The 56,581-nt window shown below is 56.2% G+C and carries 57 protein-coding genes (1 of these 57 cut by a window edge); 16 read left to right on the top strand and 41 right to left on the bottom strand.

The window, feature by feature from the left end; translation table 11 throughout:
• Positions 1-255, bottom strand: the beginning of a protein-coding gene (locus ACSEMK_RS07230; protein WP_430914710.1) for an alpha-2-macroglobulin. 4,689 nt of this gene lie to the left of the window's left edge; only the first 255 of its 4,944 coding nucleotides appear in the window; the start codon lies at positions 253-255; the stop codon falls past the left edge of the window.
• A 204-nt stretch (positions 256-459) separates the two neighbouring features.
• Here ACSEMK_RS07230 and sseA point away from each other — a divergent pair, with 204 nt between their 5' ends.
• The gene (gene sseA, locus ACSEMK_RS07225; protein WP_308958994.1) at positions 460-1,308 is read left to right on the top strand and encodes a 3-mercaptopyruvate sulfurtransferase; all 849 of its coding nucleotides are present in this window, start codon (positions 460-462) and stop codon (positions 1,306-1,308) included.
• A gap of 43 nt (positions 1,309-1,351) precedes the next feature.
• On the opposite strand, the gene sseB is transcribed toward sseA, so the two are convergent.
• From sseB to trmJ, 11 genes are all read right to left on the bottom strand, one after another.
• A complete protein-coding gene (gene sseB / locus ACSEMK_RS07220) occupies positions 1,352-2,128 on the bottom strand; it encodes an enhanced serine sensitivity protein SseB (RefSeq protein ID WP_308958995.1) in 777 nt (258 codons plus the stop codon).
• A gap of 84 nt (positions 2,129-2,212) precedes the next feature.
• Positions 2,213-3,499 (bottom strand): aminopeptidase PepB, encoded by a 1,287-nt coding sequence (pepB, locus tag ACSEMK_RS07215; RefSeq protein ID WP_430914709.1) that lies wholly within the window; start codon positions 3,497-3,499, stop codon positions 2,213-2,215.
• Positions 3,500-3,570: 71 nt separating this feature from the next.
• The gene (gene iscX, locus ACSEMK_RS07210) at positions 3,571-3,771 is read right to left on the bottom strand and encodes a Fe-S cluster assembly protein IscX (RefSeq protein WP_002913954.1); all 201 of its coding nucleotides are present in this window, start codon (positions 3,769-3,771) and stop codon (positions 3,571-3,573) included.
• Position 3,772: 1 nt separating this feature from the next.
• Positions 3,773-4,108, bottom strand: coding sequence for an ISC system 2Fe-2S type ferredoxin (gene fdx, locus ACSEMK_RS07205; protein ID WP_012540871.1), 336 nt, complete (start codon positions 4,106-4,108; stop codon positions 3,773-3,775).
• 1 nt (position 4,109) lies between these two features.
• Complete coding sequence (gene hscA / locus ACSEMK_RS07200) at positions 4,110-5,960, bottom strand: Fe-S protein assembly chaperone HscA (RefSeq protein WP_113374495.1); 1,851 nt, start codon at positions 5,958-5,960, stop codon at positions 4,110-4,112.
• Positions 5,961-5,975: 15 nt separating this feature from the next.
• The gene (gene hscB / locus ACSEMK_RS07195; protein WP_047053904.1) at positions 5,976-6,491 is read right to left on the bottom strand and encodes a co-chaperone HscB; all 516 of its coding nucleotides are present in this window, start codon (positions 6,489-6,491) and stop codon (positions 5,976-5,978) included.
• 74 nt (positions 6,492-6,565) lie between these two features.
• A complete protein-coding gene (gene iscA, locus ACSEMK_RS07190; protein ID WP_012540868.1) occupies positions 6,566-6,889 on the bottom strand; it encodes an iron-sulfur cluster assembly protein IscA in 324 nt (107 codons plus the stop codon).
• 19 nt (positions 6,890-6,908) lie between these two features.
• Complete coding sequence (gene iscU / locus ACSEMK_RS07185; protein WP_004866383.1) at positions 6,909-7,295, bottom strand: Fe-S cluster assembly scaffold IscU; 387 nt, start codon at positions 7,293-7,295, stop codon at positions 6,909-6,911.
• A gap of 26 nt (positions 7,296-7,321) precedes the next feature.
• Entirely contained in the window at positions 7,322-8,536 is a 1,215-nt protein-coding gene (gene iscS / locus ACSEMK_RS07180; RefSeq protein ID WP_015703173.1) for a cysteine desulfurase, read from the bottom strand.
• 177 nt (positions 8,537-8,713) lie between these two features.
• On the bottom strand, positions 8,714-9,205 hold the full coding sequence (gene iscR / locus ACSEMK_RS07175; protein ID WP_015370314.1) for a Fe-S cluster assembly transcriptional regulator IscR: 492 nt from the start codon (positions 9,203-9,205) through the stop codon (positions 8,714-8,716).
• Positions 9,206-9,434: 229 nt separating this feature from the next.
• Positions 9,435-10,169, bottom strand: a complete 735-nt coding sequence (trmJ, locus tag ACSEMK_RS07170; RefSeq protein WP_015370313.1) for a tRNA (cytosine(32)/uridine(32)-2'-O)-methyltransferase TrmJ — start codon at positions 10,167-10,169, stop codon at positions 9,435-9,437.
• Positions 10,170-10,289: 120 nt separating this feature from the next.
• On the opposite strand from trmJ, the gene suhB reads away from it, so the two are divergent.
• Entirely contained in the window at positions 10,290-11,093 is an 804-nt protein-coding gene (gene suhB / locus ACSEMK_RS07165; RefSeq protein WP_015370312.1) for an inositol-1-monophosphatase, read from the top strand.
• A gap of 47 nt (positions 11,094-11,140) precedes the next feature.
• On the opposite strand, the gene ACSEMK_RS07160 is transcribed toward suhB, so the two are convergent.
• Positions 11,141-12,121 carry a nickel/cobalt transporter gene (locus ACSEMK_RS07160; RefSeq protein WP_271031813.1) on the bottom strand — a complete coding sequence of 327 codons (981 nt, stop codon included), beginning with the start codon at positions 12,119-12,121 and terminating at the stop codon, positions 11,141-11,143.
• Positions 12,112-12,750 (bottom strand): DUF1007 family protein, encoded by a 639-nt coding sequence (locus ACSEMK_RS07155; protein ID WP_213794774.1) that lies wholly within the window; start codon positions 12,748-12,750, stop codon positions 12,112-12,114. The genes ACSEMK_RS07160 and ACSEMK_RS07155 overlap by 10 nt, the downstream gene beginning before the upstream one ends.
• Positions 12,751-12,874: 124 nt before the next feature.
• On the opposite strand from ACSEMK_RS07155, the gene csiE reads away from it, so the two are divergent.
• The gene (gene csiE / locus ACSEMK_RS07150; protein WP_087858396.1) at positions 12,875-14,152 is read left to right on the top strand and encodes a stationary phase inducible protein CsiE; all 1,278 of its coding nucleotides are present in this window, start codon (positions 12,875-12,877) and stop codon (positions 14,150-14,152) included.
• Here csiE and ACSEMK_RS07145 read toward each other — a convergent pair.
• On the bottom strand, positions 14,149-15,285 hold the full coding sequence (locus ACSEMK_RS07145; RefSeq protein ID WP_213317556.1) for a 3-phenylpropionate MFS transporter: 1,137 nt from the start codon (positions 15,283-15,285) through the stop codon (positions 14,149-14,151). The two genes, csiE and ACSEMK_RS07145, sit on opposite strands and share 4 nt — an antisense overlap.
• Positions 15,286-15,584: 299 nt before the next feature.
• Between ACSEMK_RS07145 and ACSEMK_RS07140 the strand changes: the two genes are divergently transcribed.
• Positions 15,585-16,007: a DoxX family protein gene (locus ACSEMK_RS07140; protein WP_015370306.1), complete on the top strand. Its 423-nt coding sequence runs from the start codon at positions 15,585-15,587 to the stop codon at positions 16,005-16,007.
• A 56-nt stretch (positions 16,008-16,063) separates the two neighbouring features.
• Here ACSEMK_RS07140 and glyA read toward each other — a convergent pair whose 3' ends face one another.
• The gene (glyA, locus tag ACSEMK_RS07135; protein ID WP_430914708.1) at positions 16,064-17,317 is read right to left on the bottom strand and encodes a serine hydroxymethyltransferase; all 1,254 of its coding nucleotides are present in this window, start codon (positions 17,315-17,317) and stop codon (positions 16,064-16,066) included.
• Positions 17,318-17,641: 324 nt separating this feature from the next.
• On the opposite strand from glyA, the gene hmpA reads away from it, so the two are divergent.
• On the top strand, positions 17,642-18,832 hold the full coding sequence (gene hmpA / locus ACSEMK_RS07130; protein ID WP_117025999.1) for an NO-inducible flavohemoprotein: 1,191 nt from the start codon (positions 17,642-17,644) through the stop codon (positions 18,830-18,832).
• Between the two features lie 73 nt (positions 18,833-18,905).
• Here the strand turns inward: hmpA and glnB are convergent, their stop codons facing one another.
• The 5 genes from glnB to purL form a co-directional block, all read right to left on the bottom strand.
• Entirely contained in the window at positions 18,906-19,244 is a 339-nt protein-coding gene (glnB, locus tag ACSEMK_RS07125) for a nitrogen regulatory protein P-II (protein ID WP_002914032.1), read from the bottom strand.
• A 65-nt stretch (positions 19,245-19,309) separates the two neighbouring features.
• Positions 19,310-20,647 carry a two-component system response regulator GlrR gene (glrR, locus tag ACSEMK_RS07120; protein ID WP_045377589.1) on the bottom strand — a complete coding sequence of 446 codons (1,338 nt, stop codon included), beginning with the start codon at positions 20,645-20,647 and terminating at the stop codon, positions 19,310-19,312.
• Entirely contained in the window at positions 20,634-21,326 is a 693-nt protein-coding gene (gene qseG / locus ACSEMK_RS07115; RefSeq protein WP_162750221.1) for a two-component system QseEF-associated lipoprotein QseG, read from the bottom strand. Before qseG ends, glrR begins: the two co-directional genes overlap by 14 nt.
• A gap of 17 nt (positions 21,327-21,343) precedes the next feature.
• Complete coding sequence (locus ACSEMK_RS07110; RefSeq protein WP_087858444.1) at positions 21,344-22,780, bottom strand: sensor histidine kinase; 1,437 nt, start codon at positions 22,778-22,780, stop codon at positions 21,344-21,346.
• 569 nt (positions 22,781-23,349) lie between these two features.
• Positions 23,350-27,237: a phosphoribosylformylglycinamidine synthase gene (purL, locus tag ACSEMK_RS07105; RefSeq protein WP_430914707.1), complete on the bottom strand. Its 3,888-nt coding sequence runs from the start codon at positions 27,235-27,237 to the stop codon at positions 23,350-23,352.
• Between the two features lie 173 nt (positions 27,238-27,410).
• On the opposite strand from purL, the gene mltF reads away from it, so the two are divergent.
• Positions 27,411-29,030, top strand: coding sequence for a membrane-bound lytic murein transglycosylase MltF (mltF, locus tag ACSEMK_RS07100; RefSeq protein WP_430914706.1), 1,620 nt, complete (start codon positions 27,411-27,413; stop codon positions 29,028-29,030).
• Here the strand turns inward: mltF and tadA are convergent.
• On the bottom strand, positions 29,027-29,530 hold the full coding sequence (gene tadA / locus ACSEMK_RS07095; RefSeq protein ID WP_015370298.1) for a tRNA adenosine(34) deaminase TadA: 504 nt from the start codon (positions 29,528-29,530) through the stop codon (positions 29,027-29,029). The two genes, mltF and tadA, sit on opposite strands and share 4 nt — an antisense overlap.
• Before the next feature lie 79 nt (positions 29,531-29,609).
• Positions 29,610-30,245 carry a phosphatidylglycerophosphatase C gene (yfhb, locus tag ACSEMK_RS07090; protein ID WP_430914705.1) on the bottom strand — a complete coding sequence of 212 codons (636 nt, stop codon included), beginning with the start codon at positions 30,243-30,245 and terminating at the stop codon, positions 29,610-29,612.
• Positions 30,246-30,459: 214 nt separating this feature from the next.
• Here yfhb and ACSEMK_RS07085 point away from each other — a divergent pair, with 214 nt between their 5' ends.
• A complete protein-coding gene (locus tag ACSEMK_RS07085) occupies positions 30,460-31,308 on the top strand; it encodes a MurR/RpiR family transcriptional regulator (protein WP_087858391.1) in 849 nt (282 codons plus the stop codon).
• 34 nt (positions 31,309-31,342) lie between these two features.
• On the opposite strand, the gene nadS is transcribed toward ACSEMK_RS07085, so the two are convergent.
• Positions 31,343-31,639, bottom strand: coding sequence for a NadS family protein (gene nadS, locus ACSEMK_RS07080; RefSeq protein WP_015703180.1), 297 nt, complete (start codon positions 31,637-31,639; stop codon positions 31,343-31,345).
• A gap of 66 nt (positions 31,640-31,705) precedes the next feature.
• Entirely contained in the window at positions 31,706-32,023 is a 318-nt protein-coding gene (locus ACSEMK_RS07075; protein WP_271031817.1) for a type II toxin-antitoxin system RelE/ParE family toxin, read from the bottom strand.
• Positions 32,024-32,226: 203 nt separating this feature from the next.
• On the opposite strand from ACSEMK_RS07075, the gene ACSEMK_RS07070 reads away from it, so the two are divergent.
• Positions 32,227-32,487, top strand: a complete 261-nt coding sequence (locus tag ACSEMK_RS07070) for a YfhL family 4Fe-4S dicluster ferredoxin (RefSeq protein ID WP_015370294.1) — start codon at positions 32,227-32,229, stop codon at positions 32,485-32,487.
• A gap of 8 nt (positions 32,488-32,495) precedes the next feature.
• On the opposite strand, the gene acpS is transcribed toward ACSEMK_RS07070, so the two are convergent.
• From acpS to rseD, 12 genes are all read right to left on the bottom strand, one after another.
• Complete coding sequence (gene acpS, locus ACSEMK_RS07065) at positions 32,496-32,876, bottom strand: holo-ACP synthase (protein ID WP_271031818.1); 381 nt, start codon at positions 32,874-32,876, stop codon at positions 32,496-32,498.
• On the bottom strand, positions 32,876-33,607 hold the full coding sequence (gene pdxJ, locus ACSEMK_RS07060) for a pyridoxine 5'-phosphate synthase (protein ID WP_042893102.1): 732 nt from the start codon (positions 33,605-33,607) through the stop codon (positions 32,876-32,878). The genes acpS and pdxJ overlap by 1 nt, the downstream gene beginning before the upstream one ends.
• Positions 33,608-33,618: 11 nt before the next feature.
• Positions 33,619-34,356: a DNA repair protein RecO gene (recO, locus tag ACSEMK_RS07055; RefSeq protein WP_430914704.1), complete on the bottom strand. Its 738-nt coding sequence runs from the start codon at positions 34,354-34,356 to the stop codon at positions 33,619-33,621.
• Positions 34,357-34,367: 11 nt separating this feature from the next.
• Entirely contained in the window at positions 34,368-35,273 is a 906-nt protein-coding gene (gene era / locus ACSEMK_RS07050; protein ID WP_015370290.1) for a GTPase Era, read from the bottom strand.
• The gene (gene rnc / locus ACSEMK_RS07045; protein ID WP_020078171.1) at positions 35,270-35,950 is read right to left on the bottom strand and encodes a ribonuclease III; all 681 of its coding nucleotides are present in this window, start codon (positions 35,948-35,950) and stop codon (positions 35,270-35,272) included. The genes era and rnc overlap by 4 nt, the downstream gene beginning before the upstream one ends.
• A gap of 253 nt (positions 35,951-36,203) precedes the next feature.
• Positions 36,204-37,178 (bottom strand): signal peptidase I, encoded by a 975-nt coding sequence (lepB, locus tag ACSEMK_RS07040; RefSeq protein WP_047067114.1) that lies wholly within the window; start codon positions 37,176-37,178, stop codon positions 36,204-36,206.
• Between the two features lie 14 nt (positions 37,179-37,192).
• Positions 37,193-38,992, bottom strand: a complete 1,800-nt coding sequence (gene lepA / locus ACSEMK_RS07035; RefSeq protein ID WP_008803765.1) for a translation elongation factor 4 — start codon at positions 38,990-38,992, stop codon at positions 37,193-37,195.
• 184 nt (positions 38,993-39,176) lie between these two features.
• Positions 39,177-39,656: a SoxR-reducing system protein RseC gene (gene rseC / locus ACSEMK_RS07030; protein ID WP_045392781.1), complete on the bottom strand. Its 480-nt coding sequence runs from the start codon at positions 39,654-39,656 to the stop codon at positions 39,177-39,179.
• Entirely contained in the window at positions 39,653-40,609 is a 957-nt protein-coding gene (gene rseB / locus ACSEMK_RS07025) for a sigma-E factor regulatory protein RseB (protein ID WP_045392783.1), read from the bottom strand. Before rseB ends, rseC begins: the two co-directional genes overlap by 4 nt.
• Complete coding sequence (rseA, locus tag ACSEMK_RS07020) at positions 40,609-41,259, bottom strand: anti-sigma-E factor RseA (RefSeq protein WP_015370285.1); 651 nt, start codon at positions 41,257-41,259, stop codon at positions 40,609-40,611. The genes rseB and rseA overlap by 1 nt, the downstream gene beginning before the upstream one ends.
• 32 nt (positions 41,260-41,291) lie before the next feature.
• Positions 41,292-41,867, bottom strand: a complete 576-nt coding sequence (gene rpoE / locus ACSEMK_RS07015; RefSeq protein ID WP_002914074.1) for an RNA polymerase sigma factor RpoE — start codon at positions 41,865-41,867, stop codon at positions 41,292-41,294.
• Entirely contained in the window at positions 41,864-41,926 is a 63-nt protein-coding gene (gene rseD, locus ACSEMK_RS07010) for a rpoE leader peptide RseD (RefSeq protein ID WP_350425049.1), read from the bottom strand. The genes rpoE and rseD overlap by 4 nt, the downstream gene beginning before the upstream one ends.
• Positions 41,927-42,289: 363 nt before the next feature.
• Here rseD and nadB point away from each other — a divergent pair, with 363 nt between their 5' ends.
• Positions 42,290-43,909 (top strand): L-aspartate oxidase, encoded by a 1,620-nt coding sequence (nadB, locus tag ACSEMK_RS07005; RefSeq protein ID WP_015703185.1) that lies wholly within the window; start codon positions 42,290-42,292, stop codon positions 43,907-43,909.
• On the opposite strand, the gene trmN is transcribed toward nadB, so the two are convergent.
• Positions 43,894-44,631 carry a tRNA(1)(Val) (adenine(37)-N(6))-methyltransferase TrmN gene (gene trmN, locus ACSEMK_RS07000; protein ID WP_087858390.1) on the bottom strand — a complete coding sequence of 246 codons (738 nt, stop codon included), beginning with the start codon at positions 44,629-44,631 and terminating at the stop codon, positions 43,894-43,896. The two genes, nadB and trmN, sit on opposite strands and share 16 nt — an antisense overlap.
• Before the next feature lie 130 nt (positions 44,632-44,761).
• Here trmN and srmB point away from each other — a divergent pair, with 130 nt between their 5' ends.
• Complete coding sequence (gene srmB / locus ACSEMK_RS06995; RefSeq protein ID WP_087858389.1) at positions 44,762-46,093, top strand: ATP-dependent RNA helicase SrmB; 1,332 nt, start codon at positions 44,762-44,764, stop codon at positions 46,091-46,093.
• A 46-nt stretch (positions 46,094-46,139) separates the two neighbouring features.
• On the opposite strand, the gene grcA is transcribed toward srmB, so the two are convergent.
• Positions 46,140-46,523, bottom strand: coding sequence for an autonomous glycyl radical cofactor GrcA (gene grcA / locus ACSEMK_RS06990; protein WP_002914084.1), 384 nt, complete (start codon positions 46,521-46,523; stop codon positions 46,140-46,142).
• A 312-nt stretch (positions 46,524-46,835) separates the two neighbouring features.
• Here grcA and ung point away from each other — a divergent pair, with 312 nt between their 5' ends.
• A complete protein-coding gene (gene ung, locus ACSEMK_RS06985; RefSeq protein ID WP_047067112.1) occupies positions 46,836-47,525 on the top strand; it encodes a uracil-DNA glycosylase in 690 nt (229 codons plus the stop codon).
• Between the two features lie 55 nt (positions 47,526-47,580).
• Here ung and ACSEMK_RS06980 read toward each other — a convergent pair whose 3' ends face one another.
• Complete coding sequence (locus ACSEMK_RS06980; RefSeq protein ID WP_430914702.1) at positions 47,581-48,651, bottom strand: tRNA/rRNA methyltransferase; 1,071 nt, start codon at positions 48,649-48,651, stop codon at positions 47,581-47,583.
• 204 nt (positions 48,652-48,855) lie between these two features.
• Here ACSEMK_RS06980 and trxC point away from each other — a divergent pair, with 204 nt between their 5' ends.
• From trxC to ACSEMK_RS06955, 5 genes are all read left to right on the top strand, one after another.
• A complete protein-coding gene (gene trxC / locus ACSEMK_RS06975) occupies positions 48,856-49,281 on the top strand; it encodes a thioredoxin TrxC (protein ID WP_015370277.1) in 426 nt (141 codons plus the stop codon).
• A gap of 69 nt (positions 49,282-49,350) precedes the next feature.
• Positions 49,351-50,049, top strand: a complete 699-nt coding sequence (gene tapT / locus ACSEMK_RS06970) for a tRNA-uridine aminocarboxypropyltransferase (RefSeq protein WP_430914701.1) — start codon at positions 49,351-49,353, stop codon at positions 50,047-50,049.
• Between the two features lie 35 nt (positions 50,050-50,084).
• Positions 50,085-52,760 carry a bifunctional acetate--CoA ligase family protein/GNAT family N-acetyltransferase gene (locus ACSEMK_RS06965; protein ID WP_087858387.1) on the top strand — a complete coding sequence of 892 codons (2,676 nt, stop codon included), beginning with the start codon at positions 50,085-50,087 and terminating at the stop codon, positions 52,758-52,760.
• A gap of 96 nt (positions 52,761-52,856) precedes the next feature.
• Entirely contained in the window at positions 52,857-54,212 is a 1,356-nt protein-coding gene (pssA, locus tag ACSEMK_RS06960; RefSeq protein ID WP_395226954.1) for a CDP-diacylglycerol--serine O-phosphatidyltransferase, read from the top strand.
• A 41-nt stretch (positions 54,213-54,253) separates the two neighbouring features.
• Positions 54,254-54,577 carry a YfiM family lipoprotein gene (locus ACSEMK_RS06955; protein ID WP_430914700.1) on the top strand — a complete coding sequence of 108 codons (324 nt, stop codon included), beginning with the start codon at positions 54,254-54,256 and terminating at the stop codon, positions 54,575-54,577.
• A gap of 2 nt (positions 54,578-54,579) precedes the next feature.
• Here the strand turns inward: ACSEMK_RS06955 and ACSEMK_RS06950 are convergent, their stop codons facing one another.
• Positions 54,580-55,878, bottom strand: a complete 1,299-nt coding sequence (locus tag ACSEMK_RS06950; protein ID WP_430914699.1) for an MFS transporter — start codon at positions 55,876-55,878, stop codon at positions 54,580-54,582.
• Between the last annotated feature and the right edge of the window lie 703 nt (positions 55,879-56,581).

Raw genomic sequence — 56,581 nt, 5'->3', positions numbered from 1 at the left:
CGGAATGGAGAAGGTCAGCACCAGCGTCGCCGCGCCATCTAGCTGTACTTCAGAAGCGTCGAGCAACGTCAAAGCCTTGCCCTGGCTTTTTTCTTTTAACGTCGCCAGCTGCGCGCTATCCGGCTTTTTCGCGCTATCGGTAGCGCCTTTATCGGCCGCCGACACGGCCTGCGGCTCACCGCTGTTATCGCAGCCGCTTAATGATAGTGCGGTAAGGAGCGCCAACGAAAGCGCCGCTAAACGAAATGGTTTCATCCTTCTAACCCCTCGGCCCAGAGCCTGATGCAATCAATAACGTTCTATTATGCGTCATCACGGCGATTCTCAACAGCTACCAGCATAGAAACCACCGATGAATCGGGAAACTACGTGACCTCCTCCCCACTCCCGTGACCTTAACTTGTCAGCCCTTTATAAAACGCCGACAATTCATTGATCGATAATAAAACGGAGGCACTCATGTCCACCTCATTCTTTGTTGCGGCCGACTGGCTGGCGGAACATATTGATGACCCGCAGATTCAAATTCTGGACGCGCGGATGGCGCCGGCGGGTCAAGAAGCGCTGCGCGATATGGCGGCGGAATACCGCGACGGGCATATCCCCGGCGCGGTTTTTTTTGATATCGAAGCGCTGTCTGACCACACCAGCCCGCTGCCGCATATGATGCCGCGGGCGGAAACCTTCGCCGTGGCGATGCGCGAGCTTGGCGTCAGCAGCGATAAGCACCTGGTGGTTTATGATGAAGGCAATCTGTTCTCAGCGCCGCGCGCCTGGTGGATGTTACGCACCTTCGGCGTCGAAAGAGTGTCGATTGTCGCCGGTGGCCTCGAAGGCTGGCGCCGCGATGAATTGCCGCTGGAGAAAGGCGAACCGGACCTGCCGGAAGGCGAATTTGAGGTGAACTTCGATCCGGAGGTGATCAAACGCTTAACCGATGTGCTGCTGGTCAGCCATGAAGGATCGGCGCAGATCGTCGATGCCCGTCCGGCGGCGCGTTTTAACGGGCTTGCGGATGAGCCGCGTCCAGGCTTACGCCGCGGGCATATCCCCGGCGCGCTTAACGTCCCGTGGACCGAGCTGGTGATTAATGGCGAACTGAAAACCGTCGATGAGATGAACGATATCTTTAAGCGTCAGGGCGTTGATTTTTCACGACCGATTATCGCCAGCTGCGGCTCCGGGGTAACGGCGGCAGTGGTGGTACTGGCGTTGACCACCCTCGGCGTCAACGGCGTGTGCCTGTACGATGGTTCGTGGAGCGAATGGGGCGCGAGAACGGATTTGCCGATCGAGCCGGCACAGTAAAGGTAAAATATCCGGGTAGTGGCTGTGCCCTACCCGGTTGGCTTTAAATAATCCGGTTCTGCTTGAAATCGCGCAGGAAGCTACCCCAGCGCTTTTCATAGAACGGCGCGATATGGGCAATCATAAAGTGGCTGATGCCCTTCTCGCCTTCTACCACCTGGCAAATATCGATAGGTTCATCGCCCGGCAAGGTATCGGTGGCCACGCTGCCGGTGGTCTGGATAATGGATTCAATATCCCCTTCCGCTTCAATCCCGATCAACAAGTTGGCCGGCGCGTCGGCGCTCTCTTTAATCGAACACAGAAACGCCCGCTTGACGGTCTTCAGCGTTTTGAACAGCGTGGTCAGCGAATCCACCATCTGCGCCGGCGGTTCGGCGACTTCAGACAGCAGCAGCGCTTCGCCGCCTTCCAGTACCGTCTGGGTACTGAGCGGGCTGCCCTCTTCACCCAGCAGATGGCTGATTTCCCGCGGGGTAAATTCTTTGCCGCTCGGCAGCTTCGGGTTGAGAAACAGCGATTCGCCCAGCGTCATCGCCATCAGCGTGCGCGCCGGCATCATCACGAAGGCCTGTTCCTCTTCTACCGCCTGCTGTAGCGCCTCCAGCGAGGTGAAGAACGGAATGACCGACGTGCCGTCATCTTTTTCCCAATGCTGGAGATCGAGGGCGCTATCTTCGACAATCTGCTCGCCGTCCGCCGCGCTACCCGGCACCCAGACGGTGGCCTCAAGCAGCGCGGTGAAAAATGCCGGACGATGAGCAGGCTCGGTCGCCGCCTTCTCCAGCAGAGTTTCTAATTCATTTTTAGTATCAGACATAGATTCGCTACTTCAAAAATCGCCCGTCCGCGCGGGCCTACGGTTTTCCAGGCCGGGTAAGCGTAGCGCCACCCGGCAAGGCCATTACTCAGCCGTCAGCAGATTAGCGATAGTGCGCACGCCAAGGCCCGTGGCACCCGCCGACCACTGTTCAACCGCAGCTTTACGGTAAGTCGCGGAGCAGTCGATATGCAGCCAGCCCTGGTGGTAGTTTTCCACGAAGTGGGACAGGAAACCCGCCGCGGTGCTGGCGCCGGCCGGATACGCCGCGCTGCCGGTGTTGTTCAGCTCAGCGAAGTTAGACGGCAGCTGGTTGCGGTGGAATTCGGCCAGCGGCAGACGCCAGAAGGCTTCATTTTCCGCCTGCGCGCTCGCCAGTAGTCGGTTCACCAGCGCGTCGTCAAAGCTAAACAGCGCGTGGTAGTCGTTACCCAACGCGGTTTTCGCCGCGCCGGTCAGGGTGGCGGCATCGATGATCAGCTGCGGCTTCTGCGCCGAGGCGTCGATCAGGCCATCCGCCAGCACCAGGCGGCCTTCGGCGTCGGTGTTCATGATTTCAACGGTTTTGCCGTTACGGTAATGAATGATATCGCCAAGCTTGAAAGCGTTGCCGCTAATCAGGTTATCCGCGCAGCACAGGAACAGCTTCACACGTTTGTTCAGACCGCGGGTAATGGCGAAAGCCAGCGCGCCCGTCACGGTGGCCGCGCCGCCCATGTCGGATTTCATCGAATCCATAAAGGCGCTTTGCTTGATGCTGTAGCCGCCGGAGTCGAAGGTGATGCCTTTGCCGACCAGACAGGCGTATACCGGCGCGTCTTTATCGCCAGTCGGGTTATAGTCCAGCGCCAGCAGGACCGGCGGGCGCTCGGAGCCGCGGCCAACGGTATGCAGGCCAAGATAGTTTTGCTCACGCAGATCTTCGCCTTTGGTGATGCGATAGCTGACCTTTTCGCCCGCCACGCCGCACAGCAGATCGACGGCGCGCTGCGCCAGCTGTTCTGGCCCCAGCTCTTCTGCCGGCGCGTTGATGGTGTCGCGAACCCAATCAATGATCGTCAGACGGTTATCCAGCTCGCTGCGCTGCGCGTCGTCCAGGGTTGGCCATTCGACCTGGCGCTGACCTTTCGGCCCTTTATAGCCGGCCCAAAAGGCCCAGGCGCGATCGGTATTCCAGCCTTCGCCGCTCAGGGCGACGTGCTTGATACCCATACCGTCAATTTTGCGCGCCGCGCGCTGGATTAACCCCAGGTCGTCTTTACCGTTGAGATGTAAGGCGATACCGTCGTTATTGATACTCCAGGTCGCTTTTTCTCCCCAGCGCGCATCGGCAGGCAGAGTAGAAAGCGTAATCTTCATGGCTTCGGTCATTATCTTTATCCTTATTAGCAAACGGGCCACCCTATGGCAGCCCGTTAAAATTTTTCCGCTTGAGGCGAAAATTATTCGGCTTCGTCTAACCAGACTAGCAGAATCGCCTCCAGAATTTTTTCATTGGATGCGTTTGGGTCGTCATCGAACTCTTCCAGGTCGCAAATCCACTGATGCATATCGGTGAAGCGAACGGTTTTCGGGTCGAGATCCGGGTAAGCGTCATACAAGGCTTCGCCGATTTCGCGGCTGTCGGTCCATTTCAGTGCCATATTAGTGCTCGCGTGCGTGGTTGATGGTGTAACGCGGGATCTCAACGACCAGATCTTCGTCGGTAACGCGCGCCTGGCAGCTCAGACGGCTGTCAGGTTCTAGCCCCCAGGCTTTATCCAGCATGTCGTCTTCATCTTCGCTACTTTCCGCCAGCGAGTCAAAACCTTCACGCACGATGCAGTGGCAGGTGGTGCAGGCACAGGATTTTTCACAGGCGTGTTCAATCTCGATACCGCTACGCAGCGCCGCATCCAGAATGGTTTCACCGCTCTCAGCTTCCACAACTACGCCATCCGGACACAGGTCCTGGTGGGGCAGAAAAACAATTTTTGGCATTTTAAACCTCGTCCACGGATTGGCCTTTCAGCGCAGCGCGGACCGACTGGTCCATGCGGCGTGCGGCGAATTCCTGGGTTTGTGTGTCGATATTTTTAATGGCTTCTTTAATCGCGTCGGCATCTTCGCCTGCCGCGGCGGCGCGAACTTGCTCCGCGGCGGCATCGATAACCTGACGCTCTGCGGCGCTTAACAGCGCGGCGTCGGCGGCCAGCGCGCTTTCCAGGCTCTCCAGTACGCGAGCGGCTTCGACTTTCTGTTCAGCCAGCATACGCGCCTGGATATCCTGTTCGGCGTAGCTCATCGAATCTTTAATCATGTTGGCGATTTCGCCATCGGTCAGGCCGTAAGACGGTTTCACCTGGATTGAGGCTTCCACGCCGGTCGATTTTTCCATCGCTGTAACGCTCAGCAGACCGTCGGCATCAACCTGGAAGGTGACGCGAATATGCGCCCCGCCCGCCGGCAGCGCCGGGATACCGCGCAGCGCGAAACGCGCCAGCGAGCGGCAATCCTGCACCAGCTCACGCTCGCCCTGCATCACGTGAATGGACATCGCCGTTTGGCCATCTTTGAAAGTGGTAAACTCCTGCGCGCGGGCCACCGGAATGGTGGTATTACGCGGGATCACTTTCTCTACCAGGCCGCCCATGGTTTCCAGCCCAAGCGACAGCGGGATAACATCAAGCAGCAGCAGTTCGCTGTCCGGTTTGTTGCCGACCAGAATATCCGCCTGAATCGCCGCGCCGATGGCGACGACTTTGTCCGGGTCGATAGAGGTCAGCGGGTTACGGCCAAAGAATTCGCCAACGCGCTCACGCACCAACGGCACGCGGGTGGAACCGCCGACCATCACCACTTCCAGCACCTCTTGCGCTTCAACGCCGGCGTCTTTCAGCGCGCGACGGCAGGCCATCAGGGTACGTTTTACCAGTGGGGCAATCAGATCGTTAAACTGGCTACGGGTGATATCGCCCTGCCAGCCGCCGACTTCGACGTGCGCCACGTCGGCGTCGCTTAAGGCGATTTTCGCCGCAATGGCGGCATCCAGCAGCTCACGCTGCAGGCGGTTATCGCTACGGTCGCTGAGGCCCGCCTGCTCGCGCAGATAGTCGGCCAGCAGATGGTCGAAATCATCGCCGCCGAGAGCGGAATCACCGCCGGTCGCCAGCACTTCAAACACCCCACGGCTTAAGCGCAGAATGGAGATATCAAAGGTACCGCCGCCGAGATCGTAAACCGCAATCACCCCTTCTTGGCCGGAATCGAGGCCGTAGGCGATAGCCGCCGCGGTCGGCTCATTGAGCAAACGCAGCACGTGCAGGCCCGCCAGACGCGCCGCGTCTTTGGTTCCCTGACGCTGAGCGTCATCGAAATAGGCCGGAACGGTAATGACCACGCCGTCGAGATCGCCCGCCAGCGCTTCAGTGGCGCGGGCGGCCAGCGCTTTCAGGATGTCGGCGGAGACCCGCACTGGGTTCAGCAGGCCGCCGGCGGTCTGGATCATCGGCAGTCCATTTTCACTGGCCTGCAGCTGGTACGGCAAGTGCGGATAGCGGGTTTGAATATCGGCGAGGGAACGCCCCATCATTCGCTTCACCGAGCTGATGGTGTTCACCGGATCCTGAGCGGCATTGAGCCGGGCTTCATAGCCGACGGTCAGTCCAGAGGCGTGGTAGTTCACGACCGACGGCAGCAGGTAGCGGCCTTGATGGTCGGGCAGAGTTTCGGCCTGGCCGCTACGCACGGTAGCAACCAGAGAATTGGTGGTGCCAAGGTCGATACCTGCCGCCAATCGACGCTGATGCGGCGCGGCGCTCAGACCAGGCTCACTAATTTGTAATAGGGCCATAATTGCTTCCGAAAATTAAAAGTCGAGCAGTTTTTCTTCGAGTTCTTCAGCACTGCTGCGCAGTTTATCGAGAAAACGGAGCTTGCGTACAGTATCAGCCGCCGCATCCCAGGTCTCGTTTTGCAATTGTTCAACCATCAGTTGATGGCGGGTATCAAACAGCGCTTTTACCCGTTTGATAAAGGTTTCCAGCCGCGCTTCGTCTTTCGCCTGGCCGATTTCATCGAGCTCTTCGCGCAGTTCCAGCTGTTCCATCAGGAACGCGGTGTCGCGGACGGTGTGCTGCTCGCTGGCGAGGTCAAAACCGTGCAGCGAAAGGAGATATTCCGCACGGGTCAGCGGATGACGCAGAGTCTGCCAGGCCTGGTTAATGGTGGCGGAGTGCTGAACCGCAGCCAGCTGTTCCGCAGCGGGCGCGCTGGCAAATTTATCCGGATGGTACTGGCGCTGCAGATCCTGATACCGGACAGCTAGTTGTTCAAGCGAGAGGGTATAGCTGGCTGGTAACCCGAAGAGGGTGAAATAGTCCATAGTAACCTCAGGGTCATGCATCTAAACTAAAACCCCACGCGCGGCGTGACCGCGGTGGGGTTGGGGATTACCGATTATACGTTAAAGCTTTCGCCGCAACCGCACTCATCTTTCACGTTCGGGTTGGTAAATTTAAACCCTTCGTTAAGGCCTTCTTTGACGAAGTCCAGTTGAGTGCCGTCGAGGAATTGCAGGCTCTTACCGTCGATCACGACTTTCACGCCTTTGTCTTCAAACACGGTGTCTTCTGCCGCCGGCTCGTCAACAAATTCCAGTACATAAGCCATACCTGAACAACCGGAGGTTCTTACCCCCAGACGCAGGCCAAAGCCTTTACCGCGGTTCGCCAGGAAGGAATTGACTCGCGCTGCTGCACTGTCGCTTAAGGTAATCGACATAACAAACCTCAACTCTTAATTATTTTGCTTCACGTTTGCTTTTGTAATCCGCAATCGCGGCTTTAATCGCGTCTTCCGCCAGGATAGAGCAGTGAATTTTCACCGGCGGCAGTTCCAGTTCATCGGCGATATCGGTGTTCTTGATAGCCTGCGCTTCGTCCAGCGATTTACCTTTCACCCACTCGGTGACCAGGGAGCTGGAAGCGATAGCAGAACCGCAGCCATAGGTCTTGAAGCGCGCGTCTTCAATGATACCTTCATTGTTGACTTTAATCTGCAACTTCATGACGTCGCCGCACGCCGGCGCGCCAACCATACCGCTACCGACGCTGTCGTCGCTGTTGTCGAAAGAGCCGACGTTGCGCGGGTTTTCGTAATGATCGATGACTTTTTCGCTGTATGCCATGATGAATTCTCCTTATCGGTGCCGAATTAGTGATGTGACCATTCAATGCTGTTCAGATCCACGCCCTGCTTGAACATTTCCCACAGCGGAGAAAGATCGCGCAGACGGCCGATGGAGTTACGAACCAGTTTGATGGTGTAGTCAATCTCTTCTTCGGTAGTAAAACGACCTAAAGAGAAACGAATAGAACTGTGCGCCAGTTCATCAGTCATGCCTAACGCGCGCAGCACGTAGGATGGCTCAAGGCTCGCGGAAGTACAGGCTGAACCGGAGGAAACCGCCAGGTCTTTCAGCGCCATAATCAGCGACTCGCCTTCAACATAGTTGAAGCTGACGTTGAGAATGTTCGGCGCGCCCTGCTCGAGATCGCCATTCAGATAAACTTCTTCCATATCTTTCACGCCGTTCCACAGACGGTCACGCAGGCCGCGCAGGCGCGCCATTTCGCTTTCCATCTCTTCTTTGGCGATACGGTAAGCTTCGCCCATACCGACGATCTGGTGGACAGGCAGGGTGCCTGAACGCATGCCGCGCTCGTGGCCGCCGCCGTGCATCTGCGCTTCGATGCGGATACGCGGCTTACGGCGTACGTACAGCGCGCCGATACCTTTCGGGCCGTAAATTTTGTGACCGGAGAAGGACATCAGGTCAACTTTCAGCTGGCTCAGATCGATAGGCAGCTTGCCCACGCTCTGGGTGGCGTCAACGTGGTAAATGATACCGCGGGCGCGGCACATCTCGCCGATGGTAGCGATATCCTGCACCACGCCGATTTCGTTGTTCACGTGCATAATGGAAACTAGGATGGTGTCGTCACGCATCGCCGCTTCCAGTTCTTTCAGATCGATAATACCGTTGCTCTGCGGAGCAAGGTAGGTCACTTCAAAACCTTCGCGCTCAAGCTGACGGCAGGTATCCAGTACCGCTTTATGCTCGGTTTTGCTGGTGATGATGTGCTTGCCTTTTTTCTGATAAAAGTTGGCTGCACCTTTAATCGCCAGGTTATCGGATTCCGTTGCGCCGGAGGTAAAGACGATTTCGCGCGGATCGGCACCGACCAGTTCGGCAATCTGATTACGGGCGATATCTACCGCCTCTTCAGCCTGCCAACCGAAACGGTGAGAACGTGAGGCCGGGTTACCAAAGGTCCCGTCCAGGGTCAGGAACTGCATCATTTTCTCGGCAACACGCGGGTCCACCGGCGTTGTTGCGGAGTAATCGAGGTAAATCGGTAATTTCATTGCTCTTAAACTCCGTACATCACTCAATGCAAGGAACCAGGCAACCGGCTTGATGTACGACCGAGTACACGAGATGCCTCAACATCCCGGCCTGATTCTGAAAATCTTTATTATTGCTATCTACCCTGCCGTTTCACCTTGCAGCCCGTAAGCCGCAAGCTGAAACTAAGCCTCGTGCTAGGCGCGCAGTTTTACGTCAATGGCGTCCTGAGAACGCGTAGTACGCTGAGATTCATGATTGTGCTGACGACCAGAAACATCGAGGATTTCCTGGTTATTCACCAGTTCGCCCAAGGTGATGTTGTTGAGGAAACCGGTCAAACGTTCGCTCAGATCGCGCCATAACGCGTGGGTCAGACACTTATCGCCACCCTGGCAGCCGCCTTTACCCTGACAACGGGTGGCGTCAACGGATTCGTCTACGGCGCTGATCACTTCGCCTACGGCGATGCTGCCAGCTTCTTTACCTAACAGGTAACCGCCGCCTGGCCCACGAACGCTGGATACCAGACCATTTTTACGCAGGCGAGAGAACAGCTGTTCCAGATAGGAAAGCGAAATTCCCTGACGCTCTGAAATATCTGCCAACGGAACCGGGCCCGTTTCAGAGTTGAGCGCAACGTCAAGCATTGCGGTCACGGCATAACGCCCTTTAGATGTCAGTCTCATGTCTTACTTAACCTCAAACTCGCCCCTGCCCGGGCTTTTTATTAATATGGGTATTGCATAGCAGGGCCAAGTCTGACATTCCCGAGTAAATTGGTCAACTATTTACTTGACTGTTTTAGTCAGGTATTTGGCTTTCCGTGCCGTTATTGATTTCGAGCCGCTCCCGGGCTACAACAGCGATGTGGATTCGTAGGCCGGATAAGCAAAGCGCCATCCGGCGTTAACGCGCTTACTTACCTTTATTCTGCTGCTCAATAGACGCCAGCATCCCGCGCAGGATGTTCAGCTCCTGGCTTTCCGGACGCGCGCGTGTGAACAGACGACGCAGCTTGTTCATCACCTGCCCCGGATGATTCGGGCGGATAAAACCGGTCGCCAGCAGCGTCTGCTCAAGGTGGCCGTAAAAACGTTCTAAATCATCGACCAGCGGATACGGCGTTTCTTCATGTTCAACCGCCGGCTGCGCCTGCTCCTGAGTCGCCAGCCAGGCCATCCGCACTTCATAGGCGATAACCTGCACCGCCATCGCCAGGTTCAGCGAGCTGTACTCCGGGTTGGCGGCGATCGCCACGTGATAGTGGCACTTCTGCAGTTCGTCGTTAGTCAGGCCAACGCGCTCGCGACCAAAGACCAGCGCGACCGGCGCATGTTGGCCTTCGGCGACGCTTTTCAGACCGCATTCGCGCGGATCCAGCATCGGCCACGGCAGCGTGCGGGAACGTGCGCTGGTGCCAACCACCAGGCTACAGCCCGCCAGCGCTTCATCAAGGGTATCGACGATCTGCGCGTTGCCAATCACATCGCTGGCGCCAGCGGCCAGCGCGATGGCCTGGGAATCAGGTTTCACCAGCGGGTTGACCAGCCACAGGTTAGTTAAGCCCATGGTTTTCATCGCGCGGGCAACGGAGCCCATATTGCCGGTGTGTGAGGTTTCTACCAGTACGATTCGAATATTTTGCAGCATTATGGTTCTTCGGCTAAAGATTATTCGTGCATGCTAACATAAAACGGAGACATAAGCAGAATTCGCTGTTACTATATGCGCCGTTTTTTCCCGTTCTTTAACATCCAGTGAGAGATACCGATGCATCCGATGCTGAACATTGCCGTGCGCGCAGCGCGCAAGGCGGGTAATTTAATTGCCAAGCACTACGAAACGCCAGATTCCGTAGAAACCAGCCAGAAAGGCAGCAATGACTTTGTGACTAACGTCGATAAAGCTGCAGAAGCGATTATTATCGAAACCATTCGCAAGTCTTACCCACAGCACACCATCATCACCGAAGAAAGCGGCGAGCACGCTGGTGAAGATCAGGATATTCAATGGGTTATCGATCCACTGGATGGCACCACCAACTTCGTTAAACGTCTGCCACACTTCTCTGTTTCCATCGCCGTACGCATTAAAGGCCGTACTGAAGTCGCGGTGGTTTACGATCCAATGCGTAATGAACTGTTCACCGCCACCCGCGGTCAGGGCGCGCAGCTGAACGGTTACCGTCTGCGCGGCAGCAACGCTCGCGATCTCGACGGTACCATCATCGCCACCGGTTTCCCGTTCAAAGCGAAGCAGCACGCTACCGCTTACATGAACATCCTCGGCAACATGTTCACCGAATGCGCTGACTTCCGTCGCACCGGTTCCGCCGCGCTGGATCTGGCCTACGTTGCCGCTGGCCGCGTTGACGGTTACTTTGAAATCGCCCTCAAACCGTGGGATTTCGCCGCAGGCGAATTGATCGCTCGTGAAGCAGGCGCCATCGTTTGCGACTTCACCGGTGGTCATAACTATATGCTGACCGGCAACATCGTAGCCGGTAACCCGCGCGTCGTGAAGGCGATGCTGGCGAACATGCGCGAGCAGCTGAGCGAAGCGCTGAAGCGTTAATTTCTCACTGAATGTAAAAAGGAAGCTGCGGCTTCCTTTTTTATCCCCTAAAACGGCCGCAAGCCGCCGCCCGGCGGGATCGCGCTACTCCACATCACGACAGCCGCCGTCAACAGCGCCACGCCGCCGGCCAGCGCCAGCGTCGCCCAGCCAACCTGTTTCCACATCGCCGGCGCCTGATGGCGACTCAGGCGGATAGCCAACTGGCGGAATCCATGCACCAATAGCGCCAGCCCGCTTATGGTCAGCGACGTTCCCGCCGCCATTACCAGCGCGGCAGCCATGCCCCAGCCAAAGACGCCGATCACCTTGCTGAACAGCAGCACCATAATCGCTCCCGAGCAGGGACGCATGCCCATCGACAGCACAATCGCCAGCCTGGCGCGCCAGTCGTCGCCACTCTGTAGTTGATCCGGCGCCGGAAGGTGCTGATGGCCGCAGCCGCAATGTTCATCATGGACGTGATGCGGGGTAAAAGCGGTAAACGTTGGCCACCGCAGCAAGACTCGCAGTTTTTTCAAAGCCCGCCAGCACAGTAAAAGCCCCAATGCGCCGACCAGCAGATAGCTCCCCTTCTCCAGCCAGAAGCTGCTGAGATGCAGTTGACGCGCCGGAAGCTGCAGCAGCGTCAATACCACCACCACGAGTACTATCGCCACCATTCCCTGCAACAGCGATGCCGCCAGCGTCAGCGCAATACTCGATTTCAGCTTTGAGGGATGGGTGGCAAGCCAGGTGGTAATCACGATTTTTCCATGACCGGGGCCAAGCGCGTGCAGTACGCCGTAGACAAAGCTGAACCCGAGCAGCGACAGCCCCGCCGCTGACGGATTATCCGCCACCGCCTGCAGCAGTTGGCTGAGCTCAAGATTCAGTGAACGCTGCCAGACCGCGCTTTGCAACAGTACCTGCGGCCAGGCGAGCCACAACCAGATACCGCCCACGACGCTCAGCGTCAGAAACAGCGCCAGCGGCCAGAGTGATTTCCAGCGCGGCGCCCGCGCTCGCGGCGTAAAAACTACTGACATTTCAAGGTCACCTTCTGGGCGAAGTAGTTACCCAGTTCCATGTCTTCCGGCGGCGCGTCCTCTTTATCGAGCGACTGCGCATAAGACAACATTTTGTCGTTGGGTTTCGGCGTCATTACCGTGGCCTTGCAGGAGGCCCGCAGCGCGGCAGGCAGTGAAAAATCGCTATCCTGCTCATAAAACATATCGACGTAGTAGGTCGGATCGAAGGTGGATAACGTAAAGGTTTGTCCGGCAACAGGTTCCGGCGTCGCCAGCGGCAAGGTGAAGGTGAGTACCGCCTGCAGCCCGCTCCGTGCAAGGCCGTAGCCATCCGGACGGTTAGCAAACTTAACACGCTGGCCGTTATGCCACAGTTCGCTGAAGTAGTGCTGGCCGAGTACGTTGGCCATGACCTCCGCCGCGAGTTTTTTCCATACTTCACTGCCCGGCTTTGCATTGCCGGCATCATAGAGCAGATCCGCTGAGGTTATTTCGTCCATCGTCCAGCGCATGTTAAAGCCGGTCAACAGACCGTCTTTCACCACGGCTTCACTCTGCAAATTAATGAAGCTGTGCGGATGCGCAACGGCTGACAATGATAAAACCATGAAAAATGCCGCACCGACGCAGTGTTTCACTCTCTTCATCTGTTCCTCGCGTGAAAAATTCTGTGAACTTCGCCAGCAATCCTGATCTAAAGGCCGCGGTCCGCCCTGCTCACCCTGCATCCTTTGGCTATTCTTAGCTGAAACCCTAACTGGAACTTACCAGATGATGACAGTGATTGAACCACCATCTGCGCTTTCCAGTCCACAGCGCCGTAGCCAGGTGCTCCTGATGTTCTATCTTCCGGGACAATCCGTCACGCCGCAACAGCTGGTCAGGCTCAACCAGGTGGATGAGGCGACGGCCCAACAGGATATCGCGGAGACGGGGCGCGAAATTCAGCGTTATCATCGACTGACTCTCGCGTCGCAGATGGACGGCAGCTATCGGATTGAAGGCGCCGCGCTCGATCAACGCCTGTGCCTGCTGCACGCTCTCCGGCGTGGGCTGCGCCTGTGCCCGCACTTCGTTCACCACCATTTTACCCCGGCGTTAAAAACGCAGCTTAAACAGCAGGGTATCGCGCGAACCTTATATGATGATACCAATCTTCAGGCGCTGGTGAATCGCTGCGCGCGCACGCTTAATCGGCAGTTCGACTGCCGGGATGGTCAGTTCCTGCGCCTGTATCTTCAGTACTGCCTGCTACAACATCATCTGGGCCAGTCGCCGGATTTCACCCGTGAGCAGCGCAACTGGGCGCAGGCCGCGGCGGAATTTAACCTCGCCGCCGAAATCGTTCGCCACTGGCAGCGCCGGGTCAGCGCCACGCCACACGCCGGCGAACAACATTTTCTGACCCTGCTGTTTATGTTACTGAAAACACCGGATCCCATTCACGACGGTCATCAACAGGACAGACGCCTGCATCTGGCGATCTCCCGCTTGATCCATCGTTTCCAGGATCTGGCGGGACGGCCATTCAGCGATGAACAAGGGTTGAGCGACCAACTCTATATCCATCTTTCGCAAGCGTTGAACCGCAGCGTATTCGCCATCGGTATTGATAACGCTTTACCGGAGGAGATCGGACGCCTGTATCCGCGCCTGATGCGTACCACCCAGGAGGCATTACGCGATTTCGAAGCGGCCTATCATATTCAATTTAATCAGGAAGAGGTCAGCTTAATCGCGGTTATTTTCGGCGCGTGGTTGATGCAAAAAGCCGACCTGCATGAAAAGCAGGTGGTGCTGCTGACGCGGGAAAATAGCGAACTGGAACAGGCGCTGGAAATGCAATTGCGGGAATTGACGCTGCTGCCGCTGAATATTAAGTACTTAAGCGTGACCCAGTTTCAGCAACAAGGCGCGCCGAAGGATGTGACCTTGGTGGTCACGCCTTACACCACCGCGCTACCGCTGTTTTCGCCGCCGCTGTTTCATGCTGAAGAGAATTTTAGCGATCACCAGCGGCAGCAGATTTGCAAAATGCTTGAGGATTAGGCGCTCACCGCCTTCGGTCGCACGACCAGCGCCGGTAGCGCCACCAGCGCCATCACCCAGAAGACGCCCTGATGCAGGTGCTGGTAGAGGAAACCAGCAAACACCGTCATCACCGCGATGCTGCCGCCCATCGCCACCGCCGAGTAAACGGCCTGCAGGCGGATAACCTCACTTCCCTGCCGCGCGGCGATATAGCGCATGGCCGCCAGATGGCAGACGGTAAACGTACCACAGTGAAGGATCTGCGCGACCAGTAGCCATGGCAGCGCGGTCGTCCAGCCCATAATCGTCCAGCGCGCCACCCCACACACCGCCGAGAGCAGCAGCAGGTCGCGGGCGCTAAAGCGACGGAAGACTTTTTTACTCAAGGCGAAAATCACCACTTCGGCGACGACGCCAAGCGACCATAAATAGCCGACGGCGGAAGCTGAATAACCGGCCTGCTGCCAGTATAGCGCGCTGAAGCCGTAGTAGGCGGCGTGCGCCCCCTGCAACAGACAGACGCAGGCAAGAAAACGCCAGCTTTGCCGCACCAGGCTAAGCCACGCCGATAGTCCGGCCGCCTCCTGATGTCGGCTCTCCCCTTGCGGCATCACTGAAGGTTTCAGCAACATGCCCAACAGCATCGAGGCCGTGCCCAGGCTTAACAACAGCAGGATCGCCCGATAATCAAACAAACTCACCAGTTTACCGGTCAGCGCAGAACCAATGACGAAAGCAATCGATCCCCACAACCGCACCCGGCCGTAATCCATGGTGATTTGTTTTTGCCAGGTGTTGGCTAACGCATCGGTTAGCGGCACCAGCGGCGAGAAAAAGAGGTTGAATCCGACGATGACCACCATCAGCCAGGCTACCTGGCCGCCGACCCAGAAGGCGAGAGCAAATAGCAGCGTCAGCAACGCGAGGATTCGCAAGGCGCTAATCAAACGAGAAGGATCGCTGACCCGCGGCGCAATCAACAGACTGCCCAGAAAACGCGCCACCAGCCCGGCGCCGAGCAACACGCCAATGGTTTCCGGCGTCAGGCCTACGCCTGCCAGCCAGACGCTCCAGAATGGTAGAAAAATACCGTAGCTAAAAAAGTAGGTGAAGTAACTTAGCGCCAGCCAGCGCGTGGAGTGCAAGACCATGATTCCCTCCCGAATGGAAGCTCTAGTCTGGCGATAAAGCGCATACTGAGCAAACCCATGTCTCACTATCTTCATGGTCGTTAAGTACATTTCTCTTAAAATCGTGAGCATTGTCACGCGATGAGTGTGCAATATGGTGGGCAGTATGAAAAAAAATCCGATAACCGGGCATCAGAGTGTTTCCCGCGTATCGACTTAATCGCCGCTCAACGAGGTGCAACAATATTATTTTCCCAGCGTGGCGGGGAGTAAAAATGTGTATTACGTTTAGATCACACGCCTGTGATAAAGGACTGATTATGAACACGCTACGCTATTTTGACTTTGGCTCTTCCCGCCCTGTCCTGCTGTTAATCGCACGTATTGCGATCGTGCTGCTGTTCATTATTTTTGGCTATCCGAAACTGATGGGGTTTAGCGGAACGGTACAATATATGGCTTCTTCCGGCGCGCCGATGCCGACGCTGGCGGCGATCATCGCGGTCATCATGGAGGTACCCGCCGCTATACTGATTATTTTAGGTTTCTTCACCCGCCCGCTGGCGGTGATCTTTATTTTTTACACCCTGGGTACCGCGGTTATCGGCCATCATTACTGGGATATGACCGGCGATGCGGTATTGCCGAATATGATTAACTTCTATAAGAACGTCAGTATCGCCGGGGCCTTCCTGCTGCTGGCGATTACCGGACCGGGTTCGATTTCGCTGGATCGTCGATAACCAGCAGACACAAAAAAGGCCGCAATCGCGGCCTTTTTTATCTTAACGCGGCAAGATTACGCGTAAACCGGGAAACGGGCGCAGATATCCAGCACTTTACCTTTGACGCGCTCAATAACAGCTTCGTCGTTGATATTGTCGAGAACGTCGCACATCCAGCCAGCCAGCTCTTTCACTTCCGCTTCTTTAAAGCCGCGGCGAGTCACAGCCGGAGAACCGATACGGATACCGGAAGTCACGAACGGGCTCTTCGGATCGTTCGGTACGCTGTTTTTGTTAACGGTGATGTTGGCGCGGCCCAGGGCGGCGTCAGCTTCTTTACCGGTCAGGTTTTTATCTACCAGATCCAGCAGGAACAGGTGGTTTTCAGTACCGCCGGAAACCACTTTGTAACCGCGGTTCAGGAACACTTCCACCATCGCTTTGGCGTTTTTGGCAACCTGCTGCTGATAAACTTTGAACTCTGGCTCCATCGCTTCTTTCAGCGCCACCGCTTTCGCGGCAATTACGTGCATCAGCGGGCCGCCCTGCGCGCTTGGGAACACGGCGGAGTTCAGTTTCTTGTACAGCTCTTCGCTACCGCCTTTCGCGAGGATCAGGCCGCCGCGCGGACCCGCCAGGGTTTTGTGGGTGGTAGTAGTAACAACGTGGGCGTGCGGAACCGGGTTCGGATAAACGCCGGCGGCAATCAGGCCCGCTACGTGCGCCATATCGACGAACAGATAAGCGCCGATGCTGTCAGCGATTTCACGCATTTTCGCCCAGTCAACGATACCGGAGTAAGCGGAGAAGCCACCGATGATCATCTTCGGTTTGTGCTCCTGGGCCTGCTTCGCCATGTCTTCGTAGTCAATTTTACCGGACTCATCGATACCATAAGGAATGATGTTGTACAGTTTACCGGAGAAGTTAACCGGGGAGCCATGGGTCAGGTGGCCGCCCTGCGCCAGGTTCATACCCAGCACGGTATCGCCTGGCTGCAGCAGTGCGGTGTAGACGGCAAAGTTAGCCTGCGAGCCGGAGTGCGGCTGCACGTTAGCGTAGTCGGAGCCGAACAGTTCTTTCGCGCGGTCGATAGCCAGTTGCTCAACGATATCCACGTACTCGCAGCCACCGTAGTAGCGCTTGCCCGGATAACCTTCGGCATATTTGTTAGTCAGCTGGGAACCCTGAGCCTGCATCACGCGCGGACTGGTGTAGTTCTCGGAGGCGATCAGTTCGATGTGCTCTTCCTGACGTACTTTTTCCTGCTCCATAGCCTGCCACAGTTCGGCATCATAATCGGCAATGTTCATTTCACGCTTTAACATCCGCATCTCCTGACTCAGCTAACGATAAAATTTTGGCCTAAAAAGGCGGTCCTGATGGACAACGGCCCACAGTATAACCGAATCATTCTGTGATAACAGGTCTTGACAAAGGATTTTACGCAAACGATTGGCTCCACAGCACACAAGGCTTTGAGCAATAACGCATCAAACATTATCAACGGATTTCTTTTCAGGTTTGTGATGCAAATTCTTCATGTTGTAACTGCTTTGCGGCAAAGTGATAAAGAACCATTTACATAGCAGGGTTATTTATATAAGATGCATTTGAAATGCATCAATAGGATAACATTTAAGGAAGCTGCTATGCTCGACGCTCAAACCATCGCCACGGTCAAAGCCACTATTCCCCTGCTTGTAGAGACCGGCCCAAAGCTAACCGCGCATTTTTATGACCGTATGTTTACTCATAACCCGGAGCTCAAGGAGATCTTCAATATGAGTAACCAGCGCAACGGCGATCAGCGTGAAGCGCTGTTCAACGCTATCGCCGCCTACGCCAGTAATATCGACAACCTGCCGGCCCTGCTGCCGGCGGTCGAAAAAATCGCCCAGAAACATACCAGCTTCCAGATTAAACCGGAGCAGTACAATATTGTCGGCAGCCATCTGCTGGCGACCCTCGACGAAATGTTTAGCCCAGGCCAGGAAGTACTCGACGCCTGGGGCAAAGCTTACGGGGTGCTGGCGAACGTCTTCATCAACCGCGAAGCGGAGATCTATCAGGATAACGCCAGTAAAAATGGCGGCTGGGAAGGTACCCGCGCGTTCCGCATTGTTAAGAAGACCCCGCGCAGCCAGCTTATTACCAGCTTTGAACTGGAGCCTGTCGACGGCCAGCCGGTCGCCGATTACCAGCCAGGACAGTATCTGGCTATCTGGTTGAAGCCGGAAGCCTTCGAATATCAGGAAATTCGTCAATACTCTCTGACCCGCAGAGCGGACGGTAAAGGCTATCGCATCGCGGTGAAACGCGAGAATGGCGGCCAGGTGTCCAACTGGCTGCATAACCACGCCAGCGAAGGCGACGTAGTCTACTTAGCCGCGCCGGCAGGCGACTTCTTCCTCAACGTGGAAGCGCAGACGCCGGTGACCCTGCTCTCCGGCGGCGTCGGCCAAACGCCAATGCTGGCGATGCTGGATACGCTGGCGAAAAGCCATCATCAGGGCCAGGTGAACTGGTTCCACGCGGCAGAAAACGGTGACGTTCACGCCTTTGCGGACGAAGTGAAGGCGCTTGGCGCGGCGTTGCCGAAGTTTACCTCTCACGTCTGGTACCGCAGCCCGAACGAGGCCGACCGTCAGGCAGGACGTTTTGATAGCGAAGGTTTGATGGATTTAGCGCCGCTGGCGGAAAATATTCGCGACCCGCAGATGCAATTCTATCTCTGCGGCCCGGTAGCGTTTATGCAGTTTGCGGCGAAGCAGCTGGTAGAATTAGGGGTCAATAAAGACAACATTCATTACGAATGTTTCGGCCCGCATAAGGTTCTGTAAGCCCAACGACGCGGGGATTTGTAGGCCGGGTAAGCGCAGCGCCACCCGGCAATACTGCAGCGAGCGGCGAGGATTAAATCGCCGCGTCGTCTTCTTCACCGGTACGGATACGAATCACCCGCGCCACGTCGAAGACAAAGATTTTACCGTCGCCGATTTTACCGGTCTGGGCGGTACGAATGATGGTATCGACGCAGGTATCGACGATATCGTCCGTCACCACGATTTCAATTTTCACCTTCGGCAGAAAATCCACCATATATTCCGCGCCGCGGTACAGCTCGGTATGCCCTTTCTGACGACCAAACCCTTTGACTTCCGTCACCGTCATACCGGTGATACCGACTTCCGCCAGCGCTTCACGCACGTCATCCAATTTGAACGGTTTAATAATCGCATCAATCTTTTTCATGGTTTTCCTGTCTTTGTCGCGTAACCGGTTGCTTACCGTATCATAGCTTGCGCTATGCCGCGGGGCTACTCTTTAAAGTCGTTGGCGTCGAGCTCGTGGCGCGACAGCAGTTTGTAAAACTCGGTGCGGTTGCGCCCGGCCATCCGCGCGGCATGCGTCACGTTGCCTTTGGTTATCTGCAAAAGCTTACGCAGGTAGTTGAGCTCAAACTGATTACGCGCCTCGACGAAGGTCGGTAGCGCGGTATTCTCACCCTCCAGCGCCTGCTCCACCAGCGCATCGCTGATCACCGGCGATGAGGTCAGCGCCACACACTGTTCAATCACGTTAACCAGCTGGCGCACATTGCCCGGCCATTTGGCGGCCATTAGCCGCTTCATCGCATCGGTGGAGAAGGCGCGCACGAAGGGTTTGTGACGGTCGGCGGACTGGCGCAATAGATGATTGGCCAGTAGCGGGATATCCTCCGCGCGCTCGGAAAGCGGCGGGATCTTCAGGTTAACCACATTGAGCCGATAGAACAGATCTTCACGGAACTCACCGCGCGCCATCGCCTTCGGCAGATCGCGGTGGGTCGCCGAGATAATGCGCACGTCGATATCGATATCGCGGTTGCTGCCCAGCGGGCGCACCTTACGCTCCTGCAGTACGCGCAGTAGCTTCACCTGCAGCGCGACGGGCATATCGCCGATTTCATCAAGGAAAAGCGTACCGCCCTCAGCGGCCTGAAAAAGCCCTTCGCGGTTGCTGACCGCGCCGGTAAAGGCGCCGCGCGCGTGGCCGAACAGTTCGGATTCCAGCAATTGTTCCGGCAACGCGCCGCAGTTAATCGCGATAAACGGTTTTTCGTGGCGCGGACTGGCGTTGTGGATCGCCTGGGCGACAATCTCTTTCCCGGTACCGCTCTGGCCGATAATCAGCACGCTAACGTCCGACTGCGCCACCATACCGGCCTGCTCCAGCAGCCGCAGCATCTGTGGGCTGCGGGTGACAATCGCCTGTCGCCAGCGCTCGTCGGTGGCCGGCGAGCTCTGCTCGAGAGCATCATCAATCGCTTTATACAGCGCGTCTTTATCGACCGGTTTAGTCAGAAAACTAAACACCCCTTGTTGGGTAGCGGCAACGGCGTCAGGAATGGAGCCGTGGGCAGTCAGGATGATGACCGGCATGCCGGGCTGCGCCTTTTGGATTTCAGCAAACAGCTGCAGGCCATCCATTTCATCCATGCGTAAATCGCTCACCACCAGGTCCACCCGCTCGCGCGTCAGCACGCGTAGCGCCTCGGGCCCGCTTTCCGCCGTGACCACGCTGTAACCTTCGCTGACCAGACGCATCCCTAGCAGCTTTAACAGCCCCGGATCGTCGTCCACCAGCAGCAGGTGGGCGGGTTTACGGATCGTCATGGATCACCTCCGGTACCTTATCGCTACCGCTATTAAAATTGCCGCCGGGCTTACGGCTGGAGAGCTGGCGCTCAATATCGGTAAGGTTTTCCAGCTTGCGGGTGGTCAGCTCCAGTTGGCTACGCAGCTGTTGCTCCTGCTGACGCAAGGTTTCCAGTTCAGCATCGCTTGATTGCTGGAGTTTGCCGTAGCGGGAGCGCTCCTCAAATAACTGCAATTGGCGGGCCTGGCCGTCGCGCCACAGCCGGTACAGCGGGCGAACCTGGGCGGCGATTTGCGGGCTAAAGCTGTCGATGCGGGCAACCATTTCGCGACGCTCGTCGGGGGTGATTTTGGCGTCGGCCAGCAGAATGCCGCGTTTCAACGCATCCTGCCAGTTATCATCGTTATGCAATTTGGCTTCGGCGCGGGCCTGTACCGGCGCCAGGCGATCCGCGCAGTCAATGCCGCGCAGCCAGTACAGCGGGTTTTTATCACTGGCATCGTTTTCCAGCGACCAGATATTGGCGCAATCTACGGAGAGAAAATCCGCCACCTGATGTTCCGGCAGCTCGGGCGGCGCATTGCCGTCTGCGGCGCGCGGCGACATAGCGGCGGAACAACCCGCCAGCGTCAGGCAGCATAGGCCCGACAGCAGCCATCCCCGTAAAGGACGGCGCAATGCGAAAAAGTGGGACATATTCACCCAATGTTGATTCATGTGTTGGTTTTTCCCGGCTCAGCGGCGGGGAGCGAGATGCGAAAACAGATGAACCCGGGATTATCATCGACCAGGCTCAGCTCTCCCTGCATTTGCCGTACGCAGTCGCGGGCGATACTTAACCCCAGACCGCTGCCTTTTACTGCCCCTTTACGCAGGTGGCTTCCCTGATAAAAAGGCTCGAAAATCATATTTCTTTCGGCGGCGGGGATCGGCTCGCCGCTATTGGCGACATCGATACGAACCTGCTCGCCGTGGCGGTAACTATGAATCCGAATGTTACCGGATTCAGCGCCATAGTGCACCGCATTGGAGTACAGATTATCAAGCACGCTGGTCAGCAACGTCGGCTCCGCCAGGCAGAAGCGTTCACCCAGCGCAAGCTCGGTAGACATCATCTTGGCTCTTGCCGGTAAACTATGCGCGGAAACGACGGTCTGCGCCAGTTCGGCAATATCCACTTTCTGCCGCTCGACCGGGCCATCGGCCAGTTTGCGATTATAGTCGAGCAGCTGTTCGATCAGCTTTTGCAGATTGCGGCTGCTGTTATCGAGGATCTCAACGATTTCTTGCTGTTCCGTCGTCAGCGGCCCCGCGACCCGGTCCGCCAGCAGTTCCGTTCCTTCACGCATGCTGGCGAGCGGCGTTTTCAGTTCATGTGACAAATGACGAAGAAATTGGTGGCGTTGGGACTCCAGCCACGCCAGACGTTCACTCAACCAGATAATCCGTTTACCAACCGACCGCAGTTCGCGCGGGCCGGTGAATAGCGCCGCATCATCCAGCGATTTCCCCTCCCCCAGGCGATTGATCATCTTCTCAATGCCCTTCACCGGGCCGATGATCATGCGGGTAAACAGCAAGACCAGCGTCAGGCTCAGCAGAAACAGAACCAGCGCCTGCCAGCCGAAGAACTGCCCGCGCTCGGCAATCTCCTGCTGTAGCTGCTGGCCGCGGGAGAAAATCACCGTGCGGGTCGCTTGCACCATTTCACTGTTAGCATCGGCAAAGGCTTCGAGGCTCGCCGCGGCTTTGGCATCCGGCGCGCTATTATGGCAACGTAGTTGGGCCAGGTCGGCAAGGTTCTGCCGCAGGGTCTGCCAGATGTCAGCATCCGGCAATACGCCGGAGAGCGCCTCAAGCATTTCGCTATAACGCTTGCGTTGATTTTGATAGACCCGCTCAAGGGTAGGATCGTCCAGCACGCAATACTGGAGATAGCTACGCTCCATTTCCAGCGAGGCGTTGACCATCGCTTCGCTACGCCGCGCATCCGTCAAGGTGGTACGGTTAATATGCGCGGCCTGGGCGCTGAGCGCGTTCAGGCTTTGCCAGGCCTGCCATGCCAGCACCAGCAGCGGCAGCATGATCAGCACAAAGGAAAGCGTCACCAGTTGGCGCAAGGAACGGGGGAAAAGAGAGAATCGCTTCAAAGATATAGCCTCAACCATTAGCTCCTGAAGATGCTAACTGAGGATGGCGGAAACATCCACGGCAGAAACAATAAAGGCAGGCTCTAAAGCCTGCCTTTATTAAGGAATGAGGCGGTGCCTTACTCGACGTTTCGCCCGATGGCTGATAAAGCAGAGCTGTTATCAGGAGTTGGACGGCAGGCACCTGTTTGTGCGTCATTCGAAGTTTATGTAGCGCTTCCCGAAGGGGCTGACATAAGAAGGTGAATGAGCCACTGCTGATTATTATGCACGAACTATGCCACCTTTCAAAACAAATTATTAACACCATGATATATAAAGAATTACATGCAAAACCCACCCAAAATAATTTGCCTGTTCTTTGACCATAGTGTCGCCAATTAGCAACAGCAAATCGACCTTCAATTACACACATTTAAAATCAATAACTTAAGTGTCGCCATTCAGAGACACCGCAAAACCACGTCTGTCGGTAATTCCCGACACTCTGATACGGCCTCGATCACAAATAAAAAAGCCCCCTGGATTAACAGGGGGCTCGTTTTCATCAACACAATACGCTAGCGGTATTAACCCAGTTGCTTACGCGCGTTGCGGAAGATGCGCATCCATGGGCTGTCTTCACCCCAGTTTTCCGGGTGCCAGGAGTTGCTGACGGTACGGAAGACGCGTTCCGGGTGCGGCATCATAATCGTCGCGCGACCGCTTTCGCTGGTCACCGCGGTAATGCCGTTCACCGAGCCATTCGGGTTCGCCGGATAGGTTTGCGTCACTTTGCCGAAGTTATCGACGAAGCGTAGCGCCACCAGGCCTTTGCTTTCAAGCGCGGCCAGGTGCGCGCTGTCCCGCACCTCCACCTGCCCTTCGCCGTGAGAAACGGCAATCGGCATCATCGAACCGGCCATACCCTGCAACAGCAGCGATGGGCTTTGGGTGACTTCAACCAGGCTGAAACGCGCTTCAAAGCGGTCTGAGTGGTTGCGTACGAAGCGCGGCCACAGATCGCTGCCAGGAATCAGCTCACGCAGGTTGGACATCATCTGACAACCGTTACACACGCCCAGCGCCAGCGTCTGCGGGCGGTGGAAGAAAGTGGCGAACTCATCGCGTACGCGTTCGTTGAACAGAATCGATTTCGCCCAACCTTCACCTGCCCCCAGTACATCACCGTAGGAGAAGCCGCCGCAGGCCACCAGCGCATGGAAGTCGCCAAGACCGGAACGACCTGCCAGCAGATCGCTCATATGCACGTCGATGGCATCGAATCCGGCGCGATGGAAAGCGGCCGCCATTTCAACATGGGAGTTAACCCCCTGCTCGCGCAGCACGGCCACTTTCGGGCGCGCGCCGGTCGCAATATACGGTGCGGCAACATCTTCATTGATATCAAACGACAGCTTAACGTTAAGACCCGGGTCGCTATCGTTAGACTTCGCCTGGTGTTCCTGATCGGCGCACTCCGGGTTGTCGCGCAGACGCTGCATCTGCCAGGTGGTTTCCGCCCACCACATACGCAGCGTGGTGCGGCTTTCGCTGAACAGCGGCTGACCGTCGGCGGTAATAACAAAACGATCGCCCGCCGTCGCCTGGCCTAAGTAGTGCACGCAATCTGCCAGACCATTCATCGCCAGCAGCGCTTCTACCGCTTCGCGATCCGCGGCGCGAACCTGAATCACCGCGCCCAATTCTTCGTTGAACAGCGCCGCCAGACGGTCGTCACCCAACGCGGCGATATCGGCTGTTACGCCGCAGTGACCGGCAAAAGCCATTTCCGCCAGCGTCACTAACAAGCCTCCATCGGAGCGGTCGTGGTAGGCCAACAGCTTACGCTGCGCCACCAGCGCCTGCATCGCGTCCCAGAAGCCTTTCAGCTGCGCGACATCACGCACGTCGGCCGGCTGGTCGCCAAGCTGACGATAGACCTGCGCCAGCGCGGTAGCGCCCAACGCGTTACGCCCTTTGCCGAGATCGATCAGCAGTAGGGCGTTGTCTTCCGTAGAGAGCTGCGGGGTCACGGTGCCGCGCACGTCTTCAACGCGGGCAAACGCGGAGATAACCAACGACAGCGGCGAGGTCATTTCGCGCTGCTCGCTACCTTCCTGCCAGCGGGTTTTCATCGACATTGAGTCTTTGCCCACCGGGATAGTCAGGCCCAGCGCGGGGCACAGTTCTTCACCGACCGCTTTTACCGCCTCATACAGACCGGCGTCTTCCCCCGGGTGACCGGCTGCCGCCATCCAGTTTGCCGACAGTTTGACGCGGTTGAGTTCGCCAATCTGCGTAGCGGCGATGTTTGTCAACGCTTCGCCGACCGCCAGGCGGGCAGAGGCGGCAAAGTCGAGCAGCGCAACCGGCGCGCGTTCACCCATCGCCATCGCTTCGCCGTAGTAGCTATCGAGGCTGGCGGTGGTCACCGCGCAGTTGGCGACCGGGATCTGCCACGGCCCCACCATCTGGTCACGCGCCACCATACCGGTCACGGTGCGATCGCCGATGGTCACGAGGAAGGTTTTCTCAGCCACCGTCGGCAGATGCAGCACGCGGTTAACCGCATCGGCAATCGTCATCGGTTGACGATCCAGCTCGCTGCCCTGCGCTTTCAGCGTTTGCACGTCACGCGTCATTTTCGGCGTTTTGCCGAGCAGGACGTCCAGCGGCAGGTCGATCGGCCGATCGTTAAAGTGGCTGTCGCTCAGGCTGAGGTGTTGCTCCGCCGTGGCTTCGCCGATCACCGCATAAGGCGCGCGCTCGCGGCGGCACAGCTCTTCAAACAGCGGCAGCTGTTCCGGCGCGACCGCCAGAACGTAACGTTCCTGGGATTCGTTACACCAGATCTCCAGCGGACTCATGCCCGGCTCATCGCTGAGGATATCGCGCAGCTGGAATTTTCCGCCGCGGCCGCCGTCGCTCACCAACTCCGGCATCGCGTTAGAGAGACCGCCCGCGCCAACGTCGTGGATAAACAGAATCGGGTTAGCATCGCCCAGCTGCCAGCAGCGGTCGATCACTTCCTGACAGCGGCGCTCCATTTCCGGGTTGTCGCGCTGTACGGAGGCGAAATCCAGATCGGCATCAGACTGACCGGAAGCCATGGATGACGCCGCGCCGCCGCCGAGACCAATGTTCATCGCCGGGCCGCCCAGCACGATAAGCTTGGCGCCAACGGTGATTTCGCCCTTCTGGACGTGCTCGCCGCGGATGTTGCCAATACCGCCCGCCAGCATGATCGGTTTGTGATAGCCGCGCAGTTCTTCGCCATTGTGGCTGGTCACTTTCTCTTCATAGGTACGGAAGTAGCCATTCAGCGCCGGACGACCAAATTCGTTGTTAAACGCCGCGCCGCCCAGCGGGCCTTCGGTCATGATATCCAGCGCGGTCACGATACGCTCTGGTTTACCGAAATCCTCTTCCCACGGCTGCTCAAAGCCCGGAATACGCAGGTTCGAAACCGAGAAGCCGACCAGGCCCGCTTTCGGCTTCGCGCCGCGTCCCGTTGCGCCTTCGTCGCGGATCTCGCCGCCGGAACCGGTCGCGGCCCCTGGCCACGGCGAAATTGCCGTCGGGTGGTTGTGGGTTTCAACTTTCATCAGAATGTGCGCCGGCTCCTGATGGAAGTCATAGCGCCCGGTCTGATAGTCGGCGAAATAACGACCGACTTCGGAACCTTCCATTACCGCGGCGTTGTCTTTATAGGCAGACAGCACATATTCCGGGTTTTTCTCGAAGGTGTTTTTGATCATTTTAAACAGCGACTTCGGCTGTTTTTGGCCGTCGATAATCCAGTCGGCGTTAAAAATTTTGTGGCGGCAATGTTCCGAGTTGGCCTGCGCGAACATATACAGTTCGATGTCGTTCGGATTGCGGCCAAGCTTAACGAATGCGTCCTGTAGGTAGTCGATTTCGTCATCGGCCAGCGCCAGCCCCAGACGGAGGTTGGCGTCAATCAGCGCCTGACGTCCCTGACCCAGTAGGTCCACGCTGGTCACCGGCGTCGGCTGATGGTGAGCAAACAGCTTCTCCCCCTCTTCCAGCTCAGTGAAAACGCTCTCCATCATGCGATCGTGCAGTTCTGCCGCAACGGCGTCCCACTGCGCGTCGCTCAGTCCCTGTGCTTCAACGTAGTACGCCACGCCGCGTTCCAGCCGCACGACCTGCGATAAACCGCAGTTATGGGCGATGTCGGTAGCTTTGGAGGACCAGGGAGAGATAGTGCCGGGGCGAGGGGTGACGAGCAGTAATTTACCGGTTGGCGTATGGCTGCTGAGGCTTGGGCCATATTTAAGCAGTCTGACCAGTCTTTCGCGCTCCTCATCGCTTAGCGGGGCGCTCAGGTCGGCAAAGTGAACATACTCCGCGTATAAGGTGCTAACCGGCAGGTTGGCCGCCTGAAAACGTGCCAGCAGTTTGTTGATACGGAATGCCGACAGTGCAGGTGAACCACGCAAAATATCCATCATAAGTCTCTCGTCTTCGAAGCTTTCAAGGTGAGCCAGGGGGAAACGGGCGCCATTATAGAGAATCCTGAGCCCCGACGAAACCGTTTGCGTAGAAATAAAATGATTCATCAGTTTTATCAATAAATGTGACATGAATCGCGAATAAGTTGCCAACTGGCGCATTCTTAAGCAAAATGCCGCTCAACTTACGGCAACCTTTTACTTTTTCCGGATATACCCAGCTGAGGAACTCCACGCTGCAGAAAATTAACTATTTGAAAAAATTAAAGATTAATTATCTGCTGATCGGCGTCGTCACCCTTTTGTTGGCGGCGGCGCTGTGGCCGTCTTTACCGTGGATGGGAAAACCGGAGAACCGCGTTGCCGGGATCATTGCTCGCGGCGAACTGCGCGTGAGTACAATTAACTCCCCGCTGACCTACGCCGCCATCAACAATAAAGACTACGGTCTTGATTACGAACTGGCGAAACGCTTCGCCGATTACCTTGGGGTGAAGCTGAAAGTCACCGTGCGGCAGAATATTAGCCAGCTATTTGACGATCTCGATGCCGGTAAAACCGATATGCTGGCCGCCGGGCTGGTCTATAACACCGAGCGGGTAAAGAACTATCAGGCGGGCCCCACCTATTATTCCGTTTCGCAGCAGCTTGTCTATCGCGTTGGCGGTAATCGCCCGCGCACGCTGGCCGGGATCAACGCCGAACAGCTCGCCATCGCCCCAGGCCACGTCGCCCTTAACGACCTGCAGGCGCTGAAGGGGAGCAAATACCCGGACCTCAACTGGCGCGTCGATGAAAAGCGCGGCACTACCGCCCTGATGCAGGCGGTCATCGACGGCACGCTGGAATATACCGTCGCCGATTCCGTCGCCGTCAGCCTGTTCCAGCGCGTGCATCCGGAGCTGGCTGTGGCGCTCGATATCAGCGATGAACAGCCGGTCACCTGGTTTAGCGAAAAAAGCGAAGACAATTCACTATCGGCAGCTATGCTCGATTTCTTTAATAGTATGAATGAAGACGGCACCCTCGCCCGCCTGGAAGAGAAGTATCTCGGCCACGGCAACGACTTCGACTACGTTGATACCCGCACCTTCCTGCGCGCGGTGCAGAATACGCTGCCGGATCTGAAGCCGCTTTTTGAGAAATACGCCCGGCAGATCGACTGGCGACTGCTGGCGGCGATTGCCTGGCAGGAGTCGCACTGGGATCCGCAGGCCACCTCGCCAACCGGCGTGCGCGGCATGATGATGCTAACCCGTAACACCGCCCAGAGTTTAGGCCTGACCGACCGTACCGATGCCGAACAGAGCCTCGATGGCGGTATGCGCTATCTGCAGGATATGATGGCCAAAGTGCCGGATTCAATCCCGAAAGAGGAGCGGATCTGGTTTGCGCTGGCGGCTTATAACATGGGCTACGCGCATATGCTTGACGCGATGGCGCTGACAAAAAAACAAAAAGGCAATCCGAACAGCTGGTCCGACGTTAAGCAACGTCTACCATTGTTGAGCCAGAAGCCCTACTACAGCCGCTTAAAATATGGCTACGCCCGAGGCCATGAGGCCTACGCCTACGTGGAAAATATTCGTAAGTACCATATCAGTCTGGTTGGGTATTTGTCTGAACAGGAAAGGAAAGCGGCGCAGGAGATGGCGATTGCCGAAGATTATCCAGCCGTCGCGCCGGAAGAACTCGATAGCGAGCATAAAGAGTATGCGATGCCCTTCTTTAAGTTTCGCGGCGAAAAGCTTGTCGACAACGTTAAACTGAAGTTGCCGACATTGGGACGTTAGCCCTCTTCCTGACGCGCTTTCTTCAATGCCTTTTTCTCTTCCCGCCGCCAGCGGAAGAAATCGCTCAGCATTGCGGAGCAAGATTCAGCCAGAATTCCCTCGGTAATTTCAACGCGGTGGTTCATCCCCGGATGATGCAGCACATCGATTAACGACCCGGCCGCGCCGGTTTTAGCATCGCGGGCGCCGAACACCAGCCGCGAGATACGGCTATGCACCATCGCCCCGGCGCACATCACACAAGGCTCCAGCGTGACGTACAGCGTGGCATCAATTAAACGATAGTTCTGCAGGACCAGTCCTCCCTGACGCAGCGCCATAATTTCGGCATGGGCGGTGGGATCGTGACGACCAATCGGCCGGTTCCAGCCCTCACCGATGACCTGATTGTTATGCACCAGCACGGCGCCCACCGGCACCTCGCCCTCTTCCCAGGCGCGTTTCGCCAGCGTCAGCGCATGGCGCATCCAGTATTCATCATTAAATTCGTGGTCAGACACAGCGGCACTCCTGCAGAAAAAGCGGGGCGCATTATACATGGGCGCTATATATCGCCCAAATAATTCGCCTGCAGCAGAATTATTCGAGCTGCTGGAGATCGCCCTGCGGCGTCACCCGCCAGCGGTGCTGGCAAAAACAGAGTAGCGGGTTATCCTGCTCGCTATCGCTATAGCCGCTATATAAGCGTAGCGGCGCGCCGATCCGCTGTTCCAGCTGCGCTACTTTCTCATGGCCCAGGCAACGCAGCGTCAGCACCCAGCCGCCGCGACGGCGGCTCATACGGCTGGCGATAAGCTTTACGCGCGGCAGCCAAAGCGTATCGGCATAGACCTGTTCCACCAGCGACTGCGGTGAGCCGGTAATCAGCCAGACGTCGGCATCGGTACTGGTTAAATAGTCGTTTAGCCGGCCCTGTACCACCGGAAAGGCGGTCACGTGCTGGCGAAACCAGCTAACGAACTCCGCCTCCAGACGCTTAAGATGGCTTTCACGCCGGCCACAGGTGGCGGCCCACAGCAGCAGGCTCATCGGCCAGCGCGCCGCGCGTCCGTTAACCAACAGCCCCAGCAGTACTATTGGCGACAAGGCCGCCACTGTCAGTACGTTGAGCGGTTGACGACGTAAGAGGTAACGAATAAAGCTGCCGAACATATCCTGCTGGTGCAAGGTGCCATCAAGATCGAAAAACACGACTCGTCGCGCGTTACTGTTCAAACCGAACTCCTTTCTGGTACGGATTTTCCTGGCGATGTCGATAGCTTAACAGGCTTGCCGCGACGAGCGCGAAATTGTCTGCCGTGGTTGAGGTAAGATTCAGAATCTGACCCGTTCGCATAATTCTTCACAGCAGAATTTTTAATTCGTATTATTCCACTTATAATCGAATACAAAATTCTTTTCGCCGCTAACGCCCTCCTTCGGAGAAGCCATGAACTGTTTAATCCGCATCCGCCAACGTTACTCGTCGCTGGCGGCGAGCGACAAAAAACTTGCCGACTTTATTCTGGCTCAGCCGGACCAAACCCGCCATCTCAGCTCGCAGCAGCTGGCGGGCGAAGCGGGTGTAAGCCAGTCCAGCGTGGTGAAGTTCGCGCAAAAAATGGGGTTCAAAGGCTTTCCGGCATTAAAACTGGCGCTCAGCGAAGCGCTGGCTAGCAGCCCGGATCCGCACTCTGTACCGGTACATAACCAAATTCGCGGCGACGATCCGCTGCGTCTGGTGGGCGAGAAGTTGATCAAGGATAACATCGCGGCGATGCACGCCTCGCTTGACGTCAACAGCGAAGAGAAACTTCTGGAGGCTGTGACCCTACTGCGCGATGCTCGCCGGGTGATCATTACCGGCATCGGCGCCTCCGGGCTGGTGGCGCGCAATTTTAGCTGGAAGTTAATGAAAATTGGCATCAACGCCGTCGCCGAGCAGGATATGCATGCGCTGCTGGCAACGGTGCAGGCGATGTCGGCGGACGATCTGCTGCTGGCTATCTCCTATTCCGGCGAACGCCGCGAGATCAATATGGCGGCTGCTGAAGCGCTACGCGTTGGCAGCAAGATCCTCGCGATCACCGGGTTTACTCCCAACGCCCTGCAGCAGCAGGCTTCGCAGTGTCTCTACACTATTGCTGAAGAGCAGGCGACGCGCAGCGCGGCGATCTCCTCCACCAGCGCGCAAATGATGCTCACCGATCTCCTCTTTATGGCGCTGGTGCAGCAAGATCTTGAACACGCGCCGGAACGCATACGCCATAGCGAAGCGCTGGTGAAAAAGCTGGTCTGAGTAGAAAATGGGCATCAGGCAATGCCCATAAACATCAAATTGTTTTTAGCTGATTGATAATAAAAGGATTTATCTGTAATAAAAGCAGCAATTTTCGCGGTGCCCCGGTTGGCTGGCGTCGTTTTGTTTCCCAGCTTTTTACCAGGTCGTAGCTCACCCCTACCGCCAGGGCAAAATCCTGTTGTTTTAAGCCCGTCGCTTCGCGAATCGCTTTCACATCGATCGGGCTAAAGGTGTGAACATGCTGCGGCTCAGGGGTTTGTTCACCTTTTTCAATTCTCACCATTTCTTCTGCACTGGCCAGCAGATCGGCAAATAATTCGTCTTTCATCTGTACCTCATCGCCCTCGTGGACACCACTGACACCGTGGTCCCGTGGAGTGATAGAAACTCAGCGTTATTCCAGCATATCGGATAACTGTTTCAGCATCTTCTTTTGTTCTTCCGTTAAATCATCCAGCTCATTTTTGGGATAGACCAATGCCAGATAAATTCGCCCTTTACGCGTCACATTGTAATAAATAATTCTCACCCCGCCACGCTTGCCCATCCCCGGTCGGCTCCAGCGAATTTTTCGAAATCCCCCAGTCCCTGCAATGGTATCGCCAGCCTCAGGATCCTCAATCAACATCTCCTGAAAAACGCGAAACTCGTCATCCGGTAGAAGCGCTTGACGCCGTTTACTGAAACCCTGCAGCTCAATAAAAGTGTACATACCGCATCCTGCGTATCATGATTATAAAATCATCATAAGTGTACAGGGTACAACAAGCAAGTTGATAAATGTACCAGGTACATATTCAGGGTCAACGGGATTATAAATATACACGCTAGCGAAGCGCTGGTGAAAAAGCTGGTCTGAGTAGAAAATGGGCGTATAATGCCCGCCCTGTTTGTGTTGTTTCTGAGATTTTCCTGATGGCGCTGTTAATCACCAAAAAATGCATCAATTGCGATATGTGCGAGCCGGAGTGCCCGAATGAGGCCATTTCGATGGGCGAGAGCATTTATGAGATTAACAGCGATCGCTGCACCGAGTGCGTGGGCCACTACGACACGCCAACCTGCCAGAAAGTGTGCCCGATCCCGAATACTATTCTCAAAGATCCGGCGCACGTCGAGAATGAAGAACAGTTGTGGGATAAATTCGTGCTCATGCACCACGCGGATAAGCTTTAACCGCGGGTTTAGCTTTCGACGATCACCGTGGCGCAGGCATAGTGGCGTTCATCGGCGAGAGTGACGTGAATAGCGCTTACCCCCATCCGTTCAGCCAATAGCTTTGCTTCGCCCCATAGCCGCAGTTTCGGCTTGCCTAATTCATCGTTGAAAACTTCGAACTGATTAAACGCCAGGCCGTTGCGAATACCGGTTCCGAGCGCTTTCGCCGCCGCTTCTTTGACCGCAAAGCGTTTTGCCAGAAAACGCACCGGCTGCTGATGATGCTCCCAAATGCTCCATTCGTGATCGCTCAGCACCCGGCGCGCCAGGCGATCGCCGCTACGGGCGATCACCGCTTCGATGCGGGCGATTTCGACGATGTCGGTACCCAGCCCGAGAATCGCCATTAGCCGCGCGCTTCCAGCATCAGGCGTTTCATTTCCGCGACAGCTTCTTTCAGGCCGCTCATCACCGCGCGACCAATAATGGCATGACCGATATTCAGCTCATGCATTTCCGGCAAGGCGGCAATGGCTTTCACGTTGTGATAGGTCAAACCGTGACCGGCATTCACCTTCAGACCAAGGCTGGCGGCATAAGTCGCCGCTTTGGCGATACGCTCAAGCTCTTTTGCCTGTTCGGCATCGGTTTTGGCATCGGCATAGCAGCCGGTATGGATTTCGATATACGGCGCGCCCACGTCGGCAGCCGCTTTGATCTGCTCATCATCCGCGTCAATAAACAGGGAGACCAGAATACCGGCATCCGCCAGGCGCTGACAGGCATCGCGCATCTTATCGCGCTGTCCGGCCACGTCCAGCCCACCCTCGGTGGTCACTTCCTGACGCTTCTCCGGCACCAGGCAGCAAAAGTGCGGTTTAGTTTCGCAGGCAATCGCCAGCATCTCTTCAGTGACCGCCATTTCAAGGTTCATTCGGGTGTGCAGAGTCTGGCGCAGGATGCGCACGTCACGATCGGTGATATGGCGGCGGTCTTCGCGCAGGTGCACGGTAATACCATCGGCGCCGGCCTGTTCAGCAATAAAAGCCGCCTGCACCGGATCCGGATAAGCGGTACCGCGCGCGTTACGCAATGTCGCAATGTGGTCAATATTGACCCCTAACAGTAATTCAGCCATGACAATCCTCGTTAATCATTATTCGTATTATCGGCTCGCGCCTTTCGCGCGGGCATAAACTGGCGAAACAGTTCCCGGCTCTTGAGCGGTTTCACTCCAAGATACGGCTTCAGGGCGATGCGGGTAAAGCGCTTCGCGGCGCGCAGCGTATCTACATCCGGAAACTCTCGGCTAGCCAACGCTTTCAAATGGTGCCCGGTAAACGTGCTGTTATCAATCACCAGGCTGGCGATAAAGCCTTTTTCTTCACGATAGCGGTAGGTCATGGTGTCATCCACCGGGTCGCCGCTGCCGGCGCAGTGGAGGAAATCAACGCCATAGCCCAGGTGCCCGAGCAGCGCCAGTTCAAAGCGCCGCAGCGCGGGCTCCGGCGAACCGCTGGTCCCGGCAAGGGCCTGAATGCAGTGCAGGTAGTCGAAAAAGAGTTCGGAGAAGCGCGTTTCGTGCTCGAGCACACGGGAGATGAGTTCGTTAACGTAAAGACCGCTGTAGAGCGTGATGCCGCTGAGCGGCAGCGCCAGCGAGACGGCTTCCGCGCTGCGAAGGGTTTTGACTTCGCCGCGGCCGCCGAAGCGAACCAGTAAGGGGGTGAAGGGCTGTAAAGCGCCTTTGAGATTAGAACGTTTGGAGCGTGCGCCTTTGGCAACCAGGCGCACGCGGCCGGACTCTTCCGTGAAGACGTCCAGCATCAGACTGGTTTCGCTCCACGGTCGGCTATGCAGGACAAAGGCGCGCTGCCATCCATCCACGTTGCGTTAACTCAGAGGTCGTCAACGTAACCGAGACTGCGCAGCGCGCGCTCGTCATCGGCCCAGCCGGATTTCACTTTGACCCACAGTTCGAGGTGCACCGGCGCTTCAAACATCTCTTGCATGTCTTTGCGCGCTTCGATGCCGATGGTTTTGATTTTGGCGCCTTTGTTGCCAATTACCATCTTCTTCTGCCCTTCACGCTCGACGAGGATCAGGCCGTTGATGTCGTAACCGCCGCGTTCGTTACTCACGAAACGTTCAATTTCGACGGTCACGGAGTACGGCAGTTCAGCGCCGAGGAAACGCATCAGCTTTTCGCGGATGATCTCGGAGGCCATAAAGCGCTGGGAACGGTCGGTAATGTAATCTTCCGGGAAGTGATGGATCGCTTCCGGCAGATGTTTACGTACGATCGACGCGATAGTATCAACGTTGGTGCCGGTTTCCGCAGAGATCGGCACGATGTCGAGGAAGTTCATCTGGCTGGCAAGGAACTGCAGGTGCGGCAGCAGATCCGCTTTTTCCTGCACGTTATCAACTTTGTTGACGGCCAGAATCACCGGCGCGCGCGCATCGCGCAGCTTGTTCAGCACCATCTCGTCATCTTGCGTCCAGCGGGTGCCTTCAACGACAAAGATAACCAGTTCCACGTCGCCAATCGAGCTGCTGGCCGCTTTGTTCATTAAGCGGTTAATCGCGCGCTTCTCTTCCATATGCAGGCCCGGGGTATCAACATAAATCGCCTGATACGGCCCTTCGGTATGGATACCGACGATGCGGTGACGGGTAGTCTGCGCTTTACGGGAAGTGATCGAAATCTTCTGCCCCAGCAGCTTGTTCAACAGCGTGGATTTGCCAACGTTTGGACGACCAACGATGGCGACAAATCCGCAATAACTTTTTTCTTCGCTCATTCCAGCTCCAGTTTTTTCAGCGCCTGTTCGGCGGCAGCCTGCTCCGCCTTGCGACGGCTGGAACCTGTGCCAACCACCGGTTCACTCAGGCCACTGACCTGGCAGTGGATAGTAAATTCCTGATCGTGCGCTTCGCCGCGTACCTGGACGACCAGGTAGGACGGCAGCGGCAGATGACGCCCCTGCAGATACTCCTGCAGACGAGTCTTCGGATCCTTTTGCTTATCGCCCGGGCTGATTTCATCCAGACGAGTCTGGTACCAGGAGAGGATTAAGCGTTCAACATTTTGAATATCGCTGTCGAGGAAAACCCCGCCGATTAAGGCTTCTACGGTGTCAGCCAGAATCGATTCGCGACGAAAACCGCCGCTCTTCAGCTCGCCAGGCCCAAGGCGCAGGCACTCGCCCAGTTCAAATTCGCGGGCGATTTCCGCCAGCGTATTGCCTCGCACCAGCGTCGCGCGCATACGGCTCATATCTCCTTCGTCTACCCGAGGGAAACGATGATAGAGCGCATTGGCGATCACGAAACTTAAAATAGAGTCGCCTAAAAACTCGAGACGCTCGTTGTGTTTGCTGCTGGCACTGCGGTGAGTTAATGCCTGTTGCAACAGCTCCTGATGAACAAAAGTGTAGCCCAGCTTTCGTTGAAGCCGATTAATTACGATGGGGTTCATGCGTTACCAATAAATGAATGCGTCAAAGATGCAGCACACGAAACCGACCTGAGCATACATACCCTTGATATATAAGGGCAGAAACTAACCAACGCGGTTTCGTGTGCAGTGTCACTCTTTCGAGAGACAACCAAAAACTTCGGGGGGATATTCTATACGCAACGACAAGGGATGTCGTTAGTTTGGATGGATTTAAATACTAAATAATTCGCGCTGCCATTATTGCACCGGCAGCGCGAATTAAGACAAGGAATTAGTGGATGCCGCCGATGCGCGATAAACGTACGCCGGTTGGCCACTCACCTTCCTGTTTTTCGAAGCTCATCCAGATGGCGGTGGCTTTACCCACCAGGTTCGCTTCCGGCACGAAGCCCCAGTAACGGCTGTCGGCGCTGTTGTCGCGGTTGTCACCCATCATGAAGTATTCACCCGGCGGAACGACCCATGTCGCCAGCGGCTGACCGGACTGACGATAGTACATCCCCACCTGATCCTGAGCGATAGGTACCGTCAGAATACGGTGGGTCACTTCGCCCAGCGTCTCTTTGCGCTCGGTCAGACGAATACCGTCGGCTTTGGTTTCGCCTTTTGGCAGCTGCCAGAAACCGCTGGTGGCTTCACCGCCGTTGCGACGGGAGAAGGTCTGAACGAAATCGCTCGGCTCAACGTTTGAGTAGGTGATCGGCAAGGCGCTCCCGCATGCCTGGCCCGACGCGCAGCCAGGCTCAATCGTCACCTGCTTAGCCACCGGATCGTAAGTGACTTTATCCCCCGGCAGACCAACCGCACGCTTGATGTAGTCAAGGCGCGGATCTTCCGGATATTTAAACACCACGATGTCGCCACGCTTCGGATGGCCGGTTTCGATCAGCGTTTTCTGGTAGATCGGATCTTTAATGCCGTAGGCGAATTTCTCCACCAGGATAAAATCGCCAATCAGCAGAGTCGGCATCATCGAACCTGACGGGATCTGGAACGGCTCATAGATAAACGAACGCACAATCAGCACAATCGCCAGCACCGGGAAGATCGAGGCGCCGGTTTCCAGCCAGCCCGGCTTTGGGCCAACCTTCTTCAGCGTTTTCTTGTCCAGCTGATCGCCAGTCGCTGCCTGAGCAGCGGCCTGACGTTCACGACGTTTTGGTGCGAATACGAACTTATCCAGGCACCACAACAGCCCTGTCACAAGGGTCGCAATGACCAGAATCAGGGCAAACATGTTCGCCATGCCAACTCCTTAGATTATTTGCCGTCTTTACCAACGTGCAGAATGGCGAGGAACGCTTCCTGCGGCAGTTCAACGTTACCAACCTGTTTCATACGCTTCTTACCTTCTTTCTGCTTCTGCAGCAGCTTTTTCTTACGGCTGACGTCGCCGCCGTAGCATTTCGCCAGGACGTTTTTACGCAGCTGTTTCACGGTAGAGCGCGCGATAATGTGGTTACCAATAGCCGCCTGAATCGCAATATCGAACTGCTGACGCGGGATCAGCTCTTTCATCTTCTCGACCAGCTCGCGGCCACGATACGGCGCGTTGTCGTTGTGCGTAATTAACGCCAGCGCATCGACGCGCTCGCCGTTGATCAGTACGTCAACGCGCACCATGTTAGAAGCCTGGAAGCGCTTGAAGTTGTAATCCAGCGACGCATAGCCGCGGGAGGTGGACTTCAGACGGTCGAAGAAGTCGAGGACCACTTCCGCCATCGGGATTTCATAGGTCAGCGCAACCTGTTTGCCGTGGTAAACCATGTTGGTTTGCACGCCGCGTTTCTCGATACACAAGGTAATCACGTTGCCGAGGAACTCCTGCGGCAGCAGCATGTGACATTCGGCGATCGGTTCACGCAGTTCCTGAATATTATTCAGCGGCGGCAGCTTCGATGGACTATCGACGTAGATAACCTCTTTAGAGGTGGTTTCTACTTCATAGACTACCGTCGGCGCGGTGGTAATCAGGTCAAGATCGTATTCACGCTCCAGACGCTCCTGAATGATTTCCATGTGCAGCAGGCCGAGGAAGCCGCAGCGGAAGCCGAAGCCCAGCGCCGTTGAGCTTTCCGGCTCATAGAACAAGGATGCATCGTTCAGACTCAGTTTGCCCAGCGCATCGCGGAAGTTCTCATAGTCATCAGAGCTCACCGGGAACAGACCGGCGTAGACCTGCGGCTTCACTTTTTTGAAGCCCGGCAGCGCCTTATCCGCTGGATTACGCGCCGCGGTCAGGGTATCGCCCACCGGCGCGCCAAGGATGTCTTTAATGGCGCACACCAGCCAACCCACCTCGCCGCATTTGAGTTCGGTACGGTCAACCTGTTTCGGGGTGAAGATGCCCAGACGGTCGGCGTTATAGACCTGACCGGTGCTCATTACCTTAATTTTGTCGCCTTTGCGCATGGTGCCGTTTTTAATACGCACCAGCGACACGACGCCTAAATAGTTATCGAACCAGGAGTCGATAATCAGCGCCTGCAGCGGCGCGTCCGGATCGCCTTCCGGCGGCGGAATGTCGCGTACCAGACGTTCCAGCACATCCGGCACGCCAACACCGGTTTTCGCCGAGCAGCGAACCGCGTCGTGAGCGTCGATACCGACGATATCTTCAATCTCGTCCGCTACGCGCTCAGGGTCGGCCGCAGGCAGGTCGATCTTGTTAAGAACCGGAACGACTTCGAGGTCCATTTCCATCGCGGTATAGCAGTTCGCCAGGGTCTGGGCTTCTACGCCCTGCCCGGCGTCAACCACCAGCAGCGCGCCTTCGCACGCTGCCAGGGAGCGCGAGACTTCATAAGAGAAGTCAACGTGGCCCGGGGTGTCGATAAAGTTAAGCTGATAGGTTTCACCATCGCTGGCTTTATAGTCGAGGGTGACGCTCTGCGCCTTGATGGTAATGCCGCGCTCACGTTCAAGGTCCATGGAGTCCAGAACCTGGGCCGCCATTTCGCGATCAGAAAGGCCACCGCAAATCTGGATGATACGGTCAGACAGCGTCGACTTACCGTGGTCGATGTGAGCGATGATCGAAAAGTTACGTATATTCTTCATATTTAGAGTTAATTATGCCTTACGAGTCTCATGAGGCCGCTGTTCTGTGCCTGACGTTTTTTAATCCGAAAACGCCGCATTCTACACTACATCCGCGAAACCAGGAAATGCTGTTAGATCCAGCATAACGGCAGAATTGTGGCGTTGTATCAGGAAGCGTAAATAAAGATGAGGGACAGTGAAATCACTGCCCCATTTCAGAGGAAGGCGTATCAACGCGCAGCAGATCCGGCGGTAAACCGACGCTTAAAATCACTGGCTGCCACGACTGGCGAGCAGCCAGCTTCGGCGACAGCCCGCGCGCCACCAGGAACCCGCCGACGCCGCCAAGCAACGCGCCGCACAGCGAAGCAATGTCGCTGGCAAACAGCACCTGGAAAATCGACGCCATCACGAACAGCCCGAACAGCGGCGCCATGTATACCAGCAGCGCCGAACCCAGCAGGCTGCTTTCAGCAATGCCCAGTTCCACTTTTTGCCCGGCCGTCAGCGGCTGGTCGCAGGGAACGCTTATGGTATGGCTGGTTTGCGGCCCCAGTTTATTGAGCACCCGGCTACCGCAGCCGGCGCGCGAGGCGCAGCTGCTGCAAGAGGCTTTAACATCGCAGTGAACCTGCGCCACGCCGTTGTGCCAGGAGACGACAGTCGCCCACTCTTTGATCATTGCGCGGCCCTGAACTTAATGCTGTCTGAGATACGTTTTGCCGTTTGCGGCGGTAATTCGCCAACCACCGAGATTTCGGCGTTATCGCGTACCGAAGTGCTGACGGTACGGCGACCGGTGCGCAGCAGCTGATCGCTGCTGTTAGCCGTCGCGCGATTAACGTTAACGGAGAAGCTAAACAGACCGTCGGAATAGAGACGAGACTCGACCGGACCGTCGAAGGTCGGTAAACGACGCTGGCTGCTGGAAACTTCCGTCACGCCCTGCGGCAGCCAGGTTGGCGCCCAGTTAAAGTTGGCTTTATTGCCGCTTTCCGGAACCGACAGTTGCGGCGGCAGGCTGGCTTTTGACAGCGCTTCCATACTCGAGCTTACGTTATCACCGATATTGAATGAGACCACCCGGAACTGCTCCAGGGTTTCACCGTCGCGGTCGAGCAAGTCGACGCGTAGCGGCAGCTTGGTCTCGGCATCCAACCACGCAATGTAGCTATAGCGCGTACCGTCGCGGGCCACCACGCGCACTACATCACATAGGCGATCGGCGATACGCGTCCGGCCAACGGAGATGAAATCATAATACGAGGCCAGCTTTTTGAAATCGGTATACACCAGAGACGGCAAGGAATCGACGATATAGTCGCCGTTCAGGGTGAAGGGATCGAGACCGGGTTCAAAATAGCTGATTTCAGTACCGCGCAGCACCACTTCCCGACGAGGACCGTCGAGCTGCAGCAACTGAGCAAGGGGCTGGTTGTTCAACCGCACGTGACGATAGCGCAGCGACTCAACGCCCTGTTTGTTGATACTGACAAAAGACAGCTCGTAGTTGAGGGACTGGCTAGCCAGGTTCATCTGCTGCAACAACGCCCCGGACGATGTATCAGCCGAGGCGTTGGTGGAGAAGAACAGGCTGCCTGCCATGAGCGACATGGCACACCAAAGTTGCTTCATTACTGCGATTGCGTTCCTAAAGTTTGATAACCCGGCACCTGAACAGCGGCTTGCTGAGTCTGGGCCTGGCCAAACTGAAGCTGCTCAGCGTGCAGGCGACGCTGCAATTCATAGTCCTGCAGCATAGCATTAATACGACGACGTTGCTCCTGAACCTGCGCCTGCTGACCGCTGCCGGCTGAGGCATCGGCCGGAACGCCCAGGCTAACCGGGCTAGCTTTGCCCATCATCGGCATGGTGTTGAAGACTGGCGCTTCCGGCTGCTGGGAGGCATCGGAGTGTCCGTTATACTGCTGGACACCGACGATAACGGCCAGAGAAACGCACGCTGCCACGCCCATTTGGGTAAGCGAGCTGGCCCACGGGCGCACTTTCTGCCAGAAAGGCATTTGACGCCACTGGTGTGGAGCGGGTTGAGATTCAGGAATAAGCGGCGCAACCTGACGAGCAGGTTCGTTCTCGATGGCGGCCATCACGCGAGCTGAGATATCAAATTGGAGCATCTCAGCGGTATCGCCTCGCAGCGTGTCGCGGATGAGATGGTAGCTCTCCCAGGTTTTTTGCATTTCAGAAGAACGACTCAGCTCATTGAGCAGCTCGTTATCCAGCGTTTCACCATCCATTAAGGCCGAAAGTTTTTCTTTCTGCATGCCTGATACCCTTTTCCAGTATTCCGCTATCGTCAACGCCTGATTAGCGGTTGAACTTTATTATCAATAGCTTCACGTGCCCGGAAGATACGCGAACGTACCGTGCCAACCGGACAATCCATGATGGCGGCTATTTCTTCATAGCTCAGGCCATCCAGCTCCCGCAACGTAATTGCCATGCGTAAATCTTCCGGAAGCGATTCAATGGTACGAAAAACTATTTGTCTCAGCTCTTCTGACAACATTAAGTTCTCAGGGTTCGAAATTTCTTTCAATGCCCCGCCGCTTTCGAAGTTTTCCGCCTCGTTGGCGTCAACATCGCTTGATGGCGGACGGCGTCCCTGAGCAACCAGATAATTCTTTGCCGTGTTCACGGCGATACGATACAACCAGGTATAAAAAGCGCTATCCCCCCGGAAAGAATCCAGCGCACGCCACGCCTTCACGAACGATTCCTGAACAACGTCAGCGATATCGCCCGGCGGTACATAGCGGGAGACCAGGCTTGCCACCTTGTGCTGATAGCGCACTACCAGTAGGTTAAAGGCTTTCTGATCTCCTTTCTGGACCCGTTCAACGAGGACCTGATCCGTTAACTGCTCGCTCATCCGAGGTAATGTCTCCCCAAACCCAATTCCCATGCGTATTCAGAACACCACCCAAGCACTGCATTATGAGCAAGCAGACGTTTGGAGTGTCTGAACACAATAAAGTTCCGTTACGCTTTTGATTTTTGTCTGACAACGGTGGACTGATTGTTATCTCTCATTATAAGTCCCGTTGTTCAACGCCAGGTAAGCTAATGAAGAAAAAGCGCAAGGCCCGCCTGAAGGGTAACGTAACCCAACTTATTTTTCACTATAAAATCTGAAGGTAACGGTCTGCTTCGCAAATATTTTCTTTCGTTTACATATTTACTTTTCCGCCTGCCTTGTTTAGCCCGCACAACTATTCACGAAAATAATTGTACGATTTAGCCCCACCAGGTGCTATGGTGAGGCCATTGTGTTTAGTAAATTAAACAGAAGCTATGAAGACGACTCCCGACTTTTCCTGCGATGTATTGATTATCGGCAGCGGCGCTGCCGGATTGTCTCTGGCGCTGCGCCTGGCGGAACGCCACTCGGTTACCGTCCTGAGCAAAGGCCCGGTTAGCGAAGGTTCAACTTTCTATGCCCAAGGAGGGATTGCCGCCGTTTTCGACGAAACCGACAGCATCGAATCCCACGTCGAAGATACGCTCATCGCCGGGGCCGGCCTTTGCGACCGTCATGCCGTCTCCTTTGTCGCAAGCAACGCCAAACCCTGCGTACAGTGGCTTATCGATCAGGGGGTACTGTTTGATACCCAGGTCCAGGCCAATGGCGAAGAGAGCTACCATCTGACCCGCGAAGGCGGCCATAGCCATCGGCGGATCCTGCATGCCGCCGATGCCACCGGTAAAGAGGTTGAGACGACATTGGTTGGCAAAGCGCTGGCACATCCGAATATCACCATTCTGGAACGTAGCAACGCGGTTGACCTGATTATCTCCGATAAGATTGGCCTGCCGGGTACCCGGCGGGTGGTGGGCGCATGGATCTGGAACCGTAATAAGGAAAAGGTAGAAACCTGCAGCGCAAGAGCCGTGGTGCTCGCGACCGGCGGCGCAGCTAAAGTCTATCAATACACCACCAACCCTGATGTCTCCTCCGGCGACGGCATCGCCATGGCCTGGCGCGCGGGATGCCGTGTGGCCAATCTCGAATTTAACCAGTTCCACCCTACCGCGCTGTTTCATCCACAGGCGCGAAACTTCCTCCTGACGGAAGCCCTGCGCGGCGAAGGCGCGCTGTTGAAACGGCCTGACGGTAGCCGCTTTATGCCGGACTTCGACGAGCGCGGCGAACTGGCCCCGCGCGATATCGTCGCCCGCGCCATCGACCATGAGATGAAACGCCTCGGCGTCGACTGCATGTATCTGGATATTAGCCATAAGCCCGAAGCGTTTATTCGCCAACATTTCCCGATGATTTATGAAAAGCTACTCGGCCTCGGCATTGATTTAACCAAAGAGCCGGTGCCTATCGTACCCGCCGCCCACTATACCTGCGGCGGCGTGATGGTGGATGATAACGGACGTACCGACGTCGACGGCCTTTACGCTATCGGCGAGGTGAGCTACACCGGGCTGCACGGCGCCAACCGCATGGCCTCGAACTCATTGCTGGAGTGTCTGGTGTACGGCTGGTCGGCAGCCGAGGACATTGCCAAACGCCTGCCGCTGGCGCAAGCGGCGGAACAGCTGCCGCCGTGGGATGAAAGCCAGGTTGAGATCCCGGATGAACTGGTGGTGATTCAACATAACTGGCACGAACTGCGCCTGCTAATGTGGGATTATGTCGGAATTGTGCGTACCACCCGCCGGCTGGAACGAGCGCTGCGGCGTATTACTATGCTGCAGCAAGAGTTGGATGAGTATTACGCGCGTTTTCGCGTCTCCAATAACTTACTGGAGCTACGCAATCTGGTGCAGGTGGCCGAGCTTATCGTGCGTTGCGCCATGCAGCGTAAGGAGAGCCGCGGCCTGCACTATACGCTCGACTATCCGGACACGCTGGAAAACAGCGGTCCGTCGGTGCTCTCGCCGCTTGCTCACATAAAGAGATAGAAATCGCGGGTCAGGGCGGTAAAGCCTTCAGAATACTGCTGCTCTGGCCCACGAACCACCAGCCGATCGCTGAAACACTCGCCGGCGCTGGGAGAGAATGCCAGCAGGACGCGATGCGGCGGACGCATTTCTGTTTCCGCCACGTCGGTGCGTAAGCGCAAATGCCATCCCATCGCTTTCGCCCTATCGACAAACGCATTACCTATATCCACCGGCAGCACTACGCAGAAAAAGCCCTCCTCGGTAATCAGATCCGCGGCGCAGGCGAGCAGCGTCGTATGATCGAGTGAGGTGGTATAACGCGCTTGTTCGCGCTGCGACGTCGCGCAAGGTACACCTTCGGCAAAAAACGGCGGATTGCTGACGATAAGCTCATAGCGCCGCGGCGGCTGCGGCTGCCACTGCTGAATCGGCGCCTGAAATACCGCGACGCGTCCAGACCAGCTGCTGGCCGCCACGTTATCCCGCGCCTGCGCCGCGGCCTCTTCATCCAACTCCACCGCATCCAATTGGACCGAATCCGCGGTACGCTGGGCTAACATTAATGCCAACAAACCGCTACCGGTTCCGATATCCAGCACGTGCTTCACCTGAGCAATCGGCGCCCAGGCGCCCAGCAGAATACCGTCGGTACCGACTTTCATGGCGCAGCGATCGTGGGCGACAAAAAATTGTTTAAAGGTAAAACCATTGCGCGGCAGCGCAAACTTCGACTGAGACATCCTCAAAACCTTGCTGACAAAAACTCCTGTGCTTAAGGCTATGCACAATACCGGAGAACAGATAGCCTTACAAACAGATGAACATTACGTCAGTAACGTCTATAATCGGCGGCCCACTCAGAGGTAGAACATGACTGTAACGACTTTTTCCGAACTTGAACTCGACGAAAACCTGCTGGAAGCGCTCCAGGATAAAGGTTTCACACGCCCGACAGCCATTCAGGCCGCCGCTATTCCGCCTGCGCTTGATGGCCGTGATATTCTCGGTTCTGCGCCGACAGGCACCGGTAAAACTGCGGCATATTTGCTGCCAGCGTTGCAGCATCTGCTTGATTTCCCGCGTAAGAAATCGGGGCCGCCGCGGATCCTTATCCTGACGCCGACCCGCGAGCTGGCGATGCAGGTTGCCGATCACGCCCGCGAACTGGCGAAGCATACCCATCTGGATATTGCCACCATTACCGGCGGCGTTGCGTACATGAACCACGCGGAAGTGTTCAGCGAAAACCAGGATATCGTGGTCGCCACCACCGGTCGCCTGCTGCAGTATATTAAAGAAGAGAACTTCGACTGCCGCGCGGTAGAAACGCTGATCCTTGATGAAGCGGACCGCATGCTGGACATGGGCTTTGCCCAGGATATCGAAACCATCGCCGGTGAAACCCGCTGGCGCAAGCAGACCATGCTGTTTTCCGCCACGCTGGAAGGCGATGCAATTAAAGACTTTGCCGAACGCCTGCTGGAAGAGCCGGTTGAAGTTTCTGCAAATCCGTCGACCCGCGAACGTAAAAAAATTCACCAGTGGTACTATCGCGCCGATGATATCGATCATAAAACCGCGCTGCTGGTTAATCTGCTGAAGCAGCCGGAAGCAACCCGCTCTATCGTCTTCGTGCGTAAACGCGAGCGCGTTCACGAACTGGCCGCTAAGCTGCACGAAGCTGGCATTACCACCTGCTGGCTGGAAGGCGAAATGGTGCAGATCAAACGTAACGAAGCGATTAAACGCCTGACTGATGGTCGCGTGAACGTGCTGATTGCCACCGACGTCGCCGCGCGCGGTATTGATATTCCGGATGTCAGCCACGTGTTTAACTTCGATATGCCGCGCACCGCCGATATCTATCTGCACCGTATTGGCCGTACCGGCCGTGCTGGTAAGAAAGGCACCGCTATTTCGCTGGTTGAAGCGCACGATCACCTGCTGCTGGGCAAAATCGGCCGCTACGTTGAAGAACCGCTGAAAGCGCGCGTGATTGATGAATTGCGACCGAAAACCCGCGCGCCGAGCGAGAAGTTAACCGGTAAGCCTTCAAAGAAAGTACTGGCGAAACGCGCCGAGAAAAAAGAGAAAGAAAAAGAGAAGCCGCGGGTGAAGAAACGCCACCGCGATACCAAAAACATCGGTAAGCGCCGTAAGCCAAGCGCTGCCGGGACGCCGTCAACGTCTAACGAAGAGTAAAAAAAAACGCCGGGATATCCCGGCGTTTTCACATCTGGCTTGAGCCTTACAGGCTTTCGGTAAAGGTACGAGCGATAACGTCGCGCTGCTGTTCCGGAGTCAGAGAGTTAAAACGTACCGCGTAGCCGGAAACACGAATAGTCAGCTGCGGGTATTTTTCCGGGTGCTCAACGGCATCCAGCAGGGTTTCACGACGCAGCACGTTCACGTTCAGGTGCTGACCGCCTTCCACGCGGACTTCCGGTTTCACGTCTACCGGGATTTCACGGTATTCGATTTCACCCAGTTTGCTCACCGCAACCACGTCATCTTCCGCAAAACCACCCTTGGCACACAGGCAGCGCGCTTCGCCTTTTTCGCTATCCAGCAGCCAGAAAGAGTTCAGCAGGTCGTCGTTTGCCGCTTTAGTAATTTGGATACCAGTAATCATTTGATGCCTCCCAGGCAGTGTTTATTCGATTTTGGCCTCTTAGCGGCCAATTGGTAAAACCATTGTTGTATGAGTGTATATATATCAGCCGCTCACCCGGCATTCATTGATTTAAATCAACAAAAACCACTCACTCAAAGTGGGTATATAGGGATAGTATTGTTTTACATCAAGTTACGCCAGTAGATGCCATAAAAAATATTGTAAATTTTCAATTTTTTTTATGCGCAATCAGTCAGGAATAACGTCGCGATTTTGTTATGCAGAAAGAAGCAGTTAAGCTATGGGCATGACACTTTGCAGGAGAGCAAGATGACCACCCCATTAACCTGGCACGACGTGCTGGCGGAAGAGAAGCAGCAGCCCTATTTTCTCAACACCCTCAAGACCGTCGCCGAAGAGCGCCAGTCCGGCATGACTATCTATCCGCCGCAGAAAGATGTCTTTAACGCCTTTCGCTATACCGAACTGGGCGAGGTCAAAGTGGTCATCTTAGGTCAGGATCCCTATCACGGCCCGGGACAGGCGCACGGTCTGGCCTTTTCTGTTTTACCGGGAGTGCAGATACCGCCGTCGCTGCTGAACATGTATAAAGAGCTGGAAGGCACCATCCCCGGCTTTCAGCGCCCGGCGCATGGTTATCTCGAAAGCTGGGCACGCCAGGGCGTGCTTCTGCTTAATACCGTGTTAACGGTGCGCGCCGGCCAGGCGCATTCACACGCCAGTCTCGGCTGGGAAACCTTTACCGATAAAGTGATAGCGCTGATTAACCAGCATTGTGAAGGAGTGGTATTTTTATTGTGGGGCGCACACGCGCAGAAAAAAGGCGCCATTATCGATCGCCAGCGCCATTGCGTTCTGAAAGCGCCGCACCCATCGCCGCTGTCGGCGCACCGAGGTTTCTTCGGCTGCAACCACTTTGTGCAAACCAACCAGTGGCTGACCGAACGCGGCGAGGCGCCCATTGACTGGATGCCGGTGCTGCCCGCTGAAAGCGAGTAAGCGACGGCAATAAAAAAGCCAGCATCAGCTGGCTTTTTGCATTCAGAGACCGATATCAGGCCTTATTCTGACGCCACCATTCCGCCAGCAGCACGCCGGTCGCCACGGAGACGTTAAGGCTTTCGACGTTACCGGTGCCGTCGATGGCGACGTTGAGGTCAGAGCTGGAGATCGCCGCATCGGACAGACCGTCGCGCTCCTGGCCTAATACCAGCACCATTTTTTTCGGCAGCTCGGCCTTAAACAGCGGCGTACCGTTATGGCTGGACGTAGAGACGATAGCGTAGCCAGCCTGACGGAACTGCGTCAGGGTATCGATAAAGCTGTCGCCGGTGATCGGCTCAACATGTTCCGCACCGCCTTCTGCAGTACGGATCGCCGCGCCAGACTCCAGCACGCCGGCATCCTGCACTACTACGCCTTTCACGCCAAAGTGCGCGCAGCTACGCATAATCGCGCCGAGGTTGTGCGGGTTGCCGACATCTTCCAGCGCCAGTACGCAATCTTCGGCTTCTGCTTTCGCCACCCACTGGGCCACGGAAGTACCATGACGTTTTTTGATCAGGAAGCAGACGCCGCCGTGGTGTTCGGTACCAGACGCCTTCGCCAGCTCGGCTTCGTCCACAACGTGGTAGGCCTTACGGTTGGCCGCCATCCAGCGCAGCGCCTCTTTAAAGCGCGGAGTGACGCTCTGGATAAACCAGGCACGTACGATGGCTTCCGGACGGCTCTGGAACAGCGCCTGACAGGCGTTCTCGCCGTAGACGCGAGTCTCTTCGGCGCGCTGACGACGCAGTACTTCCGGATCGATAAAGCTCTTACCGCTGATGCCGCCGTGATCTTCTTTTACCGGCGTCTCATCGCCAGGGGCGCGGGAAACGGTACGCCACGGGGATGCATCATCACGGTTAAAATCATTGCGCTTGCGATCGTCGCGTTTGCGATCGTCGCTGCGGCTGTTACGTTCATCGCGCGCAGGGCGGCTGCGGCCGTCAACACGTGACTTTCCTGGACGACCTCCCCCTTTCCCGGTACGCGGGTTATGGGTACGTTTGTCAGAATCATCATCACTGCGGACATACATCACTTTGACCTTGCCGCTTTTATTTTTCAGTTCGTCGCTCATCTATTTTCTCCACCTGCGCTGCGCGAAGCGCGAAGATTACCCGATGTATCTTCACTTAGCCATTATTTCATTTAAAAGCCTTGGTCTATTGTAACCATCGAACAAAAGACATTGTCCTTTATTCGCGCCTCATCGATAATATGTAACATTACAGAAACAAATCGGCCACGTGCCGCGCTGCAACCCCATAACCAGAGGTTAGTTATGAATACCGTTTGTGCCAGTTGTCAGGCTCTTAACCGCATCCCCGAAGACCGTAGCGCTGATGGCGCCAAGTGCGGACGCTGCGGCCACGATCTTTTTGACGGCGATGTCATCAACGCGACCGGGGCAACGCTGGATAAACTATTAAAGGACGATCTGCCAGTCGTTATTGATTTCTGGGCCCCGTGGTGCGGCCCATGCCGTAGCTTCGCGCCGATCTTTGAAGATGTGGCTGAAGAGCGCAGCGGCGAAATGCGTTTTGTGAAAGTGAACACCGAAGCCGAACGCGAACTGAGCGCTCGCTTCCGCATCCGTAGCATTCCAACCATTATGATGTTCAAAAATGGTGAAATGGTCGACATGCTGAATGGCGCCGTTCCCAAAGCGCCCTTCGATAGCTGGCTGAACGAAGCCAACCAGCAGTAAACCCACCGGGGCATCGCTTGTGCCCCGTTTTCTCCTCTGCGACAATAGCGTTTTTCATTAGCGACTCCCATGATTGATAACGCTGTCCTTCGGCTACGCGCCGAACGCCTCGCGCGCGCAACCCGGCCTTTTCTTGCTCGCGGCAACCGTATCCGCCGCTGTCAGCGCTGCCTGCTCCCCCTAAAACAGTGTCTGTGCGCAACGCTGGCGCCGGCACCTGCCGACAGCCGTTTTTGCCTGGTGATGTTCGACACCGAGCCAATGAAGCCCAGCAATACCGGACGCCTTATCGCCGATATTCTGCCCAACACCGAAGCGTTTCAGTGGTCGCGTACCGAGCCGCCGCAGGCGCTGCTCGATCTGGTCGCCAACCCCGATTATCAGCCCATGGTCGTCTTTCCGGCCTCTTATGCCGGAGCGGAACGCCAGGTACTGAGCGCCCCGCCGGAGGGTAAGCCGCCGCTGTTTATTATGCTCGACGGCACCTGGACGGAAGCGCGGAAAATGTTTCGCAAAAGCCCGTATCTCGATGCGCTGCCGGTAATCTCTGTCGACCTGTCGCGCATCTCCGCCTATCACCTGCGCGAAGCCCATGCCGACGGTCAGTACTGTACGGCGGAAGTCGCCATCGCCCTGCTGGACTTAGCCGGCGACGCACAGGCGGCTGCCGCGCTTGGCGATCACTTTAGCCTGTTCAGAAGCCGCTATCTGGCGGGAAAAACGCAGCATAAGGGCAGTATCACAGCACAACAGGCTGAAAGCGTTTAAAATCATTCGGTCACTGGGGATCAAAGGAGACCGGTATGAGCCAACGAGGCCTGGAAGCACTGCTGCGGCCAAAATCGATCGCCGTCATTGGCGCATCGATGAAACCGCAGCGCGCTGGCTATTTAATGATGCGTAATCTGTTGGCCGGCGGTTTTAATGGCCCGGTCCTGCCGGTGACGCCCGCCTGGAAGGCGGTGCTTGGCGTACTGGCGTGGCCGACTATCGACAGCCTGCCGTTTACCCCGGATCTGGCGGTGCTCTGTACTAATGCCCGGCGCAACCTCGAGTTGCTCGAGGCCTTAGGGCGGAAAGGGTGTAAAACCTGCATTATCCTCTCTTCACAGCCAGACCAGTACCCGGCGCTGCTCGAGTGCGCCGCCCGTTATCAAATGCGTCTGCTCGGTCCCAACAGCCTGGGGCTGCTGGCGCCGTGGCAGGGCCTGAACGCCAGCTTTTCGCCGGTCCCTATCCAGCGCGGCAAGCTGGCGTTTATCTCGCAATCCGCCGCCGTCTCTAACACCATTCTGGACTGGGCGCAGCAGCGTGAAATGGGCTTTTCGTACTTTATTGCGCTGGGCGATAGCCTTGATATCGACGTCGACGACCTGCTCGATTTTCTCGCCCGCGATAGCAAGACCAGCGCTATCCTGCTCTATCTGGAGCATCTCAGCGATGCCCGGCGTTTTGTCTCCGCTGCCCGTAGCGCCTCGCGTAATAAACCCATTCTGGTCATTAAAAGCGGCCGCAGCCCGGCGGCGCAGAAATTACTGCATGTAAACTCAGGGATGGATCCCGCCTGGGACGCCGCTATTCAGCGGGCGGGGCTGCTGCGCGTGCAGGACACCCATGAACTCTTTTCCGCCGTTGAAACCCTGAGCCATATGCGCCCATTGCGCGGCGAAAAGCTGATGATCATCAGTAATGGCGCCGCGCCGGCAGCGCTGGCGTTGGACGAACTGTGGCTGCGTAACGGCAAGCTCGCCAATCTCAGTGAAGCCACCTGTGACCAGCTCAGGCAGGCGTTACCGACAGGCGTCGAAGTGGCTAATCCTCTGGATCTGCGCGATGACGCCAGTAGCGAGCACTATCTCAAAGCGCTGAATGTATTGCTGGACAGCCAGGATTATGATGCGCTGCTGGTGATTCACTCCCCCAGCGCCGCGGCGCCGGGTACCGAAAGCGCGCTGGCGTTGATTGATGCCCTTAAGCGTCATCCGCGCGGAAAATACGTCACGGTGCTGACGAACTGGTGCGGGGAGTTCTCCTCCCAGGAGGCGCGACGGCTATTTAGCGAGGCAGGTATTCCAACCTATCGCACACCCGAGGGTACCATTACCGCCTTTATGCATATGGTGGAATACCGTCGCAACCAGAAACAGCTCCGTGAAACGCCGGTATTGTCCGATACGTTGACCGCCAATACCGCCGAGGCTCACACGCTATTGCAGCGCGCGCTGAGCGAAGGCGCGACCTCACTGGACACCCATGAGGTCAGCCCGGTGCTGCGCGCCTACGGCATCCATACTCTTCCCACCTGGATTGCCGCCGACAGCGCCGAAGCGGTACATATCGCCGAGCAGATTGGCTACCCGGTGGCCTTGAAGTTACGTTCGCCGGATATTCCGCATAAATCTGAAGTTCAGGGCGTTATGCTCTATTTGCGTACTGCTGCTGAAGTCCAGCAGGCGGCGGACGCGATTATTGACCGGGTAAAAATGGCCTGGCCGCAGGCACGCATTCATGGCCTGTTGGTACAGAGCATGGCCAACCGCGCCGGGGCGCAGGAACTTCGGGTCGTCGTCGAGCATGACCCGCTTTTCGGCCCGCTGATTATGCTTGGCGAGGGCGGCGTCGAATGGCGAGCGGAAAATCAAGCCGCGGTCGCCCTGCCGCCGCTGAATATGAACCTGGCGCGTTATCTGGTGATCCAGGCCATCAAAAGCAAAAAGATCCGCGGACGCAGCGCGCTACGCCCGCTTGATATTCCCGGTCTCAGCCAGTTGCTGGTACAGGTCTCTAACCTGATCGTCGATTGCCCCGAGATCCAGCGGCTGGATATTCACCCCTTGCTTGCTTCCGGCAACGAATTTACCGCCCTCGACGTTACTCTCAGCCTGGCGCCATTTAGCGGCGACAGCGAAAGCCGGCTAGCAGTCAGACCCTATCCGCAGCAACTTGAGGAATGGGTGGTAATGAAAAACGGCGAGCGCTGCCTGTTCCGGCCGATCCTGCCTGAGGATGAACCTCTGTTATTAGCCTTTATTGAGCAGGTCACCAAAGAAGATCTCTATTACCGCTACTTCAGCGAGATCAACGAATTCACCCATGACGACTTAGCCAATATGACGCAGATCGACTACGATCGTGAAATGGCTTTTGTTGCGGTACGCGCCACGGAGCAAGGAAGCGAGATCCTCGGCGTGACCAGAGCGATTTCCGACCCTGATAATATTGATGCCGAGTTTGCCGTACTGGTACGCTCGGACCTGAAAGGTTTAGGCCTTGGCCGACAGCTCCTTGAAAAGCTGATCGCCTACACGCAAGGACACGGATTACAGCGCTTAAATGGCATCACCATGCCAAATAACCGCGGCATGATAGGCCTCGCCAGGAAACTTGGCTTTGCAGTGGATATCCAGTTAGAAGACGGAATTGTAAGCCTGTCTCTTGCACTAAATACGTTACATTCGGTGACAAGCGACAGCAATTAATGACCACATTCGCGGGTAGTGATGGTATTATTGCCCGCTTACGTCGTCTGCATGGTACAGAAGACCCTTCAATAAACAGAGAAGAAACGCACTGTGATGTTGTCAAAATTTAAGCGTAATAAACATCAACAACACCTTGCCCAACTCCCTAAGCTCTCTCAGTCAGTTGATGATATCGAGTTCTTTTACGCGCCGGCTGATTTCCGCCAGGCGCTACTGGCAAAGATAGCCCACGCCACCCAGCGTATTTGCATTATTGCGCTCTACCTCGAGCAAGATGATGGCGGAAAAGGAATACTGCAAGCCCTGTATGACGCTAAACGTCAACGTCCGGAACTGGATGTACGCGTGCTGGTTGACTGGCATCGCGCCCAGCGCGGCCGCATCGGCGCAGCAGCTTCCAATACCAATGCCGACTGGTACTGTCGTATGGCCCTGGAAAACCCTGGGATTGAAATCCCGGTCTATGGCGTCCCGGTCAATACCCGGGAAGCGCTCGGCGTGCTCCATTTTAAAGGCTTCATCATCGACGATAGCGTCATCTATAGCGGCGCCAGCCTGAATGATGTGTACCTGCATCAGCATGATAAATATCGCTACGATCGCTATCAGTGTATCCGCAACGGCAAGATGGCCGACGTAATGTTCGACTGGGTCGAGCACAACCTGGTACAGGGTCGCGGCGTAAATCGACTGGATCGCCCGGATCGGCCGAAAAGCCCGGAAATCAAAAATGATATCCGCCTGTATCGCCAGGATCTGCGCGAAAGCGGCTATCACTTCACCGGCAATGCCGATGAAGATCAACTGTCAGTCACACCGCTGGTCGGGCTCGGTAAATCGAGCCTGCTCAACAAGACTATCTTCCACCTGATGCCGTGTGCGGAACATAAGCTGACCATCTGCACCCCGTATTTCAACCTGCCCGCCGTACTGGTCAGAAACATTATTTCTCTGCTACGCAGCGGCAAAAAAGTGGAAATCATCGTCGGCGATAAGACCGCGAACGACTTCTATATCCCGGAAGATCAGCCGTTTAAAATCATCGGCGCATTGCCTTATTTGTACGAAATTAACCTGCGTCGCTTCCTGAGCCGACTGCAATATTATGTGAATACCGATCAGCTCATCGTGCGTTTATGGAAAGATGACGATAACAGCTACCACCTGAAAGGTATGTGGGTTGATAACGAATGGATGCTGTTGACCGGCAACAACCTCAATCCGCGCGCCTGGCGGCTGGATTTGGAAAATGCCGTGCTTATCCACGATCCTAAGCATCAACTGCGCGAAATGCGGGAAAAGGAGCTTCAGCTCATCCGTACGCATACGACGGTAGTGAAGCATTATCGCGATCTACAAAGCATCGCCGACTATCCGGTGAAGGTGAAAAAGCTCATCCGCCGTCTGCGACGCATCCGCATCGACCGTCTTATCAGCCGCATTCTCTAAGATCAACGCCCCGTAATACGGGGCTTTTTTCAGGAAGCACTATGCGCTACTTCGTGATTATTATCCCTCTTCTGCTCAGTGGTTGCAGCCATATGGCCAATGATTCCTGGCGTGGTCAGGACAAGGCCCAACACTTTCTCGCGTCGGCAATGCTCTCCGCGGCCGGCAATGAATATGCGCAGCATCAGGGATACAGCCGCGATCGCAGCGCCGCCATCGGCCTGATGTTTTCCGTTAGTCTGGGGGCATCAAAAGAGTTATGGGACAGCCGCCCGGCTGGGAGCGGCTGGAGCTGGAAGGATTTCGCCTGGGATGTCGCCGGCGCCACCACCGGCTATGCGGTGTGGCAACTGGCGCGTCAATAAGGTTACAAACGCAGGCCCTTCCCTTTGCCATGTAGCATCAGGGAGACCAGGAAGGCAATCGCCGCCATTACCGTCACGTACCAGTAGAAGGCATTTTCCATTCCCGCAGATTTAAGCGACAGCGCGACATATTCAGCCGAACCGCCGAACAGCGCGTTTGCTACCGCATAGGACAGGCCCACGCCCAGCGCGCGAACCTGTGCTGGAAACATTTCCGCCTTCAGGATACCGCTGATGGAAGTGTAGAAGCTGACGATCAACAACGCGCAAATCACCAGCGCAAATGCGGCATACGGCGAGCTAACATTCTGCAGCGCACTCAAGATTGGCACGGTAAACAGCGTCGCCAGCACGCCGAAGCATAGCATTGAAGTACGGCGCCCCACCTTATCCGAGAAGGCGCCAAACAGCGGTTGTACCAGCATATACACGAAAAGCGCCGCCGTCATAATCATGCTGGCGGTGCTGGCCGACATGCCTGCGGTATTCACCAGATATTTTTGCATGTAGGTGGTGAAGGTGTAAAAAGTCAGCGAGCCAGCGGCGGTAAAGCCCAGCACCATGACAAAAGCGCGGCGATTACGCCACAAACCTTTAAAGGAACCGGCCTCTTTCAGCGCACGAGTTTCCTGCTTCGAGGTTTCATCCAACTGACGACGCAGCCACAGCGCGACGATGGCCAGTACGGCGCCCAGCGCAAAAGGAATACGCCATCCCCAGGCATGCAAGTCTTCATCACTGAGGATTTGCTGTAGCGCGACAACGACCAGTACCGCCAGCAGTTGACCGCCAATTAACGTAACGTACTGGAAAGAGGCGTAGAATCCTTTCTTTCCTTCTACTGCCACTTCACTCATGTAGGTCGCGCTGGTGCCATATTCCCCGCCAACGGACAGCCCCTGGAACAGACGTGCCAGCAACAGCAGCACCGGTGCCCAGGTACCGATAGTGGCGTATCCCGGTAGACAAGCAATCACCAGCGAGCCGAAGCACATCATGCATACCGAAATAAGCATTGAGGCTTTACGTCCGCGCCGGTCAGCAATGCGGCCAAATAGCCAGCCGCCGATGGGGCGCATCAGGAAGCCAGCGGCAAAAACTCCGGCTGTTTGTAACAATTGAGTGGTGGTATTTCCTGAAGGGAAGAAGATGTGCGCAAAATAGAGTGAGCAAAATGAGTAGACATAAAAATCAAACCATTCCACCAGGTTCCCTGAAGATGCACCCACAATTGCCCACACACGGCGCCGGGTATCGCCCTGCTCCAGGGCCCCCTGCTCGTTAATGCTACTTTCTGTCATTATAATTTTGCTCCAGCAAAGACCGTAATCTGTCTCATCGGGCGTGACACGTCACTTGGACAAATTAATTAGTGAACCAAATGTTATATAATTGTTATTTATTTATATGTGATTGTATTCACATTTTTTTTCGTAACACTGGTTTTCGCGATTTACGTCAGTACATGAGCAGTGAAAAAGTGAATTATGGCGAAGTGGGTATAACAACGGGGTTTTATATGGCTTTGAATGAAGGTGAGCGTGTGGATATGGCGCGATCTTCCCCGCAGGAGGTGCGGATCGGTAGCCCCGGTAAGCGCAGCGCCACCGGGGAGATGGCGGAGTACCTGTCCGCAAAACACAAAAACAAAAGGCTCGGTCTTCCGACTGAGCCTTTCGTTTACGTTGGTATGACAGTGGCTTTCCCCGGGGGCGGCGCGATGCGCCTTTCCCGGGCTACGGGTTGCTACGCGGTCTGTAGCCCCGGTAAGCGCAGCGCCACCGGGGAGATAGACGCACACACAGTAAAAAACCCGCACCTTTCGGTACGGGGTTCTTCTTATTTGATGCCTGGCAGTTTATGGCGGGCGTCCTGCCCGCCACCCTCCGGGCCGTTGCTGCGCAACGTTCAAATCCGCTCCCGGCGGATTTGTCCTACTCCGGAGAGCGCTCACCGACAAACAACAAATAAAACAAAAGGCCCAGTCTTGCGACTGAGCCTTTC

The organism is Klebsiella sp. K-3 (assembly GCF_051207495.1).
Classification (GTDB): domain Bacteria; phylum Pseudomonadota; class Gammaproteobacteria; order Enterobacterales; family Enterobacteriaceae; genus Klebsiella; species Klebsiella aerogenes.
The sequence above is the reverse complement of the archived record's forward strand: the minus strand, read 5'-3'. Positions and strand labels throughout refer to the sequence as shown.

Excerpts from the sequence above, each read along its gene's own strand:
- sseA (WP_308958994.1), top strand. The coding sequence starts at position 460 with ATGTCCACCTCATTCTTTGTTGCGGCCGACTGGCTGGCGGAACATATT.
- sseB (WP_308958995.1), bottom strand. The coding sequence starts at position 2,128 with ATGTCTGATACTAAAAATGAATTAGAAACTCTGCTGGAGAAGGCGGCG.
- pepB (WP_430914709.1), bottom strand. The coding sequence starts at position 3,499 with ATGACCGAAGCCATGAAGATTACGCTTTCTACTCTGCCTGCCGATGCG.
- iscX (WP_002913954.1), bottom strand. The coding sequence starts at position 3,771 with ATGGCACTGAAATGGACCGACAGCCGCGAAATCGGCGAAGCCTTGTAT.
- fdx (WP_012540871.1), bottom strand. The coding sequence starts at position 4,108 with ATGCCAAAAATTGTTTTTCTGCCCCACCAGGACCTGTGTCCGGATGGC.
- hscA (WP_113374495.1), bottom strand. The coding sequence starts at position 5,960 with ATGGCCCTATTACAAATTAGTGAGCCTGGTCTGAGCGCCGCGCCGCAT.
- hscB (WP_047053904.1), bottom strand. The coding sequence starts at position 6,491 with ATGGACTATTTCACCCTCTTCGGGTTACCAGCCAGCTATACCCTCTCG.
- iscA (WP_012540868.1), bottom strand. The coding sequence starts at position 6,889 with ATGTCGATTACCTTAAGCGACAGTGCAGCAGCGCGAGTCAATTCCTTC.
- iscU (WP_004866383.1), bottom strand. The coding sequence starts at position 7,295 with ATGGCATACAGCGAAAAAGTCATCGATCATTACGAAAACCCGCGCAAC.
- iscS (WP_015703173.1), bottom strand. The coding sequence starts at position 8,536 with ATGAAATTACCGATTTACCTCGATTACTCCGCAACAACGCCGGTGGAC.
- iscR (WP_015370314.1), bottom strand. The coding sequence starts at position 9,205 with ATGAGACTGACATCTAAAGGGCGTTATGCCGTGACCGCAATGCTTGAC.
- trmJ (WP_015370313.1), bottom strand. The coding sequence starts at position 10,169 with ATGCTGCAAAATATTCGAATCGTACTGGTAGAAACCTCACACACCGGC.
- suhB (WP_015370312.1), top strand. The coding sequence starts at position 10,290 with ATGCATCCGATGCTGAACATTGCCGTGCGCGCAGCGCGCAAGGCGGGT.
- ACSEMK_RS07160 (WP_271031813.1), bottom strand. The coding sequence starts at position 12,121 with ATGTCAGTAGTTTTTACGCCGCGAGCGCGGGCGCCGCGCTGGAAATCA.
- ACSEMK_RS07155 (WP_213794774.1), bottom strand. The coding sequence starts at position 12,750 with ATGAAGAGAGTGAAACACTGCGTCGGTGCGGCATTTTTCATGGTTTTA.
- csiE (WP_087858396.1), top strand. The coding sequence starts at position 12,875 with ATGATGACAGTGATTGAACCACCATCTGCGCTTTCCAGTCCACAGCGC.
- ACSEMK_RS07145 (WP_213317556.1), bottom strand. The coding sequence starts at position 15,285 with ATGGTCTTGCACTCCACGCGCTGGCTGGCGCTAAGTTACTTCACCTAC.
- ACSEMK_RS07140 (WP_015370306.1), top strand. The coding sequence starts at position 15,585 with ATGAACACGCTACGCTATTTTGACTTTGGCTCTTCCCGCCCTGTCCTG.
- glyA (WP_430914708.1), bottom strand. The coding sequence starts at position 17,317 with ATGTTAAAGCGTGAAATGAACATTGCCGATTATGATGCCGAACTGTGG.
- hmpA (WP_117025999.1), top strand. The coding sequence starts at position 17,642 with ATGCTCGACGCTCAAACCATCGCCACGGTCAAAGCCACTATTCCCCTG.
- glnB (WP_002914032.1), bottom strand. The coding sequence starts at position 19,244 with ATGAAAAAGATTGATGCGATTATTAAACCGTTCAAATTGGATGACGTG.
- glrR (WP_045377589.1), bottom strand. The coding sequence starts at position 20,647 with ATGACGATCCGTAAACCCGCCCACCTGCTGCTGGTGGACGACGATCCG.
- qseG (WP_162750221.1), bottom strand. The coding sequence starts at position 21,326 with ATGTCCCACTTTTTCGCATTGCGCCGTCCTTTACGGGGATGGCTGCTG.
- purL (WP_430914707.1), bottom strand. The coding sequence starts at position 27,237 with ATGATGGATATTTTGCGTGGTTCACCTGCACTGTCGGCATTCCGTATC.
- mltF (WP_430914706.1), top strand. The coding sequence starts at position 27,411 with ATGCCGCTCAACTTACGGCAACCTTTTACTTTTTCCGGATATACCCAG.
- ACSEMK_RS07085 (WP_087858391.1), top strand. The coding sequence starts at position 30,460 with ATGAACTGTTTAATCCGCATCCGCCAACGTTACTCGTCGCTGGCGGCG.
- nadS (WP_015703180.1), bottom strand. The coding sequence starts at position 31,639 with ATGAAAGACGAATTATTTGCCGATCTGCTGGCCAGTGCAGAAGAAATG.
- ACSEMK_RS07075 (WP_271031817.1), bottom strand. The coding sequence starts at position 32,023 with ATGTACACTTTTATTGAGCTGCAGGGTTTCAGTAAACGGCGTCAAGCG.
- ACSEMK_RS07070 (WP_015370294.1), top strand. The coding sequence starts at position 32,227 with ATGGCGCTGTTAATCACCAAAAAATGCATCAATTGCGATATGTGCGAG.
- acpS (WP_271031818.1), bottom strand. The coding sequence starts at position 32,876 with ATGGCGATTCTCGGGCTGGGTACCGACATCGTCGAAATCGCCCGCATC.
- pdxJ (WP_042893102.1), bottom strand. The coding sequence starts at position 33,607 with ATGGCTGAATTACTGTTAGGGGTCAATATTGACCACATTGCGACATTG.
- era (WP_015370290.1), bottom strand. The coding sequence starts at position 35,273 with ATGAGCGAAGAAAAAAGTTATTGCGGATTTGTCGCCATCGTTGGTCGT.
- rnc (WP_020078171.1), bottom strand. The coding sequence starts at position 35,950 with ATGAACCCCATCGTAATTAATCGGCTTCAACGAAAGCTGGGCTACACT.
- lepB (WP_047067114.1), bottom strand. The coding sequence starts at position 37,178 with ATGGCGAACATGTTTGCCCTGATTCTGGTCATTGCGACCCTTGTGACA.
- lepA (WP_008803765.1), bottom strand. The coding sequence starts at position 38,992 with ATGAAGAATATACGTAACTTTTCGATCATCGCTCACATCGACCACGGT.
- rseC (WP_045392781.1), bottom strand. The coding sequence starts at position 39,656 with ATGATCAAAGAGTGGGCGACTGTCGTCTCCTGGCACAACGGCGTGGCG.
- rseB (WP_045392783.1), bottom strand. The coding sequence starts at position 40,609 with ATGAAGCAACTTTGGTGTGCCATGTCGCTCATGGCAGGCAGCCTGTTC.
- rseA (WP_015370285.1), bottom strand. The coding sequence starts at position 41,259 with ATGCAGAAAGAAAAACTTTCGGCCTTAATGGATGGTGAAACGCTGGAT.
- rpoE (WP_002914074.1), bottom strand. The coding sequence starts at position 41,867 with ATGAGCGAGCAGTTAACGGATCAGGTCCTCGTTGAACGGGTCCAGAAA.
- nadB (WP_015703185.1), top strand. The coding sequence starts at position 42,290 with ATGAAGACGACTCCCGACTTTTCCTGCGATGTATTGATTATCGGCAGC.
- trmN (WP_087858390.1), bottom strand. The coding sequence starts at position 44,631 with ATGTCTCAGTCGAAGTTTGCGCTGCCGCGCAATGGTTTTACCTTTAAA.
- srmB (WP_087858389.1), top strand. The coding sequence starts at position 44,762 with ATGACTGTAACGACTTTTTCCGAACTTGAACTCGACGAAAACCTGCTG.
- grcA (WP_002914084.1), bottom strand. The coding sequence starts at position 46,523 with ATGATTACTGGTATCCAAATTACTAAAGCGGCAAACGACGACCTGCTG.
- ung (WP_047067112.1), top strand. The coding sequence starts at position 46,836 with ATGACCACCCCATTAACCTGGCACGACGTGCTGGCGGAAGAGAAGCAG.
- ACSEMK_RS06980 (WP_430914702.1), bottom strand. The coding sequence starts at position 48,651 with ATGAGCGACGAACTGAAAAATAAAAGCGGCAAGGTCAAAGTGATGTAT.
- trxC (WP_015370277.1), top strand. The coding sequence starts at position 48,856 with ATGAATACCGTTTGTGCCAGTTGTCAGGCTCTTAACCGCATCCCCGAA.
- tapT (WP_430914701.1), top strand. The coding sequence starts at position 49,351 with ATGATTGATAACGCTGTCCTTCGGCTACGCGCCGAACGCCTCGCGCGC.
- ACSEMK_RS06965 (WP_087858387.1), top strand. The coding sequence starts at position 50,085 with ATGAGCCAACGAGGCCTGGAAGCACTGCTGCGGCCAAAATCGATCGCC.
- pssA (WP_395226954.1), top strand. The coding sequence starts at position 52,857 with ATGTTGTCAAAATTTAAGCGTAATAAACATCAACAACACCTTGCCCAA.
- ACSEMK_RS06955 (WP_430914700.1), top strand. The coding sequence starts at position 54,254 with ATGCGCTACTTCGTGATTATTATCCCTCTTCTGCTCAGTGGTTGCAGC.
- ACSEMK_RS06950 (WP_430914699.1), bottom strand. The coding sequence starts at position 55,878 with ATGACAGAAAGTAGCATTAACGAGCAGGGGGCCCTGGAGCAGGGCGAT.